Origin of the sequence: Microbispora sp. CSR-4 (assembly GCF_008033685.1) — a bacterium.
Classification (GTDB): domain Bacteria; phylum Actinomycetota; class Actinomycetes; order Streptosporangiales; family Streptosporangiaceae; genus Microbispora.
Genome location: NZ_VJVX01000010.1, coordinates 1 through 57,671 on the forward strand (window position 1 = coordinate 1; position 57,671 = coordinate 57,671).

The 57,671-nt window shown below is 70.7% G+C and carries 51 protein-coding genes and 1 tRNA gene; 34 read left to right on the forward strand and 18 right to left on the reverse strand.

Features of this window, described 5'->3' with window-relative positions:
• Both FLV34_RS10495 and FLV34_RS10500 read left to right on the forward strand, forming a co-directional pair.
• Positions 1–461 (forward strand): hypothetical protein (locus FLV34_RS10495; RefSeq protein ID WP_187280595.1); only part of this gene is annotated, 461 nt, incomplete at its 5' end.
• 90 nt (positions 462–551) lie between these two features.
• Positions 552–4,352: a PD40 domain-containing protein gene (locus tag FLV34_RS10500; RefSeq protein WP_187280596.1), complete on the forward strand. Its 3,801-nt coding sequence runs from the start codon at positions 552–554 to the stop codon at positions 4,350–4,352.
• A 685-nt stretch (positions 4,353–5,037) separates the two neighbouring features.
• Here the strand turns inward: FLV34_RS10500 and FLV34_RS10510 are convergent.
• Entirely contained in the window at positions 5,038–5,217 is a 180-nt protein-coding gene (locus FLV34_RS10510) for a WhiB family transcriptional regulator (protein ID WP_260617277.1), read from the reverse strand.
• Between the two features lie 293 nt (positions 5,218–5,510).
• Positions 5,511–6,917: an IS1380 family transposase gene (locus FLV34_RS10515; protein WP_142647860.1), complete on the reverse strand. Its 1,407-nt coding sequence runs from the start codon at positions 6,915–6,917 to the stop codon at positions 5,511–5,513.
• Positions 6,918–7,530: 613 nt separating this feature from the next.
• On the opposite strand from FLV34_RS10515, the gene FLV34_RS10520 reads away from it, so the two are divergent.
• From FLV34_RS10520 to FLV34_RS10535, 4 genes are all read left to right on the forward strand, one after another.
• The gene (locus FLV34_RS10520) at positions 7,531–8,049 is read left to right on the forward strand and encodes an XF1762 family protein (RefSeq protein WP_142647863.1); all 519 of its coding nucleotides are present in this window, start codon (positions 7,531–7,533) and stop codon (positions 8,047–8,049) included.
• The gene (locus FLV34_RS10525; RefSeq protein ID WP_205830245.1) at positions 8,046–9,140 is read left to right on the forward strand and encodes a site-specific DNA-methyltransferase; all 1,095 of its coding nucleotides are present in this window, start codon (positions 8,046–8,048) and stop codon (positions 9,138–9,140) included. The genes FLV34_RS10520 and FLV34_RS10525 overlap by 4 nt, the downstream gene beginning before the upstream one ends.
• On the forward strand, positions 9,137–9,373 hold the full coding sequence (locus tag FLV34_RS10530) for a helix-turn-helix domain-containing protein (protein ID WP_142647867.1): 237 nt from the start codon (positions 9,137–9,139) through the stop codon (positions 9,371–9,373). The genes FLV34_RS10525 and FLV34_RS10530 overlap by 4 nt, the downstream gene beginning before the upstream one ends.
• 307 nt (positions 9,374–9,680) lie before the next feature.
• Positions 9,681–10,106 (forward strand): hypothetical protein, encoded by a 426-nt coding sequence (locus tag FLV34_RS10535; protein ID WP_142647869.1) that lies wholly within the window; start codon positions 9,681–9,683, stop codon positions 10,104–10,106.
• A gap of 637 nt (positions 10,107–10,743) precedes the next feature.
• Here FLV34_RS10535 and FLV34_RS10540 read toward each other — a convergent pair.
• Both FLV34_RS10540 and FLV34_RS10545 read right to left on the reverse strand, forming a co-directional pair.
• Positions 10,744–10,820 (reverse strand) — tRNA-Pro (locus tag FLV34_RS10540).
• A 35-nt stretch (positions 10,821–10,855) separates the two neighbouring features.
• Positions 10,856–11,788, reverse strand: coding sequence for a metallophosphoesterase (locus tag FLV34_RS10545; RefSeq protein WP_142647871.1), 933 nt, complete (start codon positions 11,786–11,788; stop codon positions 10,856–10,858).
• Between the two features lie 80 nt (positions 11,789–11,868).
• On the opposite strand from FLV34_RS10545, the gene FLV34_RS10550 reads away from it, so the two are divergent.
• Entirely contained in the window at positions 11,869–12,324 is a 456-nt protein-coding gene (locus FLV34_RS10550; RefSeq protein WP_079313711.1) for a GatB/YqeY domain-containing protein, read from the forward strand.
• 329 nt (positions 12,325–12,653) lie between these two features.
• On the opposite strand, the gene FLV34_RS10555 is transcribed toward FLV34_RS10550, so the two are convergent.
• Entirely contained in the window at positions 12,654–14,816 is a 2,163-nt protein-coding gene (locus FLV34_RS10555; protein ID WP_315985167.1) for a transglycosylase domain-containing protein, read from the reverse strand.
• Between the two features lie 366 nt (positions 14,817–15,182).
• Between FLV34_RS10555 and FLV34_RS10560 the strand changes: the two genes are divergently transcribed.
• On the forward strand, positions 15,183–15,479 hold the full coding sequence (locus FLV34_RS10560; protein WP_030506755.1) for a WhiB family transcriptional regulator: 297 nt from the start codon (positions 15,183–15,185) through the stop codon (positions 15,477–15,479).
• 84 nt (positions 15,480–15,563) lie between these two features.
• Here the strand turns inward: FLV34_RS10560 and FLV34_RS10565 are convergent, their stop codons facing one another.
• Positions 15,564–16,703, reverse strand: coding sequence for an ArsA family ATPase (locus tag FLV34_RS10565; RefSeq protein WP_142647875.1), 1,140 nt, complete (start codon positions 16,701–16,703; stop codon positions 15,564–15,566).
• A 35-nt stretch (positions 16,704–16,738) separates the two neighbouring features.
• Positions 16,739–17,779, reverse strand: a complete 1,041-nt coding sequence (locus FLV34_RS10570) for an ArsA-related P-loop ATPase (RefSeq protein ID WP_142647876.1) — start codon at positions 17,777–17,779, stop codon at positions 16,739–16,741.
• A gap of 318 nt (positions 17,780–18,097) precedes the next feature.
• Here FLV34_RS10570 and FLV34_RS10575 point away from each other — a divergent pair, with 318 nt between their 5' ends.
• The 4 genes from FLV34_RS10575 (at position 18,098) to FLV34_RS10590 (ending at position 20,488) form a co-directional block, all read left to right on the forward strand.
• Entirely contained in the window at positions 18,098–18,250 is a 153-nt protein-coding gene (locus FLV34_RS10575; RefSeq protein WP_076440089.1) for a DUF4177 domain-containing protein, read from the forward strand.
• The gene (locus FLV34_RS10580) at positions 18,250–18,711 is read left to right on the forward strand and encodes a RidA family protein (RefSeq protein WP_142647877.1); all 462 of its coding nucleotides are present in this window, start codon (positions 18,250–18,252) and stop codon (positions 18,709–18,711) included. Before FLV34_RS10575 ends, FLV34_RS10580 begins: the two co-directional genes overlap by 1 nt.
• 92 nt (positions 18,712–18,803) lie before the next feature.
• Positions 18,804–19,688, forward strand: coding sequence for an NUDIX domain-containing protein (locus FLV34_RS10585; RefSeq protein ID WP_142647878.1), 885 nt, complete (start codon positions 18,804–18,806; stop codon positions 19,686–19,688).
• Positions 19,685–20,488, forward strand: coding sequence for an MBL fold metallo-hydrolase (locus FLV34_RS10590; RefSeq protein WP_261985728.1), 804 nt, complete (start codon positions 19,685–19,687; stop codon positions 20,486–20,488). Before FLV34_RS10585 ends, FLV34_RS10590 begins: the two co-directional genes overlap by 4 nt.
• Positions 20,489–20,495: 7 nt before the next feature.
• Here FLV34_RS10590 and FLV34_RS10595 read toward each other — a convergent pair whose 3' ends face one another.
• The gene (locus FLV34_RS10595; RefSeq protein WP_030506761.1) at positions 20,496–21,176 is read right to left on the reverse strand and encodes a Crp/Fnr family transcriptional regulator; all 681 of its coding nucleotides are present in this window, start codon (positions 21,174–21,176) and stop codon (positions 20,496–20,498) included.
• A gap of 342 nt (positions 21,177–21,518) precedes the next feature.
• Between FLV34_RS10595 and nth the strand changes: the two genes are divergently transcribed.
• From nth to FLV34_RS10610, 3 genes are all read left to right on the forward strand, one after another.
• Positions 21,519–22,256, forward strand: a complete 738-nt coding sequence (nth, locus tag FLV34_RS10600; RefSeq protein WP_142647879.1) for an endonuclease III — start codon at positions 21,519–21,521, stop codon at positions 22,254–22,256.
• A gap of 117 nt (positions 22,257–22,373) precedes the next feature.
• Positions 22,374–23,021 carry a CoA pyrophosphatase gene (locus FLV34_RS10605; RefSeq protein WP_260617260.1) on the forward strand — a complete coding sequence of 216 codons (648 nt, stop codon included), beginning with the start codon at positions 22,374–22,376 and terminating at the stop codon, positions 23,019–23,021.
• Between the two features lie 148 nt (positions 23,022–23,169).
• Entirely contained in the window at positions 23,170–24,360 is a 1,191-nt protein-coding gene (locus tag FLV34_RS10610; RefSeq protein WP_142647881.1) for a MarP family serine protease, read from the forward strand.
• 9 nt (positions 24,361–24,369) lie between these two features.
• Here FLV34_RS10610 and FLV34_RS10615 read toward each other — a convergent pair whose 3' ends face one another.
• The 4 genes from FLV34_RS10615 to acs form a co-directional block, all read right to left on the reverse strand.
• On the reverse strand, positions 24,370–24,753 hold the full coding sequence (locus FLV34_RS10615; protein ID WP_260617261.1) for a DUF309 domain-containing protein: 384 nt from the start codon (positions 24,751–24,753) through the stop codon (positions 24,370–24,372).
• 561 nt (positions 24,754–25,314) lie between these two features.
• Entirely contained in the window at positions 25,315–26,235 is a 921-nt protein-coding gene (locus FLV34_RS10620; RefSeq protein ID WP_147942999.1) for an alpha/beta fold hydrolase, read from the reverse strand.
• Positions 26,225–26,725, reverse strand: a complete 501-nt coding sequence (locus FLV34_RS10625) for a phage holin family protein (RefSeq protein ID WP_147943000.1) — start codon at positions 26,723–26,725, stop codon at positions 26,225–26,227. Before FLV34_RS10625 ends, FLV34_RS10620 begins: the two co-directional genes overlap by 11 nt.
• Positions 26,726–27,136: 411 nt before the next feature.
• Complete coding sequence (gene acs / locus FLV34_RS10630) at positions 27,137–29,113, reverse strand: acetate--CoA ligase (RefSeq protein WP_142647885.1); 1,977 nt, start codon at positions 29,111–29,113, stop codon at positions 27,137–27,139.
• Between the two features lie 261 nt (positions 29,114–29,374).
• On the opposite strand from acs, the gene FLV34_RS10635 reads away from it, so the two are divergent.
• From FLV34_RS10635 to FLV34_RS40330, 10 genes are all read left to right on the forward strand, one after another.
• Entirely contained in the window at positions 29,375–30,148 is a 774-nt protein-coding gene (locus FLV34_RS10635; RefSeq protein WP_142647886.1) for a Fic family protein, read from the forward strand.
• Between the two features lie 1,062 nt (positions 30,149–31,210).
• Complete coding sequence (gene ssd / locus FLV34_RS10640; RefSeq protein WP_142647887.1) at positions 31,211–32,398, forward strand: septum site-determining protein Ssd; 1,188 nt, start codon at positions 31,211–31,213, stop codon at positions 32,396–32,398.
• Positions 32,395–33,603 carry a TadA family conjugal transfer-associated ATPase gene (locus FLV34_RS10645; RefSeq protein ID WP_147943001.1) on the forward strand — a complete coding sequence of 403 codons (1,209 nt, stop codon included), beginning with the start codon at positions 32,395–32,397 and terminating at the stop codon, positions 33,601–33,603. Before ssd ends, FLV34_RS10645 begins: the two co-directional genes overlap by 4 nt.
• Entirely contained in the window at positions 33,600–34,340 is a 741-nt protein-coding gene (locus FLV34_RS10650; RefSeq protein ID WP_142647889.1) for a type II secretion system F family protein, read from the forward strand. Before FLV34_RS10645 ends, FLV34_RS10650 begins: the two co-directional genes overlap by 4 nt.
• Positions 34,341–34,382: 42 nt before the next feature.
• A complete protein-coding gene (locus tag FLV34_RS10655) occupies positions 34,383–35,138 on the forward strand; it encodes a type II secretion system F family protein (RefSeq protein WP_240971433.1) in 756 nt (251 codons plus the stop codon).
• A gap of 704 nt (positions 35,139–35,842) precedes the next feature.
• Complete coding sequence (locus tag FLV34_RS10660) at positions 35,843–36,103, forward strand: DUF4244 domain-containing protein (protein ID WP_142647890.1); 261 nt, start codon at positions 35,843–35,845, stop codon at positions 36,101–36,103.
• A gap of 11 nt (positions 36,104–36,114) precedes the next feature.
• The gene (locus FLV34_RS43230; protein WP_147943002.1) at positions 36,115–36,708 is read left to right on the forward strand and encodes a TadE family type IV pilus minor pilin; all 594 of its coding nucleotides are present in this window, start codon (positions 36,115–36,117) and stop codon (positions 36,706–36,708) included.
• Positions 36,709–37,047: 339 nt separating this feature from the next.
• A complete protein-coding gene (locus FLV34_RS10670) occupies positions 37,048–37,437 on the forward strand; it encodes an Rv3654c family TadE-like protein (RefSeq protein WP_168065946.1) in 390 nt (129 codons plus the stop codon).
• A 124-nt stretch (positions 37,438–37,561) separates the two neighbouring features.
• The gene (locus FLV34_RS10675) at positions 37,562–37,831 is read left to right on the forward strand and encodes a hypothetical protein (RefSeq protein WP_187280597.1); all 270 of its coding nucleotides are present in this window, start codon (positions 37,562–37,564) and stop codon (positions 37,829–37,831) included.
• 210 nt (positions 37,832–38,041) lie between these two features.
• Complete coding sequence (locus FLV34_RS40330) at positions 38,042–39,967, forward strand: hypothetical protein (protein ID WP_187280598.1); 1,926 nt, start codon at positions 38,042–38,044, stop codon at positions 39,965–39,967.
• A 284-nt stretch (positions 39,968–40,251) separates the two neighbouring features.
• On the opposite strand, the gene FLV34_RS10685 is transcribed toward FLV34_RS40330, so the two are convergent.
• Positions 40,252–42,759 (reverse strand): DEAD/DEAH box helicase, encoded by a 2,508-nt coding sequence (locus tag FLV34_RS10685; protein ID WP_261985729.1) that lies wholly within the window; start codon positions 42,757–42,759, stop codon positions 40,252–40,254.
• 403 nt (positions 42,760–43,162) lie between these two features.
• Between FLV34_RS10685 and FLV34_RS10690 the strand changes: the two genes are divergently transcribed.
• The 5 genes from FLV34_RS10690 to FLV34_RS10710 all read left to right on the forward strand — a co-directional run bounded on the left by FLV34_RS10690 (position 43,163) and on the right by FLV34_RS10710 (position 49,523).
• Complete coding sequence (locus FLV34_RS10690; protein ID WP_030506779.1) at positions 43,163–43,513, forward strand: STAS domain-containing protein; 351 nt, start codon at positions 43,163–43,165, stop codon at positions 43,511–43,513.
• Between the two features lie 19 nt (positions 43,514–43,532).
• On the forward strand, positions 43,533–43,961 hold the full coding sequence (locus FLV34_RS10695; protein WP_142647896.1) for an ATP-binding protein: 429 nt from the start codon (positions 43,533–43,535) through the stop codon (positions 43,959–43,961).
• 468 nt (positions 43,962–44,429) lie between these two features.
• Positions 44,430–46,763, forward strand: a complete 2,334-nt coding sequence (locus FLV34_RS10700) for a sodium-translocating pyrophosphatase (protein WP_142647897.1) — start codon at positions 44,430–44,432, stop codon at positions 46,761–46,763.
• 162 nt (positions 46,764–46,925) lie between these two features.
• Positions 46,926–47,390 (forward strand): histidine phosphatase family protein, encoded by a 465-nt coding sequence (locus FLV34_RS10705; protein WP_260617263.1) that lies wholly within the window; start codon positions 46,926–46,928, stop codon positions 47,388–47,390.
• Complete coding sequence (locus FLV34_RS10710; protein WP_142647898.1) at positions 47,391–49,523, forward strand: FUSC family protein; 2,133 nt, start codon at positions 47,391–47,393, stop codon at positions 49,521–49,523.
• A 4-nt stretch (positions 49,524–49,527) separates the two neighbouring features.
• Here the strand turns inward: FLV34_RS10710 and serB are convergent, their stop codons facing one another.
• Positions 49,528–50,751, reverse strand: coding sequence for a phosphoserine phosphatase SerB (gene serB / locus FLV34_RS10715; protein ID WP_185948976.1), 1,224 nt, complete (start codon positions 50,749–50,751; stop codon positions 49,528–49,530).
• A gap of 189 nt (positions 50,752–50,940) precedes the next feature.
• Here serB and FLV34_RS10720 point away from each other — a divergent pair, with 189 nt between their 5' ends.
• Together FLV34_RS10720 and FLV34_RS10725 are read left to right on the forward strand one after the other, a co-directional pair.
• Positions 50,941–51,675, forward strand: a complete 735-nt coding sequence (locus FLV34_RS10720) for a GNAT family N-acetyltransferase (protein WP_142647899.1) — start codon at positions 50,941–50,943, stop codon at positions 51,673–51,675.
• Positions 51,672–52,601 carry a lysophospholipid acyltransferase family protein gene (locus tag FLV34_RS10725; RefSeq protein ID WP_147943005.1) on the forward strand — a complete coding sequence of 310 codons (930 nt, stop codon included), beginning with the start codon at positions 51,672–51,674 and terminating at the stop codon, positions 52,599–52,601. Before FLV34_RS10720 ends, FLV34_RS10725 begins: the two co-directional genes overlap by 4 nt.
• A gap of 80 nt (positions 52,602–52,681) precedes the next feature.
• On the opposite strand, the gene FLV34_RS10730 is transcribed toward FLV34_RS10725, so the two are convergent.
• From FLV34_RS10730 to FLV34_RS10740, 3 genes are read right to left on the reverse strand one after another with little or no spacing between them, the layout of a single operon-like run.
• Entirely contained in the window at positions 52,682–53,239 is a 558-nt protein-coding gene (locus tag FLV34_RS10730) for a hypothetical protein (protein WP_142647901.1), read from the reverse strand.
• Between the two features lie 56 nt (positions 53,240–53,295).
• Entirely contained in the window at positions 53,296–54,336 is a 1,041-nt protein-coding gene (locus FLV34_RS10735; RefSeq protein ID WP_147943006.1) for an S-adenosylmethionine:tRNA ribosyltransferase-isomerase, read from the reverse strand.
• Positions 54,333–54,995, reverse strand: coding sequence for an SDR family oxidoreductase (locus FLV34_RS10740; RefSeq protein WP_142647903.1), 663 nt, complete (start codon positions 54,993–54,995; stop codon positions 54,333–54,335). The genes FLV34_RS10735 and FLV34_RS10740 overlap by 4 nt, the downstream gene beginning before the upstream one ends.
• A gap of 125 nt (positions 54,996–55,120) precedes the next feature.
• Between FLV34_RS10740 and FLV34_RS10745 the strand changes: the two genes are divergently transcribed.
• Together FLV34_RS10745 and FLV34_RS10750 are read left to right on the forward strand one after the other, a co-directional pair.
• Positions 55,121–56,293 (forward strand): GAF domain-containing sensor histidine kinase, encoded by a 1,173-nt coding sequence (locus FLV34_RS10745; protein ID WP_142647904.1) that lies wholly within the window; start codon positions 55,121–55,123, stop codon positions 56,291–56,293.
• The gene (locus tag FLV34_RS10750) at positions 56,290–56,913 is read left to right on the forward strand and encodes a response regulator transcription factor (protein WP_142647905.1); all 624 of its coding nucleotides are present in this window, start codon (positions 56,290–56,292) and stop codon (positions 56,911–56,913) included. Before FLV34_RS10745 ends, FLV34_RS10750 begins: the two co-directional genes overlap by 4 nt.
• An 8-nt stretch (positions 56,914–56,921) precedes the next feature.
• Here the strand turns inward: FLV34_RS10750 and FLV34_RS10755 are convergent, their stop codons facing one another.
• Positions 56,922–57,653 carry a hypothetical protein gene (locus FLV34_RS10755; protein WP_261985730.1) on the reverse strand — a complete coding sequence of 244 codons (732 nt, stop codon included), beginning with the start codon at positions 57,651–57,653 and terminating at the stop codon, positions 56,922–56,924.
• Positions 57,654–57,671 lie beyond the last annotated feature (18 nt).

A 57,671-nucleotide genomic window follows, 5' to 3' on the forward strand; every position in this document is an offset into this window, starting at 1 on the left:
TGCGGACAGGACTCTCGACAAGCCCAATCCTCCCAGCTCAAAGGCACTTTTCTCATGTAAACGATCAAGCCCGCTCAAATTCGTCGCGAAAGCCCGAGGCTGATGCATGGGAGCAGGCCCGAGCGGGAGCGGTCGCGCTGTGGAGGCGGGTCCGTCCCGAGCAAGCTGACACAGTCGAGAAGGAGCTGGCCGAGGTCCGCACCCAGGTCCTTGCCGCCCGCCACGACGGCGATCTCGATACCGAGCGGGCGCTGGCCGGATCCTGGCAGGTCCGGCTGCAGCAGTTGCTACGCGAGGACCCCGCCCTGGGCGCGGAACTGCGCCGGGTGCTCGATGAGGAGCTCACGCCCGTGCTGACCCCCGCCGATCAGACGCAGATCGGGTCGATCCTGATGAGAGCGACCGCCAGCGGTCACGGCCGCGTGTACCAGGCCGGTCGCGACCAGCACATCACCGAGTAGTGAGCAACGGCAGGGCGGGAAAACCGAAGACCATACCCCGCTGGCGTGGAGTGGTGATTGATGAGTTCTTCGGATGAACGGTGCCCGGATGTGTCCTCGGTGGTGTCTGGGGGCGAGGGGGTGCACCTTGAGGCGTATGCCTCCGGTGAAGCCCGCGTCCATCAAGCGGGCCGGGACCAGCATTTCCACTACGGCGATGGGCTACGTGAGCGACAGCGCACCGAGGCTGGCAGGGTAACGCTGGAGTGCCCTTATCCGGGGTTGGCTGCGTTTGGACGTGAGCAGGCGCGGTGGTTCTTCGGCAGGGATGCCCTGGTCGCTGAACTGATCGCTCGCCTAGACGAACGCCTGCATGCGGGAGGCGTACAGGTAGTTGTGGGGCAGTCGGGCGCGGGGAAGTCCTCGTTGTTGCGGGCTGGGTTGCTGTCCAAGCTGGATGAGGGGGCCCTGCCGGGCTCGGGCCAATGGCCAAAGGTGGTGTTCACGCCCACCGCAGACCCCCTTCAGGCTCTGGCCGCACAGATTTCGTCCTTCACAGGCACCGAAACGGTGCGTGTAGCAGAGGAACTGGCTGAGGACCCGGATCGATGCGTTCCGATGCTGGGTGAGGTGCTGCGCAACCACATCGGCAGCGAGGATTCCGGTGCTCGCGTGGTGATGGTCGTGGACCAGTTTGAGGAACTGTTCACCCTGTGCACCGACGACTCGCGGCGGCGCGTGTTCATTGACTTGCTCACGCGACTGGTCGGCACGCGAGGCGATGCAGGCCATGAGGTGCAGCCTGTCGGGCTGGTTGTGGTGGGGGTGCGGGCAGACTTCTACGCCGCTTGCGCCCACTACTCACAACTGCGCCTTGCCTTGCAGGACAGTCCACTGGTGGTCGGGTCGATGTCGGAGGTGGAGTTACGCGAGGCGATCTTGTATCCGGCACAGGATGTGGGGCTGGACATCGAGCCGGGGCTGATCGAAGTGCTCCTGCGCGACCTGGGGACCGTGGTCGGCACCGATGAGGGTGGGACAGCCGGCTATGAGGCGGGGCGACTCCCGCTGCTGGCTCATGCGCTGCGGGCCAGTTGGCAGCAGCGGCACGGTGCCACTCTGACTGTGGCGGGCTATCGGACCACCGGCGGGATCCAACGCGCCATTGCCACCACCGCCGACCAGTTTTTCGCGCGCTTGGACGCCGCTGGGCAGCGGATGGCCGAATCGCTATTCCTCCGCCTCGTCAAGATCGGAGATGGAACCGAGGACACTCGACGGCGTCTATCCCGCTCCGAGTTGGTCGACAGGAGTGCCGATCCGCAGACGGCCACAGCGGTCGTGGATGCGTTCACTAATGCGCGACTGCTCACCCAGCGACAAGACACCGTCGAGATCACTCACGAAGCCCTGCTGCACAGCTGGCCCCAGTTGCGTCGTTGGATCGACAGTGACCGCGCCGGGCGGTTGATCCATCAGGATCTCGAAGAAGCCGCAGCGGCGTGGGACCGCGGGGGCCGCGACTCGTCTCTGCTGTATCGGGGAGGCCGCCTGGAGACCGCGCGCACCTGGGCTGAGACCGCTCCACACCATGATCTCAGCTCCGCCGCACGTGACTTTCTCTCAGCCTCCACCCGGCAGCAACGCCGTGCTGTACGGCTCCGCACGGGCACCATCGCCGTCCTCACAGTGCTGAGTCTGGTTGCCTCCACAGCCGCCGTTTTCGCCTCCCAGCAACAGCGCGAAGCGCTGCAGCAGCGAGACCTTGCCATCTACAACCGGGTGGTCGCTGAGGCGGACCAGCTAGGAGACACCGACGGTTCCCTGTCAGCCCAGCTGACCCTTGTCGCGCACCGCATGAGACCGGGCGACGAGACGTACACGCGGCTACTTACTACCGAAAACACCGCCCTTTCCACCCCCCTGACCGGCCATGCTTCCAGCGTCAACACAGTGGCGTTCAGCCCGGACGGGCATACCTTGGCCAGCGCTAGCGGCGACGGGTCTGTTCGGTTGTGGAATGTTTCTGACCCGGCCCGGGCCGTGCCGTTGGGCCGGCCCCTGAACGGCCACACCAACGTCGTCTTCTCGGTGGCGTTCAGCCCGGACGGGCATACCTTGGCCAGCGCCAGCGGCGACGGGTCTGTCCGGCTGTGGAATGTTTCTGATCCGGCCCAGCCCGCACCACTGGGCCGGCCCCTGACCGGCCACACCGGCACCGTCTTCTCGGTGGCGTTCAGCCCGGACGGGCATACCCTGGCCAGCGCAGGTGACGACCGGTCTGTTCGGTTGTGGAATGTTTCTGACCCGGCCCAGCCCGCACCACTGGGCCGGCCCCTGACCGGCCACACCAGCAAGATCACCTCGGTGGCGTTCAGCCCGGACGGGCATACCTTGGCCAGCGCCAGCTTCGATGAGTCTGTTCGCTTGTGGGACGTTTCTGATCCGGCCCGGGCCGCCCCGTTGGGCCGGCCCCTGACCGGCCACACCGACGTCGTCTTCTCGGTGGCGTTCAGCCCGGACGGGGATACCCTGGCCAGCGCCGGCGAAGACAGGTCTGTTCGGTTGTGGAATGTTTCTGATCCGGCCCGGGCCGTGCCGTTGGGGCGGCCCCTGACCGGCCACACCAATATCATCACCTCGGTGGCGTTCAGCCCAGACGGGCGCACCCTGGCCAGCGCCGGTTGGGATAGGTCTGTTCGGTTGTGGAATGTTTCTGACCCCGCCCAGTCCGCCACCTTGGGCCGGCCCTTGACCGGCCTTATCGGCACTGTCTTCTCGGTGGCGTTCAGCCCGGACGGGCATACCTTGGCCAGCGCCAGCGCCGACCGGTCTATCCGGCTGTGGAACCTTCCCGGCTCGTATCTGACCGGGCACACCCACGCCGTCGCCTCGGTGGCGTTCAGCCCGGATGGGGATACCCTGGCCAGCGCCAGCGAAGACAGGTCTGTTCGGTTGTGGGACGTTTCTGATCCGGCCCGGGCCGTGCCGTTGGGGCGGCCCCTGAACGGCCACACCGCCAGCGTCTTCTCGGTGGCGTTCAGCCCGGATGGGGATACCCTGGCCAGCGCCGGTTGGGATAGGTCTGTTCGGTTGTGGGATGTTTCTGATCCGGCCCGGGCCGTGCCGTTGGGGCGGCCCCTGACGGGCCACACCAACATTGTCTTCTCGGTGGCGTTCAGCCCGGATGGGCATACCCTGGCCAGCGCCGGTTGGGATAGGTCTGTTCGGTTGTGGGATGTTTCTGATCCGGCCCGGGCCGTGCCGTTGGGGCGGCCCCTGACGGGCCACACCAACATTGTCTACTCGGTGGCGTTCAGCCCGGATGGGCATACCCTGGCCAGCGCCAGCGAAGACAGGTCTGTTCGGTTGTGGAATGTTTCTGACCCGGCTCAGCCCGCACCTTTGGGCTGGCCCCTGATCAGCCACGCCAGCAACGCCGTCCTCTCGGTGGCGTTCAGCCCGGACGGGCATACCCTGGCCAGCGCCAGCGCCGACAGGTCTATTCGGTTGTGGGACGTTTCTGATCCGGCTCAGCCCGCACCTCTGGGCCGGCCCCTGACCGGCCACACCGACCACGTCTTCTCGGTGGCGTTCAGCCCGGATGGGCATACCCTGGCCAGCGCCAGTTGGGATAGCTCTGTTCGGTTGTGGGACGTTTCTGACCCTGCCCGGGCCGCACCACTGGGCCGGCCCCTGACCGGCCACACCGGCGCTGTCTACTCGGTGGCGTTCAGCCCGGACGGGCATACCCTGGCCAGCGCCGGTGCGGATCGTGCAGTTTTGCTATGGGAGACAAACGTGGCCAAGGCAATCCAACGAATCTGCGCCATTACCAAGAACAACCTCGGCATTAAAGAATGGCAGCGCTACATCGGCGACGACGTCCCATACACCTCACCGTGCAAATGACCCGGCCACCAGCATCCAAAGATCCTTCTCTGGCTGCACGTGGGCGGCGCAAGTGCCGCGCCGATATCTACGAGAGGCAATGGCTTCACCTGGGTTGACGTGAACTTAGTGAGGGCACAGACGCCCCCGACCACTAACAACAGGAGCATTGACGTGACGCGGTCCTGCCGACGGCGCCTTACCACGCGCGGGAGCGGGCCGAGAACGGGGCGGCGGGGTCGGAGTGGCTGCCCTGGTGCGCTTCACCACCGACGCCTCCGACGCGGTGCGCTGGATCTTCGACGCGTATACGCCAACTGCGAGACGCGGAATATCCACGCCTTCACTAATCATCTTGACCGCCACGATCCATCGGCCTGTGCCGTTGCGAAAGTTGTCGTCCCAGACAGGAAGTTGCCCTGGACCACCATGTCGGCCGCGAACCACGTCTTTGGCGGGCTCGTACCGTCCCCCGGCTCGACGTACTGGGTACGGCGGCTCCGCGCGAGTTGGGTCATGTCCTCCGCGAAGCCCCGCATCGCGATCGTGTCCTGGTTGGGACGGCGGCGGTTGATCCGCGCAAAGACGACTCTGCGTCTCTTGGGGGCATCCAGGCTTCTCCTTGAACATCGTGCGTGGCGCTCGTCCTATCGTTGCGCCACGGTCAACTACACGCCGCGTTCCCATAGACAGTGTGAGGAGATGGTTACGGTTCGCGGTTGTTCGCCGAACCGAAACCAGGCCGCGGGCTTGCTGTTACGGCTTGAGACGTGGGTGCGCCGTATCCGGCCGCGCTCTCGCTCGGCCTGCCGCCCCACACACTTGTCAAGCCGCGATCGAGCGCGTAGGTGAGGCACTCCGCGCGGACCTCGCATCGGCGGCAGATCTTCTTGCCGGCGTCCGGCCGCTGTCCCTCTTACGGAAGATCTCCAAGTCGGTCTCGGGACACAGCCTGGATGCACCGCGTGAGTCCTTGTGATCGGTTTCTGGGCCGATTTCGTTCCGCGGGCCGTTTCGTCAGGTGACGTGCTGTTTCCCAGGCAGGCGGGGGCCGCTGCGCTCGGGTCGCAGCTTGTCCACATGTCCGCAGGGGCTCGGGGGCGGAGATTCATGCGCCGGTGGCGCGGGTGACCGCTGGGGGCCGTCGTCGCGCGGGTGGTGACCGAGACTTCGGGCTGGTCAGACCGCTTCGGCGGGCGGCGGGTCATGTACGGCGTCGAAGATGTTCATCCACGCCTGCCGCCAGCGCCAATGCTCGGGTAGGTGGACGGTGACGTGGCCGCGTCCGTGCCGGGCCAGGCGAGCGGGGATGGCGATCAGACGCCGGCGGAGCGTGGTGCCCCGCACCTTGGCGTGCACGCCACCGGCCAGGCAGCCGGTCGCGCGCAGCAGGTTGTGGGTGATCGCCGCGCAGGTCACCCAGGCGGCGTTCGCGGCGAAGTCACCCGAGGGGAGATGCGCGAGCGGGCCGCCGTTCAGGTCGGCGAAGACCTGTTCGACGATCGCGTGGTCACGATGCTGTTCTTCAGCCTGGACCAGGTGGAACGGGCTGTCGGTGAACACCGCGTGGTACCGGTAGGTGCTGAACAGCTCGTCCTGGCCGATCATCGTCTGCGGGTTGAGCCGCTTGACCCGGCGTACGATCAGCCGGGCCGTGACGGCCCGGCCTTTCTTCGAGGTGAACGCGGTGGAGGAGACTTCGGCGATCTCGGCGTCGGAGACCCAGCATCCGGCCTGCTCATCGAAGATGGCGCCCGGGTAGGTGATCGGCGTCCAGGCGTCCTCGTCGATGACGGCGATCGCCGCCTTGATCTTCGGGTCCATCTTCGCGGTGACCGAGAAGTGCGCGCCCGCGCGGCGGCAGGCGCCGATGACGCCCGCCGCGTAGAACGTCGAATCAGCGCGCAGGAGGAGGATGCCGGTGGCGCCCGCCGCCCGCGCGGCCGTTATCGACTCGGCCACGAACGATTGCGCGCCGCGGGCTGAGTTCGCTTTCCCGCCACGCAACCGGGTGCCGGTGATGACCGGGGCGGCCAGCGGCGTCGACAGCACCGAGGCCAGCACGTTCAACCCGCGCACCAGCACACTCTTGCCGCCGATCTTCGTGTGCCCGAACTCGCTGCCTTGTTTGGCGTGTCCGTAGGTGCGTTTCTGCATCGAGTCCACATCGAGGAACGCGACCGTGCCGGCTGCGGGCAGCAGCGGCGTGTGCGCGGCCAGACGGCCCAGCACCTCGCGGGAGACCTTCTCGATCTGGCGGACGTTCCCCCACCTCAGGCAGCGCAGGAACGAGCCCAGTGTGGAGGGGGCGCGGATGTCGTCGAACAGTTTGTCCATGCCGCCGTGCCGCAACACGTCCAGATCGGCGATGGAGTCGGCTCCGGCGACCATCCCGGCCACAATCGAGCTGATCTTCGCGGCCGCGTTGACGCCGACCCGGTCGGCGATCGCGACGTGCTCGTCGACGAGCCCGCCCAGGTCGATGCGCTCGGCCAGCCGCATCACCGGCTCCAGCCCGGCGTAGGCGATCACGTGTTCGTCGTCGAAGCGCGCGTGGGTCCTGGCAGCGGCATGAAACAATCGCACTTACGAGGTGTCCTTCGACTGCGGATCTTGGAAGCGTAGAGAACTCCCATCATCCCAGCTCGCAGCGCACCTCCTCTCATTTCACGGCAATCACGTCAGAATCGGCTCGGTGCATCAGGCACAGTGCCTGGGCCATCCAGCCGGTGTCGGGGTCGTGTGCAAGGGCATACAGGGCGGCGAGGTCGTCTCCGGTCATTGTGGTGATCGAATGTCGGTCGATAATTATTGCCGGGCCCCCGGCAGATGTCCGCCCCGATCGTCCGCCGAACATCCCACCCGCGCCCGCCCGCGCGTGCGCGCACGCGCGTGGAGCCTCCTCTCGGGGCCGGTGAATTCGTCGTTCTACCCTTTCAACCAGGCAAACGCCTGCCCGTGCATTGGCGTGCAAAGGCGTCACCTCACTGGCTGACCGCTCTCAAGTCAGAGATTTCTTGCAGCCCGCTATTCGCTATCTCTGAGCTGTTCAGAGATAGTGCCATCCGCCTCAGAGTCTGATCTGATGGTTGCCCTCTCTGAGTAGTCTCTGAGGTTTCTGCTGTCCTGGTCATGCGCCGTCGACCCGACTGGCGGGCCGACGGCGCACGCATCCGGAGAAACGTGTCCCGACTACACGATGGAAAGCAGGAATGACAAGCAGACAATCGCCAATGAGCGCGAGGGCCTGAACAGCCCGGAGCGTCTGGAGAATCGTCGGCTGGTGATTTCGCCGGTGCCGATCCAGACCGCGCGGGCATTCATCGCCTGGACCCAGCCCCGCCTCGCTTCGCCAGCCGGTTCCGCGTTCGCTCTCGGTGCCCAGAGCGGTGACGGCACGCTCGTTGGTGTCGTGCTCATCAGCTGGCCCAGCGCTGGGGCCTTCGATGACGGCGAAACCGCCGAGGTCCTCGCCCTGGCCACCGACGGCACATCCGACGCCAGTCGAGCGCTGCTCGGTTCCGTCTGGCCCCTGGTCCGAGAGATGGGTTACCGGCGCCTGATCGCCTACACCCGCATCGAGGAATCCGGCACCGACCTGTGGGACGCCGGGTTCTGCGTCGTTCCCAGGCCCTTCGGGTGGTGGGACACCGCGGGTCGAGCCGATAGCGTCGCCCGCGTCCTGTGGGCGATCTGGGCCGTCGGGGGCCGTCGATGAGCGGGATACGCGAGCCGTACTGGCACGACGAGCACGCGGCGATCTACCACGGGGACGCGCGCGAGGTGCTGGCCGAGATGGACGAGGGCTCGGTGGACTGCATAGTCACCAGTCCGCCGTATTGGGGACTGCGGAACTACTGTGAGGGCCAGTACGGGCAGGAGCCCACGCCGGACTACGTCGACACCCTGCTGGCCACCTTCGCCGAGGCCCGCCGGGTGCTGGCCGACGACGGCACCTTCTGGCTGAACCTTGGAGACTGCTACGCGGCCAACTCCGACGGGTGGTCCCGCGGCAAGGACTACAACTCGCGCCAGCCCGAGGTACGACCCAAGGCCCGGCAGGCCGTGCTGCCGAAGAACCTGCTCGGCATGCCGTGGCGGGTCGCCTTCGCCCTGCAGGAGGACGGCTGGATCCTTCGCAACGCGATCGTGTGGAGCAAGCCGAACGCGATGCCGCAGTCCGTCCGCGACCGGATGTCCAACCGGTACGAGCTGATCTTCCTGCTCGTCAAACAGCAGCGGTACTGGTTCGACCTCGACCCGGTCCGTCAGCCCTACATCGGCGACCGTCCGATGTCCAGGCGGGCACGAGCCGGGGGCAACAAGCCGAACAGCATCACGACGGCCTGGCCTCCGCCCGGCAAGTACGGCAGCGACGGCGAGGACACGGCTGGCCCGAGGCATGGCGCGGCGATGCGGCCCACGGGTGAGCGGCATGCCGCCGCGCACCCCAACGGCAGGAACCCCGGGGACGTCTGGTCGATCCCCACCCGGCCACTGCGGGCGCACTTCGCGGCATTCCCGATCGACATCCCGCTCAAGGCCATTGCTGCCGGCTGCCGCCCCGGCGGCACCGTCCTGGACCCGTTTACCGGCAGCGGCACCACCGGCATTGCCGCCCGGCAACTCGGCCGGAAGTTCGCCGGCATCGAACTCAACGCCGACTACTGCGAACTCGCCCGAGACAGGCTCCTCCCAGGGGAACCGCACTCTCGGAGATCGACAGGGCCGGTGAATTTCGGCCCGACGACTTGTCACGCGGATGGGTCCCCAACTCTCGACGGCGGAGCCAAGGAGGACACTCCATGAAGCCGCTGACTCTTGCCGAGGTACAGGCCCTGCCCGCCGTCGTACCGCTCCTTCTGGCGGCTCGCGCTCTGGGTCTGAGCAGGAACACCGCCTATCGCCTGGTCCAGCGGGACGAGTTCCCCTGTCGCGTCATCAAGGTCGGCGACACCTATCGCGTGCCGACCATCGAGCTGCTCGTTCTGATCGGAGCTGACAAGGAGAACGTACGAGGAGCCTTCGGCTCCAGCAGCTGAACCCGGAAGTAACAAGGGCCCCGACGCCACGGAAACGGTCGGGGCTCTCAACTCTTCTTGCACCAGGGACTTGAGTACGCTCTGGGATACGTCGCGGCGTCCGAGGACGACTGCCGACTGAGGGTCTGCCTAACCAACAGGTCTCTGCAACGATGACCTCGTGACACACGGGTACAACGGCAGCCAGGTCCTCTTTAGACAGGCGAAAGCGCGGGCTCTTGCTGCTCAACGGTTCGCCAGGGAGGCGGATCAAGAGCTAGCAGCGGGCCTATCCGGTATGGAACGTAGGCAGCGTGAAAGAGATGCCGTGATCTCAACGTTGATTCTGGCTCAGGGAGCCGCTGAAGGCTACGTCAACTGGGTCTTCCTACAGGCTGGACTCACTCCGAACGGCACGTGGATTGATCGCTGGAGTGGCCTGCGCAATGCAGCGCGTGCCCTTGGACGCGACGATAGGTTCGGCCTCCCGCAGGAGCATCGAAAGTTTTTTAACGAGCTCAACGCTTGGCGCAACTACCTCCTACACGGAGATGAGAAGGCTCGGAAGGCACTGCATGAGGCTCTCGAAGCTCAGGGCAGAACCGATCTTGCAAGCGAGATCGACATTCTCGACAGTGCCTATGCGACCTCGGTGATGACCAGGGTCGAGTCCGCATTCAGGTGGGCCGAGCAGCATAGTGGTGTCCAGGCCCCCTTCCTCAACGGCGCCTGGGTCGCGCTCGACGAGATTTGAGCGGGACGGACGGGACAGGATCAACGTAGGTGGAGTTGGTCGGGCAGCGCCCTACACCGGCGGATCACGGTCACGTAACAAGCAGTCGGGCTAAGGCGCTGGGGTTTTCGCTGCCACTATCTGCCATCTCTCCGTAGGCCCTTGCGATTACCTCATTGGCGGAGGGATCACGCCGATGATCGTGCTCCAGGTAGAAGCGGCCCGCCTCGCTGATCACGGCCTTCCATGTGCCGCGCCGCTTTGAGATCTCGACGAGCCCTCGGTTGCGAAGCGCACGTGCCGAGTGCTGTTCGGGCACGTCGTCAGGCCCACTGAGATCTTCGCCGGCTGAGATCCGCTTGAGGGGGGCGAGTTGGCGGGGATTGACGGGGTCCCAACGGTGCATGACGTCAGCTCACACCTGCTCGTGGAGCGAAGGCAACCCCTCGTGTCGCAGAAAGTGCGGAGAGTCATGCCGGGTGATTTGAACTACCGTCGATGGCCGGTGGCCGGGGCGGAGTGATCAAGGTGCCCAGGAGAACTCGTTTGAACCCGTCAGGGTCCCCTGGCGGCGTTCGGACCGACGGTCAAACTACGGTCAAACGATCAAGGGCCTGACCGCTGTCTCCAGCGATCAGGCCCTTGACCTGCAACTACCTGGTCGGGGTGGCGGGATTTGAACCCACGGCCTCTTCGTCCCGAACGAAGCGCGCTGCCAAGCTGCGCTACACCCCGGTCGCTTGGACTTTTCGTCCTGCGCCTCGGCAAGTCTAGCGGACTTTGCGGCTGCTTGTGTCATCCGCCGCGACGGGGCGGCGGGGGACGAGCGTCAGCAGGGTCGCCTCTGGCGGGCAGGCGAATCGCGCGGGTGCGTACGGCGAGGTGCCGAGCCCGGCAGACACGTGCAGCCAGGAGCTCTCGTGCCTGCTCAGCCCCTTGACCCGGGCGCGGTCGATGCCGCAGTTGGTCACCAGAGCGCCGTAGAAGGGGATGCAGAGCTGTCCGCCGTGGGTGTGCCCGGCCAGCAGCAACTGATATCCGTCCTGGGCGAAGCGGGACATGTTGCGCGGCTCGGGCGAATGCATGACACCGAGCCGCAGATCGGCGTCCATCGGGGCCTGGCCCGCGATCTCGTCGTACCGGTCCCTGTCGATGTGGGAGTCGTGGATGCCACCCACGTGGACGTCGAGATCGGCCACCTTGAGGCGGGCCGTGGTGTTGTTCATGTCCAGCCAGCCGGCCTCCCGCATCGCGGCGCCCAGCTCGGCCCACGGCAGGGTCGGCACGTGCTGCCGGGAGTCCCCCTTGGACGTACGCCACAGGTAGCGGGCGGGGTTCTTCGGCCGGGGGGCGTAGAGGTCGTTGGAGCCGTAGACGAACAGACCCGGCCGGTCGAGCAGGGGCTCCACGGCGTACATGTACGACTCGACGGCGTCGGGGTGCGCCAGCGTGTCGCCGGTGTTGACGACGAGGTCGGGGTTGAGCGCGGCCAGCGACCGTACCCATGAGATCAGCCGGTGGCGCCGGGGCGTGAGGTGCAGGTCGGAGATCTGCAGGATCCGGACCGGCCGCTGACCCGGGGCCAGGACGGGGACATCGAACCGGCGCAGCCGGAACCAGTTTCGTTCGATCACCGAGGCGTAGCCGACACCGGCAATGCCGAGGCCGAGCACGGACAGGGGAATCGCGGCTGCTTTCCTCACACAGCCATGATGCCCGACGTACGGCCCGCCTCCCGCATAACCTGGCGAAGACGGGAGCCCGAGCACGGCAAGATGGACGCATGAGTGCGTTGAAGGACAAGCTGAAGGCCGACCTCGCGGCCTCGATGAAGGCCCGTGACGAGGTTCGGGTCCGGACCATCCGGATGGCTCTGGCCGCCGTCAACGTCGAGGAGGTCGCCGGCAAGGAGGCTCGCGAGCTCTCCGACGACGAGGTGATCAAGGTGCTGACCCGCGAGGCCAAGAAGCGCCGGGAGGCCTCCGAGGCGTTCGCGGGCGCCGGGCGGGCGGAGCAGGCCCAGGCGGAGCTGGACGAGCAGGCGGTGCTGGAGGAGTACCTTCCCGCCCAGCTCAGCGACGACGAGCTGAACGCGCTCGTCGACGCGGCGATCGCCGAGAGCGGCGCGGAGGGCCCCAAGGCCATGGGCCAGGTCATGAAGATCCTGAACCCGAAGGTCGCGGGCCGCGCCGAGGGCGGCCGGGTCGCCCAGGCCGTACGCGCCCGTCTGTCCGCCTGAGGGCCGGGGACTCCGGCCGGAAGCCCGAGGCAGGAGATCCCCGTCCGAAAGGGTTGGAACTCCGCTGGACCGCCGCGAATCGGCCGACGCCGGAAGGGGCCCGGCAGGGGACTCGGCGATAAGGCCAGGGTGGGTGGAAACTCCGCCTTACGGCCCGCGAAGCTCACGGCCCGGAAGCCTCACGGCCCGCAAAGCTCACGGGCCGGAAAAACTCACGGGCCGAGAACCTCACGGCCGCAAACCGTACGGCCGGATATCTCATGGCCGGAAACGGCGATGGGCCGCTCCTCGGCGAGAGGAGCGGCCCATCAGGGGACATCAGGGGAAGATCACCCGAACGGGTCGAAGGGCGCGTCGCCGCCACCCGGACCGCGGCCACCGCCGGGCCCGCCACCGTGCCCGCCGCCACGGCCGCCGGGGCCACCGCCGCCAGGACCGCCGCCGGGACCGCCTCCGCGACCGTCACCGGGTCCGTCGCCGTCGCCCCGCTCGGACTTCGGCTTCGGCGGGGGAGCGCACTGGTGGGCGCAGCCGCCGAACCTCTCCATGTCCGGCTTGACGAACGACGAGGGTTCGACGCCCTTGAGCGCCGCGAGGAAGGTGTCCTTCCAGATCGGGCCCGGGATGCTGGCGCCGAAGACCGAGCCGTACGACCGGCCGCCGATGACGCGGTTGCTCAGCGGGTAGCGGACCGGGCCGCGCGGGTCGCCGAGGCTGACCGCGCCCGCGAGGTCGGGGGTGAACCCGGCGAACCAGACGGTGCGGGAGACGTCGCCCGTACCGGTCTTGCCGGCCGCGTCCCTGCCGATGCCGCCGACGCCGGACATGGTGCCCTTGGTGAACACGCCCGACAGGATGTTCGTGGCCGCGTCGGCGACCGCGGCCTCGACGACCTGCTTGCACTTGGGCTTGAACGAGGTCACCTTGTTGAAGCGGTCGGTGATCTCGGTGATGGCCATCGGTGCGCAGTACTTGCCACGGGCGCCCAGCGTCGCGTACGCCGTGGCGACGGTGACCGGGTCCATCTCGTTGAAGCCGAGCGTGAACGGCTCGAACTCCTGGAGCTTGCCGCCGTCGGCGCGCTTGATGCCGAAGTCCTTGGCGGTCTTCACGACGTCGCAGAGGCCGACCTTCTGCTCAAGGGTGAGGAAGAAGGTGTTGACCGAGCCCCACGTGCCGGTCTGCAGGGTCAGGAACCCGCCGTGGCCCTCCGCGTTGTGCAGCGGGGTCTTGATGTCGCCGACGTTGTTGCCCTTGCAGTCCTTGAACGCGGAGTAGCTGGGCGCCGTATAGGTGCTGCCGACGTTGAAGCCGTCTTTGAACTTGTAGCCTTCCTTCAGCGCCGTCACCAGCGTGAACATCTTGAAGGTCGATCCGGCCTGGAAGCCCGTGCCGCCGCCGTGCGCGGCGTCCGCGACGACGTTGATCGACATCTCGTTCTTCTTCTTGCTGGTGCCGAACTTCCGGCTGGAGGCCATCGCCTTGATGGCTCCGGTGCCGGGCTCGACGAGCGCCTCGGAGGCGACCGGCTTGTCGCTCGGGAAGACGTACTTCTTGATGGCCTTCTCCGCGGCCTTCTGCATCTTCGGGTCGAGCGTGGTCCTGATCGTCAGGCCGCCGCGTGCCAGGAAGTCCTGCCGGGCCTTCTGCGTCTTGCCGAACTGCGGGTCGTTGAGGATCTCATTGCGCACGTACAGGCAGAAGTACGGGTAGTCGCTCTCCTCGCAGCCGCCGGGGATCTCCTTGTCCTTCCACCCCAGCTTCTTCTTCTTGGCCGCGTCGCGCTCGGCCTCGGTGATGATGTTCAGCTCTTTCATGCGGTCGAGCACGACGTTGCGCCGGGCCAGCAGCCGGTCGCGGAACTCCTTGCCCCGGTTGGGGTCGGTGGCGTTCGGGTCCTGTACGGCTCCCGCCAGCGTGGCGGCCTCGGCAAGGTTCAGTTCGGAGGCGTGCTTGCCGAAGAAGCGCTTGGACGCCGCCTCGATGCCGTACGCGCTGGCGCCGAAGTAGGCGATGTTGAGATAGCGGTTGAGGATCTCGTCCTTGCTGTACTTCTGCTCGATCCCCATGGCGTAGCGGATCTCGTTGAGCTTGCGGCCGACGGTCGGCGCGACGGCGGCGGCCTTCTGCTCGTCGGTCTCCGCCTTGTTGTACAGCACCTGCTTCACGTACTGCTGAGTGATGGACGAGCCGCCCTGCGTGACCCCGCCCGTGGTGATGTTCCTGACGAGGGCGCGGGTGGTGCCCTCGACGTCGAGCGGGCCGTGTTCGTAGAAGCGGAAGTCCTCGATCGCCACGATCGCTTTCCGCATGATCGGTGCGATACGGTCCATCGAGACCGATTCCCGGTTCTCGAAGTAGAACTGGGCGATCTGCTTGCCGTGCGCGTCGAGCAGGACCGTCTTCTCGGGAAGTGGCGGTTCGTCGAGCTTCGCCGGCTTGAGGCTCAGCGTCTCGATGCTCGATTTGACCGTGACGCCGGCCCCGCCCACGGCGGGTAGCGCAATCGCCGCCGCCAGCACTCCCGCGACGCCCGCGGCGCCGACGAGGCGCAGGGCAGCACCTGTCCGGGATGCCAGAGATTTGCCGTGAGCTTGCACGGATCCAAGGGTACGTCCGTTTGGTGACTCTCCCGGCATCGACCTCACAGGTCCGCATTACCCTTCGGCGGGGGGGACTAGTCATTCCCGGCCACATGGCCTGACATGACCATGCACGAATTTGGTCCCCCCGGGGTATGTCGGTTCGATCGTTTCGTTGCGTACTTTCTCCTCTGCGGCTACTGCAACCAGGAGGCCCGACGCCCGCGCCCGTCGGCCGAAACGACGACTGACCACCTAAGGGGAGTGGGGTCGAACATGTGGATCACGGATTGGACCTCCCGTGCCGCCTGCCGAGGTGCGGATCCTGACGCACTCTTCGTGCAAGGCGCCGCCCAGAACCGGGCAAAGCTCATCTGCCGTGGATGCCCCGTCCGTACCGAGTGCCTCGCCGATGCGCTGGACAACCGCATCGAGTTCGGGGTGTGGGGCGGGATGACGGAGCGGGAACGGCGTGCGCTGCTCAGGCGCAGGCCGGACGTGGAGTCCTGGCGGGACCTGCTGGAGTCCGCCAAGGAAGAGTACGAGCGCACCAACGAGCTGATCGCCGGCTGAGCCCGGCGCGGCGTCCCGCGGGGAAGCGGGACGCCGGATGTCGCGTCCTCGAAGAACGTCGCGTCTTCAGAAGACGTCGCGGCTTCAGGACGCGAGGAGTTGCCCGATCTGGCGAAGTCCCGCCAGATCGTGCACGTCCTCGGGCATGGCGGGCACCTGTGCGATGGGCACCGTCGGGTGCGCCGAGGTGAAGTGCTCCTGCTGACGCTGCTCCCGTGAGGCGAGCTGCATCCTTCCGGCGTGCAACCGCAGCACGGCCGCGGTGAGATCGTGCTCGCCCCTGGCGGCCAGGTCCTCCGCGGCGGCGGAGCTGCGCGCCGCCGACAGTGACGGCGCCAGCGGCCGGTGTACGCGGTTGACGACCAGCCCGGCCAGCGGCATGCGCTCGTCGGCCAGCCGCTCCACGAAGTAGGACGCCTCACGCATCGCGTCGCGCTCGGGCGCGGCGACGACGAGGAACGCCGTGCCCGGCGCCTGGAGCAGCCGGTAGGTCTGCTCGGCGCGCTGGCGGAAACCGCCGAACACCGCGTCGAGCGCGGTGACGAACATCTGGATGTCGCGCAGCACCTGGGCGCCGATCACCTTGGTCAGGATGCCCGCGACCATGCCGAAACCGGCGTTGAGCAGCTTGAACGCGCTGCGCCCGCCCGCCTTCGCCGGTGCCGTGAGAATGCGGATCAGCCTGCCGTCCAGGAACCGGCCGAGGCGTTCGGGGGCGTCGAGGAAGTCGAGCGCCGACCGCGACGGCGGGGTGTCCACCACGATCAGGTCCCACTCGTTCGAACGGCGCAGCTGGCCCAGCTTCTCCATGGCCATGTATTCCTGCGTGCCGGAGAAGCTGGACGACAACGACTGATAGAAGGGGTTCGTCAGGATCTGCTGGGCGCGCTCCGGGTCGGCGTGGGCCTCGATGATCTCGTCGAAGGTCCGCTTCATGTCGAGCATCATGGCGTGCAGCTCGCCGCCGGCCTCTCCGGCGCCGTCCACGCCGTCGACGCGCCTGGGGGTGTTGTCGAGCTCGGTCAGGCCCATGGCCTGGGCCAGCCGCCTGGCGGGGTCCACGGTCAGGACGACCACCGAACGGCCACGTTCGGCGGCGCGCAGCCCGAGGGCCGCGGCCGTCGTGGTCTTGCCGACGCCGCCCGAGCCGCAGCACACGATGATCCGGGTGTCCGGATCATCCAAAATCGCGTCGATGTCCAGCGCGGGCGCCGTCCTGGTCACAGCTCAGCCTTTCGCTCTTGCGTTCGGTCGGAAGGTCACGCGGCACCCTGGGCGCGCAGGGCGTCGGCCAGCTCGTAGAGCCCGGCCAGGTCGGCGCCGTCGGGCAGCAGCGGCAGGTCATACCGCGGCACGCCGGCCTCCTCCAGCGCGACGCGCTCGCGCTTTTCCAGCTCGGTCCGCAGGGCGTGCTCGGTCACCTCGCGGGCGAGCGCCTCGGCGACCGCGGAGGCGTCGGCCGTGGCGTCCGTCAGCCCGGCCGCCTTGAGGCCGAGCGCGAGTTCGGCGGAGTCGAACCGTCCCTGGGCGGCCGCCTCCAGCACGCCCTCGGGCAGCCCGGCGGGGCGCACCATGTTGACGAACACGCCGCCCACCGGCAGGCCGGTCGCGCGCAGCTCCTCGATGCCGTCGAGCGTCTCCTGGACGGGCATCTCCTCCAGCAGCGTCACGAAGTGGACCGCCGTCTCGGGGGAGGCGAGGACGCCCCGCACCAGGTCGGCGTGGTTCTTGATGGGCCCGACCCGGGCCAGCCCGGCGACCTCCTGGGTCACGTTCAGGAACCGGGCGATCCGGCCGGTCGGGGGCGCGTCCATGACGATCGCGTCGTACACCCTGCGGCCCTGCTTGTCGCGGCGCCGTACGGCCTCGCTGGTCTTGCCGGTGACCAGGACGTCCCGCAGGCCGGGGGCGATGGTCGTGGCGAAGTCGACCACGCCCATGCGGGTCAGCGCCTTGCCCACGCGCTTGATGCCGTAGAACATCTCGAGATATTCGAGCATGGCCTCTTCGGGGTCGACGGCCAGCGCGTACACGTCCCCGCCGCCGGGGGCCACGGCGATCTTGCGTTCCTCGTACGGCAGCGGCGGCAGGTCGAACGCCTGGGCGATGCCCTGCCGTCCCTCGACCTCGACGAGCAGCACCTTGCGCCCGCCCGCCGCGAGGGCGAGCGCGAGCGCGGCGGCGATCGTCGTCTTCCCCGTGCCGCCCTTGCCGCTCACTATGTGCAGGCGCACGCCGTCCCAGTCGGTGTCACGGGCCTCCCCGTTGCTCCCGCCGCGACTGCCGGTCGGCTGACTCACCGTGCCTCCTCCGGACGGCCGGCGAGATCGCGTCCGCGGATCGTCGCGCGGTGGTTCCCGTCGGCGTGCCTGCTCCACTCGCCCACGTGAGGAAGGCTACCCAAGCGTCACATGCCGATTCGCGCCGGTCGTCCACAGTCGGAACCCCGAGGTACGGCTTGCGCGTGGATCGGGTAAGAGTTCGCCAATGGGTGCATTCCCGGCACGGCCGGCGGAGAAGGCGCCGGCCGTGGAATCGGTGCTGTTGACGCCGCTCGTGGTCCTGGGTTTCGCGTTCCTGAGCGTCCCCGGCGCGCCGCGCATCGATAGCCTTTGCCCATGACCAAGTGGGAATACGTCACCGTGCCGTTGCTCACGCACGCCACGAAGCAAATTCTGGACAACTGGGGCGAAGACGGGTGGGAGCTCGTCTCGGTCATTCCGGGGCCCAACCCCGAGCAGCTCGTCGCCTACATGAAGCGGCCGAAGTGATGGCCACCCCGGAGGAGAGGCTCGCCGAGCTCGGGCTCACGCTGCCCGAGGTCGTGCCCCCGCTGGCCGCGTACGTGCCCGCCGTACGGACGGGTGACCACGTCTACACCTCGGGCCAGCTTCCGCTCGTGAAGGGCGAGCTGGGCGTCACCGGCAAGGTCGGCGCGGAGGTCTCGGCCGAGGAGGCCAAGGAGCAGGCGCGCATCTGCGCGGTCAACGCCCTGGCGGCCATCAAGGCGCTGGTGGGCGACCTGTCGAAGGTCGTGCGGATCGTGAAGGTGGTCGGGTTCGTCGCGAGCGCTCCCGGCTTCACCGGGCAGCCGCAGGTCGTCAACGGCGCCAGCGAACTGCTCGGCGAGGTGTTCGGCGAGGCGGGCAAGCACGCGAGGAGCGCGGTCGGCGTGGCGGTCCTCCCGCTCGACGCCCCGGTCGAGGTGGAGGTCATCGCGGAGGTCCGCTGACCGTACGGCCGGCCGGAACCGGGGTTTGCGGTTCCGCGAACGCGTGGGAGAGCATGGGGTCCGGTCGACCGATTGTTGTTCTGGAGGGCCTCATGGGGTTTCCGCTGCCCGGCGAGGTCGGCGAGCGGGCGCGGGAGATCCTCGCCGGCCGCCTGGCTCCCGCCCCCGCCAGGGACGCGGCCACGGTCGTGCTGCTGCGTGACGACCCCCTGGAGGTGTACCTCCTCAGGCGCAAGACCACGATGGCCTTCGCCGCCGGCGCCTACGTGTTCCCCGGCGGATCGGTCGACCCCCGGGACGCCGATCACCGCGTGGCCTGGGCGGGCCCGTCGCCCGCCGAGTGGGGCGAGGTCTTCCGGGCCGGCGAGAGCACGGCCCGGGGCCTCGTCTGCGCCGCCGTACGCGAGACGTTCGAGGAGTCGGGCGTGCTCCTGGCCGGGCCCGGCCGTGACACGGTGGTGACCGACACGACGGGCCCGGACTGGGAGTCCGACCGCCTCGCGCTGATCGCGCGCACGCTGTCGTTCGCCGAGTTCCTCGACCGGCGGGGTCTCGTGCTCAGGTCCGACCTGCTCAAGGCGTGGGCGCACTGGATCACGCCCGCCGTGGAGCCCCGGCGCTTCGACACCCGCTTCTTCGTGGCGGCCCTGCCCCCCGGGCAGCGTACGCGTGACGTGGGCGGGGAGGCGTCGGGCGTGGCCTGGATGCGGCCGGGTGACGCGCTGGCCGCCGTGCGGGCGGGTACGGCGCACATGCTGCCGCCCACCTTCCGGACGCTGGCCGAGATGGCGGCGTTCGAGTCGGCCGGCGACGTGCTCGCCTGCCCCCGGACGATCACGACCATCCTGCCGGAGGCCGCCGAGGTGGACGGGCGGATGGTGCTGATGATCCCGGAAACGATCCCGGAAACGATCCCCGAGACGATCCCTGAGACGATCTCCGGGACGGACCCCGACTCAGGAAGGACGGGCGAGTGAGCGGGCTGCGCATCCCCGGACCGGACACGTCCGGCGGCCTCGACGGCGCGGGCACGGCGAGCACCGTGAACGTGCTGGCGCCCAACCCGTCGCCGATGACTCTCGACGGCACCAACACGTGGATCGTCGGCGGGGCGGATGCCGTACTGGTCGTGGATCCCGGCCCGGACGACGAGGCGCACCTGCGGCGGGTCGCCGAGCGGGTGGACGGCCGCCGGGTGACCGCCGTCCTGCTCACGCACGGCCACCCCGACCACAGCGAGGGCGCGGCGACGCTCGCGCGCCTGCTCGGCGCGCCGGTGCGGGCGCTCGACCCGCGCCTCCGCCTGGGCGAGGAGGGGCTGGCCGACGGCGACGTGGTGACGGCGGGCGATGTGGAGGTCCGGGTCGTCGGCACGCCCGGGCACTCGTTCGACTCGCTGTGCTTCTGGCTGCCCGGCGATCGGGCGATGCTGACCGGCGACACGATCCTCGGCCGGGGAACGACGGTCATCGCACCGGACGGGGACCTCGGCGACTACCTGCGCAGCCTCGACAGGCTCAGGCAGGGCGCCGAGATGCTGGAGGCCGCGGCGCTGCTGCCGGGACACGGGCCCGTACTGCCCGATCCGTCCGCGGTGCTCGACGCGTACATCGCCCACCGGCGCGAGCGGCTTGAGCAGATCCGCGAGGCGATCCGCAGGGGTGCGAGAGACGCACGCGAGATCGTCGAGATGGTCTACGCCGACGTGGACCGGTCACTGTGGCCGGCCGCCGAGATGTCGGTGGCGGCGCAGCTCAACTACCTCAAGACGCTCTAGCGTCGCGTCAGCGGGAGCGGTTGAAGAGCCGCTCCCTGTCCATGATCACCACGGCCTTGGCCTCGATGCGCAGCCAGCCGCGCTGGGCGAAGTCGGCCAGGGCCTTGTTGACCGTCTCCCGCGAGGCGCCCACGAGCTGGGCGAGCTCCTCCTGGGTGAGGTCGTGGTGCACCCGGATGCCGTCGTCGGTCTTCTGCCCGAAGCGGTCGGCCAGGTCGAGGAGCTGCTTGGCGACACGGCCGGGCACGTCGGTGAAGACGAGGTCCGCGAGCACGTCGTTGGTGCGGCGCAGCCGCTGGGCCAGGGCGCGCAGCAGGTGGAGGGCGACCTCGGGCCGGCCGGTCAGCCACGGCCGCAGGTCGTCGTGGCCGAGCCCGGCCAGGCGCACGTCGGTCAGCGCGATGGCCGAGGCCGTACGCGGGCGGGGGTCGAACAGCGACAGCTCGCCGAACATCTCGCCGGGGCCGAGCACGCTCAGCAGGTTCTCCCGGCCGTCCGGAGCGGTGCGCGCCAGCTTGATCTTGCCTTCGAGCACCACGTAGAGCCGGTCGCCCGTCTCGTTCTCGCTGAAGAGGGTGCGGCCCTTGGGCAGCTCCACCTCTGTGATGCTCGTACGCAGAGCCGCGGCGCTCTCACGGTCGAGCGCGGAGAACAGCGGCGCCTTGCTCAGTACTTCCTCGGTGCTCACGGTGCCTCCTTGCTGCGGGCGCGCTCGGTCGCCGGCTCCGTGCTAGCCATTGTGACCCACGCCTTCCACGACGTATTGCGGGGTGTCCCGTTACGTCGCATGGGCGTGGCTCCCGGCTCACACGTGTGTGCGTCGTGCCTGGCGAAACAACACAATCTTGGCGGAAACCTATCCTTACGCCCATTGCGCGCTCGACCGGCTCGGGCGTCCGGTCGTCCCCCTACCGGCACAGTGTATTGCGCAGCGTAGGGACAAATTGGCAAATACAGGCTGGATATGTGGCATGTGTGGCAAGCCATGACCAGGGAGCGGACCGGGGACGCGAGGCCCTACGCTTGCGGCATGGCGACGAACACGGCCGCTCCCCGACGGCGTCAGCGCCAGGCCGAGACCCGCCTGGGGCTCGTGCGGCGGGCGAGGCGGATGAACCGGATCCTGGCCGAGACCTACCCTGACGCCCATTGCGAGCTCGACTTCGGCAACCCGCTGGAGCTGCTGGTCGCCACGATCCTCTCGGCGCAGTGCACCGACAAGAGGGTCAACATGGTCACTCCGGTGCTCTTCGCGAAGTACCGCACCGCGGCCGACTACGCCGGGGCCGACCGCGCCGAGCTGGAAGAGATCATCAGGTCCACCGGGTTCTTCCGGGCGAAGGCCAACAGCATCATCGGCATGGCGCAGGCCCTCTGCGAACGCCACAACGGCGAGGTTCCGGGCAGGCTGGAAGACCTCGTCAAGCTCCCCGGCGTGGGCCGCAAGACCGCGAACGTCGTGCTCGGCAACGCCTTCGGCGTCCCCGGCATCACCGTCGACACGCACTTCCAGCGGCTGACGAGGCGCTTCGGCTGGACGACCGAGACCGATCCCGTGAAGATCGAGCACGAGGTCGGCGAGCTGATCCCCAAGTCCGAGTGGACGATGTTGTCGCATCGGCTGATCTGGCACGGACGGCGCATCTGCCACGCCAGGAAGCCCGCCTGCGGGGTGTGCCCCCTCGCCGCGCTCTGCCCGTCGTACGGCACCGGCCCCACCGATCCGGAGGAGGCGCGCAAGCTCGTGCGACCGGGGCCTTTCTCATGAGTGCCCGTTAGTCGGGAAGTTCGGACGCTCTCGCGTGGTTGTACGGCACGCCCGGGTCCGCGCATGCCCTATGTGACGGTGTGGTGTGACGACACGGGTGACGATGTGGAGGTGGTCGTGGCTCCCCCTTGGCTGACGGAGCTGGCCGCGAAGGCCGCGCACAGCCCTGTCCCCACCGCGTTGCGGCCTCCCGCGAACGGCGCCGGCCGTTCGGCCGCGGTGCTGCTGCTGTTCGGCGAGGGGCCCGAGGGGCCCGACATCCTTCTCATCCAGCGCAGTTCGAAGGGCCGCACGCACGCCGGCCAGCCCGCGTTCCCCGGCGGCGGCGTCGATCCCGATGACGACGGCCCGATCGGCGCGGCCCTGCGCGAGGCCCAGGAGGAGACCGGGCTCGACCCCTCGGGCGTCGAGGTCGTCGGCACCATGCCCGAGCTCTACGTCTGGCGCAGCGACAACCGGGTGACGCCCGTGCTCGCCTGGTGGCACACGCCCTGCGCCGTGCACGCCGCGTCCCCCGACGAGGTCGAGATCGTCGAGCGCGTCCCGGTCGCGGAGCTGGTGGACCCCGCCAACCGGCTGCGGCTGCGCCACCCGCGCGGCGTCGGCCCGTCCGTGGCGTTCCGCGTACGCGGCCTGCTCGTGTGGGGGTTCACCGCCGGCGTGCTGGACGGCGTGCTGACCGCGGCCGGCTTCGAGCGTCCCTGGGACCGCTCACGGATCGAGGATCTTCCCCCCGAGGTCGTCGACCTGGCCGCGCGAGGCTGAGCCCGCGGGGCTGAGCCCGCGGGGCGCCCGTACGCGGCATATGCGGGGACATGTGCCCACGTAATCGGGGTGTTCGTACGCCGCGTATGGCGACGAGACCCGGCAGAGGCCCGCACACGACGACTGGCGTGCCTATACCGTGGAAACTGTGCGCGGCGATCTTCTCGATCTCATCCTGATCGGCCTGGTGGTGGCCTTCGCGGTATCCGGTTACCGGCAGGGCTTCATCATCGGGGCCTTCAGCTTCATCGGATTCGTCGGCGGCGCCATCCTGGGCCTGTTCATCGCACCGCCCCTGGCCGGAGCGATCGTCAGCGGTGACATCGAGAGGGCCCTGTTAGCCATCGTCATCGTCTTCCTGGCCGCGACGATCGGGCAGTTCGCGTCCTCGACCATCGGCGCGGTGGCCCGCAGCCACGTCACCTGGGAGCCGGCCAAGGCGGTCGACGCCTTCGGCGGCTCGGTCGCCAGCGGTCTTTCGGTTCTGGTCATCGCCTGGCTGATCGGCTCCCTGATGGTCTCGATGAGCATCGGCCAGCCGCTGATCAAGGACCAGATCAACGGATCGGTCGTGTGGCAGACGGTCGACGAGGCCATCCCCGACGGCGTGGGGGCACTGCAGAAGCAGTTCAGGGACTTCGTCAACACCTCGGAGTGGCCGCAGGTCATCACCTCCATCGGCGGCCAGAACGTGCCCCCGCCCGACCAGACCCTGATCAACAGCAGCCCCGCACTCGTGCGGGCCCGCAGGGCGATCGTCAAGGTGCAGGGCACCGCCCCGAGCTGCCGCAAGCGCATCGAGGGCACCGGGTTCGTCTACGCGCGCCAGCGGATCATGACCAACGCGCACGTCGTCGCCGGAGTCACCGAGGGCCTGAAGGTCACCGACTACGACGGCAACCAGTACGACGCCCGGGTCGTCCTGTACAACCCCGAGCGCGACATCGCCGTGCTGTTCGTCCCCGGCCTCCCGATCAACGCGCTGCGCTTCGACATGGAAGCCGACAAGGGCGACAGCGCGATCATCGCGGGGTATCCGAAGGGACACCCCTTCACACCGCTCGCCGCGCGCATCAGGATCAAGCAGCGCGCCGAGTCGTACGACATCTACAACCAGCGCAAGGTCGAGCGCGAGGTCTATGCCATCCGGGGCAAGGTCCAGCCGGGCAACTCGGGCGGGCCGCTGCTGAGCCCGGACGGCCGCGTGTTCGGCGTGATCTTCGCTGCCGCGACCGACCAGCCCGAGACGGGTTACGCCCTCACGGCGGAGGAGGTCATGCCCGACGCCAAGGACGGCAGCGCCGCCGTCGTCCGCGTGGGCACCCAGGACTGCGACTAGGGAGCGTCCCTACGCGGGGGTGAGCCGGGTCAGGATGGCGGTGATGGCGGAGCCGGCGTCGGCGTTTCCCTCATCGATGGCGGTCGTGACCGCGTCGGCCTCCACGGCCAGGGCCCGCAGGTCCAGCCGGTAGGGCCGCGTGGAGCCGTACGCGCCGAGCCGGGCGGACCCGCGGGTCAGCAGTGCGGCGGCGCCGGAGAGGTTGCCACGCTGGATGTGCGTCAGACCGACGCATATCTGCGCGAGACCCTGCCACAACTCGCGTTCCTCGTCGGGGCCGGTCTTCCAGCGGGCCTCCAGCACCTCGTGGGCGTGGAACGGCCGGCCCGCCGCGAGCAGCTTCCTGGCCTCCTCCAGCGCCTCCTCGGCGGCGGGGGCGTAGTCGTCCGGCACCCGGGGCACTCCCTCTGTGCCTCTGGGAAGCGGCCTGCCGTACTCGTCGCGAGGGCGTGCATTGCGGGGGCGACCCGCTTCGTCACGGTCACGCATGGTCTCTCCGCAGGGCGCGTGGGCGGTTCCAAGCGGCCGAAGCCCCCGGCGACTCCCGGATAGCCCGGAGATCAACCAGGAAGTTGAGCCACTTCAGGGCACATTTCTACTATCTTCTACAAGATCACGGGTACCGATCCGGCAGCCGGGGCGGCCGCCTGGGAGCGGTCACGCTGTGGAGGGACGGCGTGCGGGACCGGCGTCGGCGGACCATTCCTGACGCCGAACGGCACGTCAGAGGCCCGATTCGACGGCGAGGCCGCAAAGCGGGGGCTCAGCGGCGGGCGTGGGTCTGACCGGGTTCGGGGGTGTGCCTTGGATGGGCTGGCGGTAGCGGCCGGGCTTCAGGGGTGGGACCCCAGGCGGGGCTCGGCGGTGGGTCCGTGATCGGGGCGCGGTCGGGCCGCTCGGCGGTCGTAGCCCGGTTCCGCGGCAGGGCTGAGCGGCGGGGCTGAGCGGCAGGGCTCAGCGGTCGGGCTCGGGGTCGGAGAGCCAGGAGATGAGCTCGGTGTTGAACTGCTCCGGGCGCTCTTCGTGCGGGAAATGCCCGGCGCCCTCGATCAGCCGCCACCGGTACGGCGCGGCCACGAACCTGCTGGAACCCTGGGCGGTCCGCGGCAGGATGCACGGGTCGAGCGCGCCGTGCAACTGCAGCGTCGGCGCCTCGATCTCCGCGCGCATCTGCCGGGCGTAGCGGAAGCCGTCGGCGCGGAGCTGCGACCGGGCGAACCAGCGGTAGTACTCCAGCGCGCAGTGCGCCACCGCCGGGAGCCGCATCGCCTCCCGGTATGCCCGTGTGACGCCGTCGCCGGGCCACTGCGGTCCGGCCCACCTCTCGACGAGCTTGCCCACCGCGGCGCCGCCCTTGCGGGTCAGCTTCCGCTCCGGCAGGAAGGGGAGCTGGAACCCCAGGGCGTAGCGGCTGGCCTTGAGCTGCCCGAGCGGGTCGGTGAACAGCGCGGAGCGCATGCGCAGCGGATGCGGCGCCGAGACGGGCACCAGCCGCCGCACCACCTTCGGGTCGAGGACGCTCATCGTCCAGCCCAGCAGCCCGCCCCAGTCATGGCCCACCACGATCGCGCTCGTCTCGCCGAGCGCGCGCACCAGGCCCGCCGCGTCGACGGCCAACGTGGGCAGGTCGTAGCCGCGCGGCGGCTTGTCGCTGGTGCCGTAACCGCGCAGGTCGACGGCGGCGGCGCGGTAGCCGGCCTCCGCCAGCGCCGGAAGCTGGTGCCGCCAGGTCCACCAGAACTGGGGGAACCCGTGCAGCAGCAGGACCAGCGGCCCTTCACCGGCCTCGGCCACGTGGAACCGCACACCGCCCGCGTGCACCGCACGGTGTGTCCAGGGGCCCTCGACCTCGATCAGCGTCTCGTCAACCGGCATCGCTCACGGACTCCCGGTGGGCGCCCACCTGCCCGGCGGTCGGGCCCGTGTACGGCGGGGGCGCCGGGGCCGCGGGCCTTGCCGCGGGAGCCGGAACCCTCTCCGGCAGCTCGTCCTCCGCCTCCTCCGGGCCGGCCAGGCCACGCAGGCTCCGTCTCGTGCGCTTCATGCCGGTCAGCCCCTTGAGCCGTCGATAGCCGACGAGGACCAGCAGCCCGGCCACCACGAGGTAGAACACCGTGACGATCGTGAACGCCAGCCAGGTGGCCAGACCCACGGCCACGAGGGCGTACGCGATCGCGAACGAGGCCAGGATGAGGCACAGGTGCCCCATGAAGGCCGCGGCGCCGAACAGCCCGGCGGCCACGCCGACCCGCTTCGCGTCGAACTTGAGCTCGGCCTTCGCCAGCTCGATCTCCGACCGTACGAGGGTCGAGATGTGATGGCTCGCCTGGGCGACCAGCGCACCGAGCGATTCGTCCTCGGGCATGAGCGATCTCCTATCTGCGACTATCAAACATCATCTCGTGCCCGTCCGCGCACGTGTACGTCAAGCCCCCTGCCTGGGGATAACCCGGTTCGAAGGACGCGGCACGCGGAGACCTGCCCGCGCACGGCCGGAATATGACGGCTCGAACGATTCGTGCGCACCGTGCTGCCTGGCACCGCGCTCTGCCTGGCACCGTGTCCCGCCTCACCGCGCGGCGCCGGGCTTTACAGCGCCTCCCCCGCCTCGCACCGCACCCTGCCTGGCACCGTGCCCCGCCGGGCCTCACAGCGCCTCGCCCTATCCGCTCCGCGCCGCGCCCTGCCGCGCCGTGGCCGGTGGCCGGTGCGGAGATGCGGAAGGCGTGGACGTCGTGCGTCCACGCCTTCCTTCACGCGGTCAGGCGGCTCGCGATCAGTCCTCGCTCTTGGCGGTGGGCAGCTTCTGCGCGATCAGGTTCATGACGGAGTCGTCGGTCAGCGTGGTGACGTCGCCGAGCGAACGGTTCTCCGCCACGTCGCGCAGCAGGCGGCGCATGATCTTGCCGGAGCGGGTCTTCGGCAGCTCGGGCACGACCAGGATCTGCCGCGGCTTGGCGATCGGGCCGAGCGTCTTGGACACGTGGGCGCGCAGCTCGGCCGCGATGTCGTCGCTCTCCTCCGCGGTGCCGCGCAGGATCACGAAGGCCACGATGGCCTGGGTGGTCACCGGGTCGGTGGCGCCCACGACGGCCGCCTCGGCCACCTTCGGGTGGCTGACGAGCGCGCTCTCGACCTCGGTCGTGGAGATGTTGTGTCCCGAGACGAGCATGACGTCGTCCACGCGGCCGAGCAGCCACAGGTCGCCGTCCTCGTCGCGCTTGGCGCCGTCGCCGGGGAAGTACATCCCGTCGAACCGCGACCAGTAGGTGTCGATGTAGCGCTTGTCGTCGCCCCAGATGGTCCGGAGCATGGACGGCCACGGCTCGCGGACCACGAGGAAACCGCCACCGCCGTTCGGCACCGAGTTGCCCTGGTCGTCGACCACGTCGGCCGCGATGCCGGGCAGCGGCTGCATGGCGGCGCCGGGCTTGGCGGCCGTGACGCCCGGGAGCGGGCTGATCATGATGCCGCCGGTCTCCGTCTGCCACCACGTGTCCACGACGGGGCAGCGGTTGGCGCCGATGTGCTCGCGATACCAGACGTACGCCTCGGGGTTGATGGGCTCGCCGACCGACCCGAGCACCCGCAGGGACGACATGTCGTACTTCGCGGGGATGTCGTCGCCCCACTTCATGAACGTACGGATCGCGGTGGGGGCGGTGTAGAGGATCGTGACCTTGTACTTCTGCACGATCTCCCAGAAACGGCCGCGGTGCGGGGTGTCCGGGGTGCCCTCGTAGATCACGCTGGTCGCGCCGTTGGCGAGCGGGCCGTACACGATGTACGAGTGCCCGGTCACCCAGCCGATGTCGGCGGTGCACCAGTAGATGTCGCTGTCGGGCTTGAGGTCGAAGACCGCGTGGTGGGTCCAGGCGACCTGGGTGAGGTAGCCGCCGGTGGTGTGCAGGATGCCCTTCGGCTTCCCGGTGGTGCCGCTGGTGTAGAGGATGTACAGCGGGTCTTCGGCGTCGTGCGGCACCGGCTCGTGCTCGGCGGGCTGACGGTCCACGAGGTCGTGCCACCAGATGTCCCGCTCGGTGACCGCGACGTCCTGACCGGTCCTGCGTACGACGAGGACGTGCTCGACGCCGGGGCACTCGGCGACCGCCTCGTCGACCGTCGGCTTGAGCGCGCTGGGCGCGCCGCGGCGGAAGCCGCCGTCGGCCGTGACGACGACCTTCGCGTCCGCGTCGTGGATGCGGCTCTTGAGAGCGGAGGAGGAGAAGCCGCCGAAGACCACCGAGTGGATCGCCCCGATCCTGGCGCAGGCCAGCAGGGTGATCGGCAGCTCGGGGATCATCGGCATGTAGACCGCGACCCTGTCGCCCTTGCCCACCCCCAGCTCCTGCAGGGCATTGGCGGCCTTCGCGACCTCCTTCTGCAGGTCGGCGTAGGTGATCGTGCGGCTGTCGCCCTCGGGCTCGCCCTCCCAGTAGTAGGCGACCTTGTCGCCACGGCCGGCCTCGACGTGCCGGTCGACGCAGTTGTAGGCGACGTTCAGCTTGCCGCCGATGAACCACTTGGCGAAGGGCGGCTTCCACTCAAGGGTGGTGTCCCAGCGCTCCGCCCACGTCAGCCGCTCCGCGGCGCGCTCCCAGAAGGCGAGCCGGTCCTGTGCGGCCTCCTCGTAGGCGTCCGCTTTGACGTTCGCGGCCGACGCCAGGTCCGCCGGGGGCTCGAACCGGCGCGTCTCGCTCAGCAGGTTCGACAGCGTCTCCTGGGTTTCCTGACCGGGGGTCTCGGTGGCCACTCCGTACTCCTTCGTAGCTTCTAAAAGGTTGTCTCTCGTTCGGCCGCCTCGGCCAAGCTGGGGTATGTCGTGTCCCACTTCACCAGGCGAGCGGTGTGAAGTACAAGTAATCGGGGTGGGGGCGTTTTGTCTGGTTACCGCCTATAACCTGCCAACTTATCGATAGGCGACAAACTGGCCGAGACCGGCGTCGCCTTCGTGCGCTGAACGGCCGCACCTCTTCGGCGAACGACCCCCTACCGGCGGGTATGGTCGGGGGCTGTGAGCGATCCCCTGGCCGTGATCGCCGGGCTGCCCGGCGTGCCCGAGGCCGTACAGGAGGCACGAGAGGCCGTCGACCGGCTCTACCGGCACCGGGTGCTGCGCCGGCGCGGACCCGAGGTGTCGGCCGAGTCGGCGCTGCGCGGCGCCCGCGCGTCCGCCGCGATCGAGGGCGTCGACGTGCCGCTGGAGCCGCTGCGCATGGGCGAGGTGACCGATCCCGTCGTGCAGGGTGCGCTGCGTGCCTCGGCCGAGCTCGGCCGGCTGGCCCCCACGTGGCGTTCGGCGCCGCGGCAGGTCCTCGCCCGGCTGCACGCGCTGGCGGCGGCGGGGCTGACCGCCGACCCCGGCAGGCCCAGGACCGCGCCCACGACCGCAGATCCGCTCGGGCTCGGCCCGGCGCCCGGGCCGGAGGAGACCGCGGCCCGCATGTCGGCACTCGCCGGGCTGGTCACGAATTCCACCGCGCCCGCTCTCGTGCTCGCCGCGATCGTGCACGCGGAGCTGGTGGTGCTGCGCCCGTTCGGCGTGGCCGACGGCCTGGTCGCCCGCGCCGCCGAGCGGCTCACGCTGGTGGAACTCGGCCTCGATCCCAAGTCGCTCGCCGTGGTGGAGGTGGGCCACGCCGACCTCGGCGACGCGTACGCCGAGGGCCTCAGGGCCTATCTCAAGGGCACGGGGGAGGGCGTCGGCACCTGGGTGAGGCACTGCGCCTCGGCGGTCGTCCACGGCGTCCGCGAGACGACGGCGATCTGCGAGGCCATGTCCCGCTGATCCGCCCCTGTCCCGTACGGCCGCCGCGTACGGCGGGCACATGGCGGGCCGCGTGGCCGACCGGCGCGGTGGGTGTTCGCGGGGGTGATGGCGCGGTGCCGGGTTCGCGGTTGTGGCGGTGTGGTGGGCGGCTGCTGGAGGCGGCGGTTCACCGCTGGTGTCGCGAGGCCGCTTGGGGCACGGTAGGCGTTCGCAGCGGTGCTGAGGCAGTGCCTGGTTCGTGGTCGCGGCGGTGCGGGGGGCGGCTGCTGGACCGGTGCTGCGTCGGGGCCTCGCCCTGGCGTACGGGGGTCGTGATGCGCACGCGGTGCGGACAAAGCGGACGGCGTCCCTGGTGTGGAACGCCGTCGCCGGTACGTGTCACCGGGCTACCAAGCGTGCACCTGATCTGTCGGAGCGGGTCAAGCCCGTCTCGACACGCCTCCCGCGGCTGGTCGCGCGTGGGTACCCGATGTCGTACACGAACCCGCAGGTCCGTAATCCCTTTTTACGTCCGTTTCCCCGGGATGGAAACCCCTAGGTCCAAGAGCTTTACGCGTCACCTTGGTCATTCCTGTATTTCTGTCCACATTCATACCGTTTGTCGCATACGAAGGGGTGAACGGTGACTCCTTGTGGCCGGTCCCCACACGCGTTGCGACCGCACCTGTCGACCTGACGCGCTGACTGTGGGAAAAATTTTTACTCAGACCGGCGAGGACCTCGACGTACCTCTCGTGATCAGGCAGCATACGGTGTGTCTCCATCCGGAATGACGTGGCTTGAGGGGGTTCGAACCCTTGCCATGTCCTGGTTACTTGTTTAAAGCTTTCTTGTAATACGGGACCGGCTCTACCCCCCCAGAGCCGGACCGCAAGGCGACCCCCGCTCTCCCCCCCGGCGGGGGTCGCCCTTTTTCTCGACCCCGTCCATGGTCTATAGCGGACGACCCGAACTGCCCCGGTCCTGTCCACAGGCCGGGCTTCGTCCACAGAACGGCGTTCGCTCGCCCGGGCCGGTCGCGGCCTCTCGCATCGTGGTCCTCCCAACCGCCGAGTCGTCCCGGACGAGAGGGAGACGCCGATGCCACGCCCACTGGCCATAACCGACGATCAGGAACTTCTCGACGATCTGCTCCGCATCGCCGCCGCCGCGGGCGTCGAACTCGACGTCGCCCACGCGGCCGCCCAGGCCCGCCCGCACTGGATGAGGGCCCCGCTGGTCGTGGTCGGTGGCGACCTGGCCGACGATCTCGCCGCCACGGGTCCGCCACCCCGGCAGAACGTGGTGGTCGTGACGCGGGCGGCCGACGACCCCGACATGTGGCGCAGATGCGTCGCGGTCGGGGCGCACACCGTGCTGGAGCTGCCCGAGGCCGAACGGCTTCTCGTGGAGGAGTTCGGCGACGCCGCCGAGCCCGTGACCAGGGCCGGCACGGTCTTGTGCGTCGTGGGAGGGAAGGGCGGAGCCGGTGCCACCGTCCTCGCGTCCTCCCTCGCGCTGACGGCGTCCCGCGGCGGGCTGCGCACACTCCTCGTCGACGCCGACCCGCTCGGCGGCGGCGTCGACGTGCTGCTCGGTCAGGAGGAGGCCCAGGGTGCCCGCTGGCCCGACGTCGTCGGGAGGGAAGGCAGGGTGAGCTTCGCCGCCCTTCAGGAGGCGCTGCCCACCTTCGGGGAGCTCACGGTGTTGTCGGCGCATCGCGGTGAGCCGGTGCGCATACCCCGGGAGGCGATGCGTGTCGTGCTCGACGCCGCGCAGCGCGGCTGCGACCTGATCGTGGTCGATTTGCCCCGCAATCTCGGCGAAGGCGAGGCCGAGGCGCTCGCCCGGGCCGCCGCGACGATCGTCGTCGTTCCCGCGGACCTGCGCGGAGCGCTCGCGGCGGCTCAGACGGTGACGCTGCTCCGGCCGGGGACCGGCGACCTGCGCCTGGTGATGCGCGCCGGGGCGCTCGATCCCGAGGTCGTCGCGGCCTCTCTGTCCGTCCCGTGCGTCGGTGTGCTCCCGGAGGTGCGCGGGCTCGTGGAGACGCTCGATCGGGGAGATCCGCCGCCGCTGCGCCGCTCTCCGCTGGGCCGCTTCTGCGCCGAACTGCTCGACTCCCTCCTCGCCGGGTCTTCCTCACCCGACCCGGCCGACCCAGCCGACCGGGCCGACCGGGCCGACAGGGCCGACAGGGCCGAGCGGACCGGCCGGGTCCGCCGAAGTGACCGGAGCCATCGGACCGACCAGAGCGGTCGGCCGTTCACCGGGGCGGGCGGCTCATGACCCGTGAAGACCCCGTGACCGTTCCCGGAGTCGCCGCCGATCTCGTTGAGGCGGTGCGCGTACGGCTCTCGCAGACCGGTGCCGCCCCCACCGCGGCCCAGGTGGCGGCGGCCCTGCGCGCGGAGCGGGCCGTGCTCGGCGACGCCGAGGTCCTCGCCGTCGCCCGAACGCTGCGCGCTCATCTCATCGGCGCGGGCCCGCTCGAAGCCCTGCTGGCCGAGCCGGGTGTCACGGACATCCTGGTCAACGGGCCGCGCGAGGTGTGGGTGGACGACGGGGACGGCCTGCGCAGGACGAGCGTGACGTTTCCGGGAGACGACGAGGTCCGCAGGCTCGCCCAGCGCCTGGCCGCGGCTGCCGGACGCCGTCTCGACGACGCGTGCCCTTATGTGGACGCCCGGCTCGCGGGCGGCGTGCGCCTGCATGCGGTGCTCCCGCCGATCGCGGCCGAGGGAACCTGCCTGTCCCTGCGGCTGCCGTCACGGCGGGCGTTCACGGTGGAAGAACTCGCCGCGGAGGGCGGAGCCGCCGTGCTCCGCGCGATCATGGCGGCCCGGCTGGCATTCCTGGTCACGGGCGGCACCGGCACAGGAAAAACAACGATGTTGAGCGCCATGCTCTCACTCGCCGGCCCGGCGGAGCGTCTGCTGCTGGTCGAGGACTCCGCCGAGCTGCAGCCCGTGCACCCGCACGTCGTACGGCTGGAGGCACGGCCGCCGAACCTGGAAGGCGCGGGCGGGGTCGGGCTGCGCGATCTCGTACGGCAGGCCCTCCGGATGCGGCCCGATCGCCTCGTCGTGGGCGAGGTGCGAGGAGCCGAGGTTGTCGATCTCCTTGCCGCCCTCAACACGGGCCACGAGGGAGGCTGCGGCACGCTGCACGCGAACAACGCCGCCGACGTGCCCGCGAGGCTGGAGGCTCTGGCCTGTGCGGCCGGGCTGTCGCGGGAGGCGGTGCACAGTCAGATCGCCGCCGCGCTCGATCTCGTCATCCACCTCGCGCGGGAGGCCGGGGGAGGCCGCCGCCGCGTCGCCGAGATCTGCGTGCTCGAACGCGGCCCGTCCGGCCTGGTGACCGCGGCTCCGGCCCTGACCTTCGATCCGGACGGCCGGGCACGCCGGGGCCCGTCTTTCGAGACGTTGCGCGCACGCTGCCCGTCCTTCGAGGCGGTGGGAGCGCGCTGCCCGGCCTCGCGGCCGTCATGACGCCGCCGGGCGGGCTGGTCCCGGCACTGGTCGCGATGCTCGCCGCCGCCCTCGCCGCCTGGGAGTGGACCGGGCCGGACGCCGGGACGACACGGCTGACGTCGCTCACACGGAGACGGCGGCCAAGGGATATGCGCGGGTTCTGGACCGCGCTCACCCGCCGCCCACGGCCGGGGGCGACGGCGGCGGCCTGGCGCGCGGCGTCCATCGAGCTGTGCCAGAGCCTGGCAGCCGAGCTGTCGGCGGGCAGGACTCCGGGAGACGCCCTCGCGCGGGCGGTCTCCTCGGTCGACCCACCCGACCCGGCGGCGCTCGCCCCGGTGGTCGCCGCCGCCCGGGACGGCGGGGATGTCGCCCAGGCGCTGCTGAACGCCGCTCCCGCCCGCGGCGGCGAGGGCCTGGCCCGGCTGGCCGCGTGCTGGCGGGTGAGCGTGGCCGTGGGCGGGGGCCTTACCGCACTGGTGGAACGGGTGTGCGCGTCTCTTCGGGAAGCACAGGCTCATCGGGAGGAGGTCGCCGCCCAGCTTTCCGGCCCCCGGGCGACCGCCCGGATGCTGGCGGGCCTGCCCGTGCTCGGCCTGCTGATGGCCGCCGGGCTCGGCATGGATCCGCTGGCGTTCCTGTTCGGCGGCCCGGCGGGGTTCGTCTGCCTGGCCGTGGGGCTCGCCCTCGACGCCGCCGGCGTCTGGTGGACCCACAGGCTCGTCACCCGGGCGGAGGAGCTGACGCTGCCGTGAACGACGGCCCCGCACGGTTGTCTGCTGAGGAGGGAGCGGGACATGATCGCTGTACTGGCCGGGCTCCTGACCACGCTGGCCATGCTGACGTGGCCGGTTGCCCGTTCGCCGGCGGCGCGGCTGAACTCCATCGTTTCGACGGCGGCGTCGGAGACGCCGGTAAGGGGGTCACCAGGCCCCGGGTCGATGAGCGAGAGCGCGGCACGCCGGGGGATGGCCGTCGCGGCGCCCGTGGGGGTCGCGCTGTTCCTGTTTCTCGGCGGCCTGATGGGGGCGTGCGCGGGGACGGTGGCGGCCATCGGCCTGTTCGTCGCCGTCCGCAGGCGGGAGCCGGCCGAGGTCAGGCGCCGCAGAGAGCGCATGGGGGCCGACCTTCCGTTCGCCGTCGATTTGATCGTCGCCTGTCTCCGGGCGGGACAGCCGATGAGCGGGGCCGTCGAGACGACCGCCGTCGCGATCGCGGGCCCGGTGGGCGAGCGCCTCTCGTGGGTGGGGGCTCAGATGCGCCTGGGCGCGCCTCCCGAGGAGGCGTGGGCCGCGCTGTCCGATGAGCCGGCGCTCGGGGCTCTGGCCAGAACGATGATCAGGGCCGCCCAGAGCGGCGCGCCGGTCGCCGACGTCCTCACCCGGCTCGCCGACGATGCCCGGCGTACGGCTCAGGCGACGGCGTCGGCCGCGGCGCGGAGGGTGGGCGTCCACGCCGTCGCGCCGCTCGGGCTCTGCTTCCTGCCGGCCTTCGTCTTCCTGGGGATCGTCCCCATGGTCGCGGGCCTGGCGGGCCAGATCCTCCTGCCGTGAGCGACAGGCCGGTTCCTCCTCCTGTGAACAAGGGGCAGAGCTCCTGCCGTGAACAGCCTGTGGACAACTTCATCCACACCTGTGGACAGCGAGCGGAGCAAATGACCCAAGAGCTCACCATTCGCTAGTCGTCTCTCCATATTCGGGGGTGCTGTCGTTGTGGACAACTACGGCTGCGGCGTTCTTGTCCACAGAACCGTGCTCGGTCCGAATTCGGCCATGCGCGATCCCGCAGTCTGACCCCAGCACGGGCGGAGTGGCCGCCCCGAGCGGGATCAGGAGGACCGATGAGCAAGCACGCCGCGACCGGCCGGAGGAGCCAGACGGGCACGACCCTCCGGCGGCGAGACAGTGGCGCTGTGGGTCGTCACAGGGCGCGGCCGGCACGATGGGCGGTGCTCGTGCGCTCCGCACGAAGGGCACTGCTCGGCCGCTCCGGGCCCACATCCGCGTTCAGTCGCCCCGGGCGCGCGCCCGTGCTCAGGCGCGTCGTCCGCTCTGGGCGCACGTTCCTGTCCACCCGCTTCAGCCGCACGTCCGCGTTCACCCGCTTCGGCTGCCCCGGGCGCATATCCGCGCTCACGGGCGTCGTCTCGGCGCGTATGTCCGTGCTCACCAGCTTGGGCCGGTCCGGACGTACGTCCCTGTTCACAGGCTTCGGCCGTTGGGCGGGATTCGGCCGGCTCCGGAACGCCGTGCGAGCGATGGGTGGCGTCTCGCGGAGGTCGTACGCCGCGCTGCGGCGATCGGTCGCCACGGCCTCGCGCCGTGCTCGGGAGCTGTCCGTTCAGTGGGCGGTGCAGGCCCGGACGAGGGCCGACGCGGGCATGTCCACGGCGGAGTACGCCGTCGGCACGATAGCCGCCTGCGGGTTCGCCGCACTGCTCTGGAAGGTGGTCACCAGTGCCGAGGTGAGGTCGATGCTCGCCGCGCTCATCCAGAAGGCGCTGAAGCTGGCCGCCTGAGTCTTCCGGCGATGCGCTGCTGTGCGTGGCTGCCGCGACGCCGTGTGGCGGACGTGCGGCTCTGGCGGAGGCTCCGGCGGGATCGTTGGGCGACTCGGCCTGGGTCACGGAGGCTTCGTAGCGCAGCCAGAGGGTCGGTGACGGCGGAGACCGCTGTCGCGCTTCCGGCCCTCGTGCTGGTGCTGACCGCCGCACTGTGGGTGGTGGCGATCGTGGGCGCGCAACTGCGATGTGTCGACGCGGCCCGGGCCGGCGCACGGGCGGCGGCGCGCGGAGAGGTGGCCGAAGAGGTGCGCGAGGCAGTCCTGCGACTGGCTCCGGAGGGCGCCACGGTGACGATTCGCGTGGGGGCGGACACCACCCGGGTCGAGGTCGTGGCGACCGTCCGGCCGCCTTTCAGGACGCCGCTCCCGCCGGCTCGCCTCCGGGCCGCCGCTGTCTCGAGCACCGAACCCGGCGTTCTTCCGCCGCTGTCCGCGCCCGCGCGGGTGACCCGGTCTCCGGGCTTCCGGGAAGACCTGGCCGCTCCGAGACCAGGCGTACGCGACCGACCAGGCATGCGCGACCGACCAGGCATGCGCGACCGACGGGGCGAACGCGGATGACGAAGCGGCGGCGAAGCCACAAGAACGCAGCCGGAAGCGGCCCTGAGTCCGCAGGAACCGACTCAAGGATCGGCTCATCATGCACTCGGCGCGAATACAAGACCACGCGGCCCCAGACACGGAGGCCCAGACACGGAGGCCCAGACACGGAGGCCCAGACACGGAGGCACGGACCCGGAGGCCCGGACATGGGGCCCGGACATGGAGACCTGGACATGGAGCCCTGGCATGAAGACCTGGACACGAGGCCCGGACATGGGGGGCTCGGACCCGGAGGCCCGGACTCGGACGATCTGGCATTGGGCCGACCTGGAGGATCGCGGATAGCGGGGCATGTGGATGAGCAGATCGCAGGCATGCAGGGGTCCGGCGAGCTTCGGGCGGGAACGCGGCTCGGCGACCATCTGGACGATCGCCCTCATGATCTTCGTCTGGGCGGCGGCGATGGTCGTCGTCCAGGTGGGCGTCGCTCGGGTCGCGCGACACCGAGCGCAGAGCGCCGCCGACCTCAGCGCGCTCGGGGCCGCTCGCGTGGCGCTGGCCGTGCCGGACGAGGCGTGTCATCGAGCGGAAGCGATCACGGTCGCCAACGGCGCGGTGCTGCGGTCGTGCTCGCTGTCGGGTGGTGTCGCCGAGATCGTGGTGACCATGCGGTTCGTGGTCCCCCTCCTCGGTTCCGCGACGGCCACCGCCTCCGCATCGGCCGGTCCGGTCGGTGCCCCGGCATGAGTCGGTGTCCCGGCATGCGAAGACCGGCCCGGTGGGCGGATCAGCGTGCGGCGAAGAACAAGACTGCTCTCTCCCGGAGATCCGCCCTAGGTTCGGCAGCCACGGCGGGCGAAAGGAGTGCACGGTGACGGAGCTCTGGGAGATGGCGGCGAGCGACCTGGCCGAGCTCGTCAGGGGCGGGGAGGTGTCGTGCCGCGAGGCGATCGAGGCCCATCTGCGACGCATCGAGGCGGTGAACCCACGGGTGAACGCGGTGGCGGTGCCGATCGCCGAACGCGGCGGGTTTCCACAGGCGGTGCAGATCATCGGTCCCCGATTCCGAAAGGATCTCTGCCTCGCGGCGGTGGCCGCCATCGAAGCCGCGGTCCCGCCGCTGACACCCGTTGAGCCGTGATGAGGCCTTATCGGCCGGTCAGGCGCGCCCTGGCACAGAGCGCATCTGGATCTTCCGCATCTGGGGCTGCTTCTGTCGCAATAGAATCACGACTTCTTAGACACAAGGTCCAAGAGCGGACGGCTGGCGTAAAGTGCCGCGTACTCTCAGTCGCCGTTCGTGTTCGGCCGATGCAGCCGGGGCGGACGGTTCTGTACGAAGGGATGCGTCGTGACCAGGGTTCGCAGGCTGGGCACAACGGCGTTGATCGGTCTGGCGGCTCTGACGTGCACGCCGATGATCGGTGCCGCACCCGCGAACGCGGCCGACGCCGAGATCCTGTCTCCCGCGGACGGGGAGGTCGTCAAGTCGTCCGGCGCGGTGGCCGTGTCCGCGAAGACGGACTGGTACCAGATCAGCATGGCCCTGTACGTCGAGGGACCGTCCATATCCCGGCAGAAGATCGCTTCGGGTGGCGCGAACCAGACGATCAGCGGAGCCTTCGACCCGGGCAACGCCCCCAACGGCACGTTCACGGTCAGCCTGTTCGGCGAGGTCACGCACAAGACCTACGCCACCTCGACCTTTGTGCTCAGCCGCCCGCCGGAGGCTCCCGCCGGGGTCGAGGCGCAGCTCAAGAATCCTTCGACAGTCCTGGTCCGCTGGGCGAAGGGCGCCGAGCCGGATCTCCAGTCGTACGAGATCGCCTCGGTCAAGGCCGGTAAGTCCGGCTCCGTTTCCGCCGACTCCGCCTGCTCCGGTTCGATCTGTCAGACGAGCATGGCGCTTCCGGCCGGCCTGGGCGGGCAGAAGGTGGACGTCTCCGTCCGTGCGTACCGATCGGACGGCACAGGCGGCACCGTCGCCTCTCAGCGCTCCTCGGCCGCGTACGTGACCATTCCCGCTCCGAAGGCGTCCCCGAGCCCCTCGCCGAAGCCGTCGAAGAAGCCGGTCCAGTCGGCGGCCAGGCCACCCGCCGTCCACACTCCGAAGACGCATCAGTCCGCCGCCGTGCCGAACCCGGAACCGGCACTGCCCAAGGACACCGAGCTGCCGAAGGACACCGAGCTCACGCTGCCGGAGGCGAACGGCGGCAGTGACCAGACCGAGCCGGTGGTCGTCCCGGAGAAGGCCGACGACCCGAAGATGACGGCTCAGTCGTCTTTCCTGCCGCTCGGCGGGCTGAGCTTCGGCGTGTACGTCGCCCTCGCCGTCGTCCTGCTCCTCACAGGCGCGAACCTGGGCGCCTGGCTGCGGCGCAAGGGCCTGACGAGTGACAGCGCGGGCGCGGGACGATCCGGCGGTCCGGAGCCGCGGCCGCTGACAGGACAGACGGGCGCCTCACCTGAGGCCGCCATGGTGGCGAGTGGCGCGGCCGCGTTGAGTGCCGGCGCCACGGCGAAGGCCCGGGGGAAGGCGCCCCTGCGACGTCCCTCCGTCATCCTGGCCAGGCCGAAGGCCCGCGAGAGTCTCCCGGAGACGGAGGCCGACACCGAGACCCACTTGGACGCCGTCTCCTCGACGACCGAGGACACCGACACCATCCCGGCCGCAGATGCCGGTACGGACACCAACCCTGACGCGGGCGCGGACACCATCCCGGGCGCAAGCGTCGGTGTGGACACCATCCCTGGCTCAGGCGTCGGCACGGGCGCCAACCCTGGCGCGGGCGCAGGGACGGGTACCTCCCCAGGCCCTGGCTCAGGCGTCGGCACGGGCGCCAACCCTGGCGCGGGCGCAGGGACGGGCACTTTGCCGGGCTCTGGCGCAGGCGTCGGCACGGGCACCTACCCCGGCACGGGCACCTACCCCGGCACGGGCACCTACCCCGGCCCTGGCACAGGCGTCGGCGCGGGCGCAGGGACGGGCACCCACTCCGGTCCTGGCTCAGGTGTCGGCGCGGATGCCGATCCTGACGCGGGCACGGACACGGGCACGGGCACGGACCAGGAGACCACGACCTTCGGTCAGGAACCGGCGCCCGCTCTCGACCGGCCGGACCGGCAGGAGCCGCCGCCGGTGATACCGGCGCCGGTGGTGCCCGCGGGTGCGGCGATCAACGGCCAGATGCTGGAACGGCCTCTCCGCCAGCCCGAGCCGGACATCTGGACGGAGGACGACGACCACCTCTACTCCGGCCGTCGGCGCGATCTCTGACGGCCGCATCGTCCCGGCACCTCCGCCGCCCGCCCGCCTATGAGGCGAGCCGATCCGCCTGCCAGGGGCGGCGGCCCGCCGTGTCTCCGTGCGCCGTGATCAGGGGTCAGAAGGCGGATCCCTCGGACATGTGCCTCCGGTGCGCGTCGGCCGCCTCCGCCGTTGATCGCCTCGTGGGGGGCCGTGCTGGGAGGGCCCGCCTGCCGGGGCAGGTCGCTCCGCTCCCCGGAGGGCCTGCCTGTCTGTTCGGTCCCGTCCGTGGTCTGCCGTGTTGTGCGCCGTAATCAGGTGGCCAGGAGGATGTCGAGGAGGCGGATCGCTCCGGCCTTGTCGAGCGGCTCGTTGCCGTTGCCGCACTTGGGGGACTGGATGCAGGACGGGCAGCCGCGCTCGCACTCGCACGAGGCGATCGCCTCCCGTGTCGCCGTCAGCCAGTCGGACGCCCGGGCGTACCCGCGCTCGGCGAAGCCCGCGCCACCGTCGTGGCCGTCGTAGACGAAGACGGTGAGCAGGCCGGTGTCGGGGTGGAGCTCGGTGGATACGCCGCCGATGTCCCAGCGGTCGCAGGTCGCGAAGAGCGGCAGCAGGCCGATCGAGGCGTGCTCGGCCGCGTGCGCCGCCCCGCCGAGATCGACCGCTTCTCCAGGCTTGACGAGGTCGGCGAGCGCGGGCGTGGGCAGGGTCCACCAGACCGCGCGTGTGCAGAGCGTACGCGGCGGCAGGTCGAGTGGCTCCTCGCCGAGGACCTCCCCGGTCTGCGTGCGCCGCTTGAGGTACGAGACGACCTGGCGGGTGACCTCCACCGAGCCGAAGTGCAGGGTGCCGGGCCCGAAGGGCCGCGACCGCAGCGACTCCATCACCCGGATGTCGGTGACGTCCCGCGCGAAGGTCGTGTAGTCCGGGTCGGCGGCGGTGACCAGGGCGACCCCCGCCTCCAGGTCGAGCACGTCGACCACGAACGTCTCGCTCTGGTGCAGGTAGACGGCCCCGGCATGGACCATGGTGTGCGCCGACGGCTCGTCGACCGTGCCCAGCAGACGGCCGGTGGACGCCTCCACGACCTGTACGGGAGCGCCGCCCGAGCCGCGGATGTCCGCCAGATCGGCGGCGTGGTCCCGGCTCGTCCAGAACCACCCCGTGGGGCGCCTGCGCAGCAGCCCCTGCTCCACGAGATCGTCGAGCACGCCCCGCGCCGCCGGGCCGAAGGTCTTCAGGTCGTCCTCGGTCAGCGGGATCTCCGCGGCGGCCGCGCACAGGTGAGGCGCCAGCACGTACGGATTGTCGGGATCGAGGACGATGGCCTCCACGGGCTGCCCGAACACCGCCTCCGGATGATGGACGATGTAGGTGTCGAGCGGATCGTCACGCGCGATCAGTACGGCCAGCGCGTCCTGGCCCGCACGCCCGGCCCGGCCCGCCTGCTGCCACAAGGAGGCACGGGTGCCGGGCCACCCGGCGATGAGGACCGCGTCGAGCCCCGAGACGTCGACGCCGAGCTCGAGAGCGTTGGTGGTGGCCAGGCCGGTCAGCTCGCCCGAACGCAGGGCCTTTTCGAGCACGCGCCGATCGTCGGCCAGGTAGCCCGCCCGGTAGGCCGCCACCCGGTCGGCCAGCCGCACTCTATGGTCGGTCCCGCGGCCCGCGCCGGTCTCAGCCGTTTCATGGGAGGTCTCGGCGGTGTCGGAGGTCTTGGTGCCCTGGGGGATCTCGGCGGCCACGGAGGAGGGCCGCTCCCGCCCGCCGCCGATCTCGCCGAAGGGCCGGTCCGCGTCGCGTGCCCCGCCGGCGCCTGAGGCGTCGCCCCTAGCCGTGCCGTCGCCCGCGCCGTCGCCGAAGGCCTGGCCCGCGCCGCCCGAAACGCTGCCGAAGGGCCGGCCCGCGTCGCGTGCCCCGCCGGCGCCTGAGGCGTCGCCCCGAGCCGTGCCGTCGCCCGCGCCGTCGCCGAAGGCCTGGCCCGCGCCGCCCGAAACGCTGCCGAAGGGCCGGCCCGCGTCGCTCATCTCTTCCGGCAGGCCCTCTCCGTACTCCCCGTACGGCTGGGGCTCGGCGTCGAGGAGGGCCTCGACCTCCTCAAGAGTGCGGCGGGCGGTGAGGGCGACGGCCTCGGCGGCGCGGCGGGAGCGGACGAACGCGAGCGTGCGGACGTCCTCGATCACGAGGTCCGCCAGGAGATCGGCCGCCTCGGCCGTGGCCGTACGGCGGACGGGAGCGCCGCTTTCCCCGCGTAAATCGGTCAGAGGCGGCTCCCACAGGGCGAAGGTGGTCGAACCCCGGGGAGAGGCGTCCGTGGTCACCTCGGCCATCTCAAGCCCGGTAAGGCGCATTCCCGCGGCGGCGGGGTCGCTCGCGGTGGCCGACGCCAGCAGGAACACGGGAGAAGAGCCGTATCGGGCGGCGACCCGGCGCAGCCGGCGCAGGATCTGGGCGACGTGGGAGCCGAAGACGCCCCGGTAGCCGTGGCACTCGTCCACGACCACCAGCCGCAGCCGCCGCCAGAACGACGACCAGGACGAGTGCCGGGGCAGAATCGACCTGTGCAGCATGTCCGGGTTGGTCAGCACGTAGTTGGCGTTCTGACGGACCCACCGGCGTTCCTCTGGCGGCGTGTCGCCGTCGTACGTCGCCGCGCGCACCTGCGTCAGCCGCAGCTTGCGCAGGGCTCTGAGCTGGTCGGCGGCGAGTGCCTTGGTCGGGGTGAGATAAAGCACGGTGCCACCGGCGAAGATGTCCGCGACGGCCGGCACCAGGTAGGCCAGCGATTTTCCGGACGCGGTTCCTGTGGCAATGATCACGTTTTGGCCACGTTTAACCAGCTCGGCGGCTATAAGCTGGTGTTCCCACAGGCCAGAGACACCTTGCAGGCGAAGGCGCGAGACCAGCAGCTCAGGAGCCCATTCCGGCCATCTCGCCTCACCTGCCTGACGTGCTGGAACATGCTCCACATGAGTGACGCGTCCCCGGCGTGCGGGAACCGCGAGCAGACGGGTGAGAAGGTCGCCTGTTCGGGCAGAGGACGAAGAAGTCGGAGTCACTGGTTTCCAGTTTGGCATCTGCGGGGAGAGTCGCCCGGAGTCGTGATTTCGTATAGACACGGAGTCGTAGCGTGGTTGAATGCCGCGCATCGGGTCGTGCCTCTGGACTACCAGGATGCATGACCTGTATCGAGACCTACGCAAGTAAGGCGCTGGAGGATCTGTGGATCTGAAGTTGGACCACCATTCCGAGGACAATCTCACCATCGTCGATGTCGAGGGTGAGATCGACGTCTACACCGCGCCCAGACTGCGTGAGCTGCTGATCGACCTGGTCAACAAGGGCAACTTCCACCTGCTCGTGAACATGGAGAAGGTGGACTTCCTCGACTCGACCGGTCTTGGCGTGCTGGTCGGCGGCCTCAAGCGGGTGCGGGCGCACGACGGTTCCCTGGAGCTCGTCTGCACGCAGGAGCGCATCCTGAAGATCTTCCGCATCACCGGCTTGACGAAGGTCTTCGGGATCTACGCCTCGGTCGAGGAGGCCAAGGAAGCCCACGGCCGGGACAAGTGACGGCCGAGGACTCAGCAACATGGCCACCGTCGAGCTGACGTTCAGCGCTCTGCCCGCCCACGTGCGTACGGCCCGGTTGGTCGCCACGGCCATCGCCCGCCGCACGGGAGTGGCCGAGGCGATCCTGGACGAGGTGCGGCTCGCCGTCGGGGAGGCGTGCTCGCGGGCTGTGGAGGCGCACCGCCTCCACTGCCCGGGGGAGCCGGTACGCATCGAGTTACGCGATGACGCGGGGCGCTTCGAGGTGACGGTCACGGACGCCGCCCCCAGCGAGGACGTGACGCCCCAGGTGCTGGAGGCGAACGGCAGCCTCATGCCCGAGATCGACAATCTGGGCATCGCGGTCATCGCGGGACTTGCCGACGACGTCGAGGTGCTCCCCGGGCCGAAGGGCATGCGCATCCGCATGAGCTGGCCCGCGTCGTCCCCCGGCATCGCCGCCCCCTGACCGGCGAAAGCCGCCAAGCCTCACAGGGCATCCAAGAGGACTTTCACGCACCTCGAAGACCTGCCGCGGCAGGCTTCGAGGCGAAACCTACGAGCAGATCGAGTGTCGCCCCCGGCGTGACACTCGATCTTTTGCTATGTCCGGCCCTATTTCGGACAGGCCGAAACCAGGAGTAGGGGAGTGCCGTAACCAGGGCGTCCATCGCCGCCGCGCCCCTGACTCCGCTGGTCAAAGCCCCTTCATAGCGGTGCAAATGTTCGGGCATTACTGGACGCCGTTTCGATTACGAGGCGCGAGGGCCTTCATATCCGTGGCGTCGCTGCGTAGACTCCCGGCACCGGCCAAGGTATTGCGGATGCAACCGGAAGCGGCACTTGCCAACCCGCCCGGAAGCGCCGCACGGCCAGTGGGTTCGTTCAGCGTCGTCCGGGCAGGAGGACCGAAACCCCGTCTGGCCGAGGAGGACGGATGTTTGCCTTGCACGCCGCTGGCGAAGGCGCAGCGGTAGCTCTGAACGGTTCCCATCTCACTCTTGTCATAGTCGTCGCCGTCGTGGCGTTGCTGGCGTTGGCGGTCGCGGGCGGTCTCGTCCGCGAGGTGCTCGCCGCAGGGCAGGGCACCGAGCGAATGCAGAACATCGCGCGTGCCGTGCAGCAGGGCGCCGCCGCGTATCTCGCGCGGCAGTTCCGGACGCTGGCCATATTCGTCGTCGTCATTCCGTTCCTGCTCCTTCTGCTCCCCGCGGGCTCGACCGGCGAGCGCATCGGCCGGTCCGTCTTCTTCGTCGTCGGCGCGGTGTTCTCCGCGCTGACCGGTTTCATCGGAATGTGGCTCGCCGTACGCGGAAACGTCCGCGTGGCGTCCGCCGCCCGCGAGTCGGGTGAGAAGACCGCGATGCGCATCGCGTTCCGTACGGGTGGCGTGGCCGGCATGTTCACGGTCGGCCTCGGCCTCCTGGGCGCCGCGATCGTGGTGCTGGTCTACAAGGGCGACGCGCCGAACGTCCTCGAGGGGTTCGGCTTCGGGGCCGCGCTGCTCGCGATGTTCATGCGTGTCGGCGGCGGCATCTTCACCAAGGCCGCCGACGTCGGCGCCGACCTGGTCGGCAAGGTCGAGCAGGGCATCCCCGAGGACGACCCGCGCAACGCGGCCACCATCGCCGACAACGTCGGTGACAACGTCGGCGACTGCGCCGGCATGGCCGCCGACCTGTTCGAGTCGTACGCCGTCACCCTGGTCGCGAGCCTGATCCTGGGCAAGGCCGCGTTCGGCACCGAGGGCCTGGTCTTCCCGCTGATCGTCCCGATGATCGGTGTGATCACCGCGGTCATCGGCATCTTCACCACGGCTCCGCGCTCCCGCGACCGTTCCGGCATGGCCGCCATCAACCGCGGCTTCTTCATCTCCGCAGCCATCTCGGCCGTGCTGGTGGCCGTCGCCGCGTTCGCGTACCTCCCGTCGAGCTTCGCCGAGCTGTCCGGCGCGGCCGCGGACGTCGCCGCGCTCACCGCCGACCCGCGCCTGATCGCCATCGGCGCGGTGCTCGTGGGCCTGGTGCTGGCCAGCGCCATCCAGATCCTCACCGGCTACTTCACCGAGACCAACCGGCGCCCGGTGCGGGAGATCGGCGAGAGCTCGCTCACCGGCCCCGCCACCGTCATCCTGTCCGGCATCTCGGTCGGTCTGGAGTCCGCGGTCTACTCGGCGCTGCTGATCGGCGGCGCGGTCTACGGCGCGTTCCTGCTCGGCTTCGGCAACGTGACCGTGGCGCTGTTCGCCGTGGCCCTCGCGGGCACCGGCCTGCTGACCACGGTCGGCGTGATCGTGTCGATGGACACCTTCGGCCCGGTCTCCGACAACGCCCAGGGCATCGCCGAGATGTCGGGCGACGTCGAGGGCGAGGGTGCGCGCGTGCTCACCTCGCTCGACGCGGTCGGCAACACCACCAAGGCGATCACCAAGGGCATCGCGATCGCGACCGCCGTGCTCGCGGCGACCGCGTTGTTCGGCTCGTTCCGTACGGCGGTCGAAGGCGAGCTGGCCAAGGCGACACAGGGCGTGAAGGACGCGCTCGGGTCGTTCGCGAACTTCAGCCTGTCGGTGGACGCCCCGAACGCCCTGGTCGGCCTCATCGTCGGCGCGGCCGTGGTGTTCCTGTTCTCCGCCCTCGCGATCAGCGCCGTCGGCCGCGCCGCCGGCCGGGTCGTGTACGAGGTGCGCGAGCAGTTCCGCACCAAGCCGGGGATCATGGACGGCACCGAGCTGCCGGACTACGGCCGCGTGGTGGACATCTGCACCCGCGACTCGCTGCGCGAGCTCGCGACCCCCGGCCTGCTCGCCGTGCTGACCCCGATCGCGGTCGGCTTCGCGCTCGGGTACGCGCCGCTCGGCGCCTACCTGGCCGGCGCCATCGCGGCCGGAACGCTGATGGCGGTGTTCCTCGCCAACTCCGGCGGCGCCTGGGACAACGCCAAGAAGCTGGTCGAGGACGGCCACCACGGCGGCAAGGGCTCGGAGGCGCACGCCGCCACCGTCATCGGTGACACCGTCGGCGACCCGTTCAAGGACACCGCCGGCCCGGCCATCAACCCGCTGATCAAGGTGATGAACCTGGTCGCGCTGCTGATCGCCCCGGCCGTCGTCACGTACGCCGACAACGTCGCGGTCCGTGTCACCGCGACGGTCGTCGCGGTGGCGGTCGTGGTCGGCGCCGTGGTGGTCTCCAAGCGCCGCGCCACGGGCATCGCCCCGTCCGGTGAGGCCGACGTGGAGTCCCGCGCCACGGAGCCCGTCGCTCACTGAGAGCACTGACTACGAAGGTCCCTCGCTCCTGGAGCGGGGGACCTTCTCCATACACTGAGCACTTATGGACAAGCCGAACGGGGGCAGGACGCTGGCGCTGATCCTGCTGACCATGGCCGTGATGATGGCCGTGATCGTGGGTCTCGCCGTGTGGGCCATGCCGTGAGCGCCCGGACGCTCGTCGTGGTCAGGCACGCCAAGGCGGGCCAGGTGCCCGGCCTCCTGGACACCGAACGTCCGCTCACCCCCAGTGGTGAGCGCGACGCCCGCGCGGCGGGGGAGGAGATCAGGCGGCTCGCCCCGGAGCTCGTCCTGTGCTCGCCGTCGGTCCGCACCCGCAGGACCGCCGAGCTGCTCGGCCTCGACGCTCCCGTCGAGATCGAGCGCGACATCTACGAGGCGTACCCCGACGACCTGCTCGGCGTGCTGCGCCGTACGGACGACGAGATCGCGGCGGTGGTGCTCGTCGGCCACAACCCGGGCGTGCACGAGCTCGTGGTCGCCCTCACCGACGCGCGGCTCGACGGCTTCCCGCCCTGCGCGTACGCGGTGATCGAGCTGGACGTGCCGTCGTGGGAGCACCTCGCCCCCGGCACCGGACGGCTGGCCCGGATGAGCCGCCCCTGATTGCCGGGCGGCACGGCGGGTAGAAACACCCGCCTGCCGCTCAGGAACGTCGTGCTCGCCAGGGCGCCGAGGCTGGAGGATCCACGCCTCGCGCTCGGCTTCGGCCTGACCGGGGCCGCCTGCCTGCTGATCCCGCTGCTGACCGGCCTGCTCGCCGGCCATCCCGCGGGCGGCGCGACGGTCGGCGTCGGCGCGTGGCTGGTCGCGGGGCGGGCCATCGTGAACCCCGCGGGTGTGCGCACGCCGTTTCTGCTCGGCGTCGTGCTGTCGGTCGGCGTGGGGACGTCGCTGGGGATCCTGCTGTCGGGCAGCAGCTGGGCCATGGTGCTGGTCGCCTCTGCCCTGGCCGGGCTGGGCGGCCTGGTGCGCCCGATCGGCGTCACCCCGGCGCTCACGCTGCTGCTGACCGCCGCCAACCCGCTGCCGCTCGATCCGGCGCCGCACACCGGCCTGCAACTGCTCGGCGGCCTGCTGGCGGCAGTCCTGCTCACGCTGCCCTGGCCGTGGCGGCGCACCCGCCCGGTCGTCGCGGTGCTGGGCGAGGCGGCCGACACCCTGGCCGAGCTGGCCGAGGCCGTGGCCGACCCCGCCGTCGGTCAGGACGAGTGGGACGAGCGCCGCAGGAAGGCCACCGCCGCGATCGCCGATGTCCGCATGGCCCGCGCCCGCCGCGTCCAGTGGGAGCGGTCGCGGGCGGCAGAGGAGGTCGCGCTCGCGTTGCGCCGGGTGTTCCACGAGATCATCGCGTTGCGCGGGCTGTGCGGCACGCTGGCCCGGCGTGCGCCCGGCGCGGCGGACGAGGCGGGGATCTGCGACCTCGTGGCCTCGCTGTCCGCGACGCTGCGCGCCTATCTGGCCGAGTGCCCGCCCGAGCGCGTGTCGATCGTGGACTTCGGCGACCGGGTCGACCGGCTGCGCGACCGGGCCGCGGGCGGCAGGCGCGAGATGGTCGTGCTCGTCCTCCTCCGGCAGATCGCGCACAGCGCCGGGCGGATCCGGGAGGCGCTCGACGGCTCCCTTGAGGCGGCCCGCCGCCTGTGCACACCCGGCCTCGATCTGACCACGCTGGCGGTCTCTCCGTCGCTCGCCTTCGACGACCCGCGCGTGCGGCACGCCCTGCGGGTCGTGCTCGGCACCGCCTTCGCCTCGATCGTCATCGTGCTGTTCAAGCCCGCCTATCCGCACTGGCTGGTGATCGCGGTGCTGGTCACCATCCAGCCGACGTACGGCGAGACGCGGGCGAAGGTGTGGGCGCGGGTGGGCGGCAGCACGGCCGGGGGCCTGATCTCGGCCGGCATCCTCCACCTCATGCCGGGTCACTGGACGCTCGTCGCGTTGATCGGGGTGTCGGCCGCGCTGGCGTTCGGCCTGGCCCCGACCCACCAGGCCTACTGGGCGACGTTCATGACGATGTGCGTGCTGCTGCTGCTCGACTTCCAGAGGCCGCAGACCGCGGGGATCGCCGAGTCGCGGGTCGTGCTGACCATCCTCGGCGGTGTCATCGCCATCGCGTGCGCGCGGCTGCTGTGGCCGCGAGGGGAGACGGACCGGCTGGCCGAGCGGGTCGGCCGGATGCTCGACTCGCACGCGGCGGCCGCCCGGACGCTGGCGCAGATGGCCCGGGGGAAGGCGGGCGTCGAGCGGGCCGACGAGCGGATCAGGAAGGCCGCGGTGGACGCCGACATGGTCACGGCGGCGCTCGGCTACATCGCCAAGGAGCCCGGCGGCACGGCCCCCGACGCGGTCGAGGAGGCCGTGGAGGCCGCCCAGCGGGTGCGTGACGACCTGCTGACGCTGATCTCGGTGCTCCGCGACGAACCCACCGGGGCCGGGCCGGTGCCCGACGTCCTGGACGCCGTGGCCGTCCACCTGCGGGGCGCCGCGCAGGCCGTGTGGGGGCGGGAGCCGTACGAACCGGCGGGGGAGGTGAGCCGGGGGCTCGCGGACGACGCCGTGTGGGTCGGCGCCCAGGCCGAGCGCCGGCTCACCGAACTGGAGGCGGACGACGCCGAGCCCGGCTCCGGGCGGGCGCTGCTGCGCACCGCCGCCGTCGACCAGGCCCTGCGCTCACTCGGTGCCGACGCCGTACGGCTGTGCGCGGTGGCATCAGGCGCGTTCGCGACCAGGTCCTGAGATTTCAGTTCATGGTGGGCGGCATGCCGTCCTCGGCGTCGGCCGCCTCGACCTCCTCGCGGGAGATGCCGAGCAGATAGAGGATCGAGTCGAGATAGGGCACGTTGACCGCGGTGTCGGCGGCCTGCCGCACGATGGGCTTGGCGTTGAAGGCGATGCCGAGCCCGGCGGCGGCGAACATGTCGAGGTCGTTCGCGCCGTCGCCGATCGCGACGGTCTGGCTGAGCGGGATGCCCGCCTCGGCGGCGAAGCGCTCCAGCGCGCGGGCCTTGCCCGGCCGGTCGACGATCTCGCCGACGACCCGCCCGGTGAGCCGGCCGTTCACGACCTCAAGGGTGTTGGCGGCCGAATAGTCGATGCCGAGATCGGCCACGAGGGAGTCGGTGATCTGGGTGAAGCCGCCGCTCACGATCGCGAAGCGATAGTCGAGCCGCTTGAGGGTCCGCACCAGCGTGCGCGCGCCGGGGGTGAGGACGACCTCCTTGGCGACCTTCTCGAAGACCTCCTCCGACAGCCCTTCGAGCAGCGCGACCCGCCTGACCAGCGACTCGGCGAAGTCGAGCTCGCCGCGCATGGCCTCGTCGGTGACCCGGGCGACCTCGTCCAGGCACCCGGCGTGCCGGGCCAGCAGCTCGATGACCTCGTTCTGGATCAGCGTCGAGTCGACGTCCATCACGATGAGGCGCTTGGCGCGGCGGTGCAGGCCGCTGCGCTGCACGGCCACGTCCACCTGCTGGGCCGCCGCCTCCGCGGCCAGCTCCGCCCGCAGCGACTCGGGATCGGCGCCGGACACGGCGAGCTCGATGCACGTCACCGGATAGCTCGACAGCCGTTCGATCCTGTCGATGTTGGCTCCGCTCGCCGCGATCCGGCCGGCGATCCCGGCCATGGCGGCGGGCAGCAGCGGCGCGCCCAGGACGGTGACGTGCAGCCGCCCGCGTCGCCGCTTCTCCTTGGAGTGCGTGCCGGTCGCGATCTCCAGGTCCATGTCGAGGTCGGCGGCGACCTGCTCGACGGCCGTCCACAGGCCGCCGATCGTGCCTCCGGTGCCGGTGGGCGGACCCCCGGCGTACGCGACGAGGACGCCCAGGGTGAGGCGGCCTCGGATGACGACCTGCTCCACGTCGGCCACGACGACCGGGAACCCGGACAGTACGGAGAACAGCCGCGAGGTGACGCCCGGGCGATCCGGACCGGTCAGCGTGATCAGGAGCGTGCGCTGGTTCACGTTGTTTGAGGTTACTGCGCCGCTTGTCGTGTGCGCGCACGAGGTTCACGATGCGGACGTCTTCATGCCCCCGCTCTGAGGCTCCGTTGTCATTTCCGCATGTCGTCATGGTGGTGGGCCGTGGAAGGGGCCGGGAGAGACGGGACGCCTCACCGCGGCCGGCACCCCCCGAGGAAGGACGCGACACGCATGACGATCTCGCTGCAGCCCCAGCATTCCCTTGATTCCGGCCGTTACACCGTCGGGCTCGCCGAGAGCGCCGCGGATCTGCGTGCCGCCCAGCGCCTGCGTTACGAGGTTTTCGCCGGGGAGATGGGCGCCCGGCTCGACTCCCCGCTGAACGGGCTCGACGTCGAACCCCTCGACGCCTACTGCGACCATCTCCTCGTCCGCGAGGGTGACACGGTGGTCGGCACCTACCGCCTGCTGCCGCCCCGCCGCTCCGACCGGCTCTACTCCGACGCGGAGTTCGACCTCCGGGCGCTGGAGGGCCTGCGCGGCGACCTGGTCGAGGCCGGGCGCACCTGCGTGCACCCCGGCCACCGCGGCGGCGCGGTCGTCGCGCTGATGTGGGCCGGGATCGCGCGCTACATGGCCGACCGCGGGCACGCTTGGCTGGCGGGCTGCTGCTCGGTGCCCCTGGACGACGGCGGCGTGGTCGCCGCCGGTGTCGTCGACCGGGTCGCGCTGGGGCCGCAGGAGTATCGCGTCACGCCGCGCACGCCCTGGCGCGGCGACGGGGTCCCCCGCCCCGGCCGGTTCGCGGTGCCGCCGCTGCTACGCGGTTATCTGCGGCTCGGGGCGTGGATCTGCGGCGCGCCCGCCCATGATCCCGACTTCGGCACCGCGGACTTCTTCGTGCTGCTGCGCGTGGCCGACGCCGACCCCCGCTATCTGCGGCACTTCCTCGGGCGGTCGCGATGAGCGCCGTCACCCACCTGCCCGCGGCCTCCTCCGCCTGGCTGCCCGCCTCCCCCTGCGCGCCGGACCTCTGCGTGCGGGCACAGGCCCGTACGGCGGGCCCCCTGCGGCGGGCCGCCCGCCTGCTGGGCGTGGTCGTGGTGCTGCTCGCCGGTCTGCCGATCGCGCTCGCCCTCGGCCGTACGGCGTGGCGAGAGGCGGTCACGACGCGCTGGTCACGGCTGCTGCTGCGGGCACTCGGCGTGAGGATCGTGACGCGTCGCGGGTTCTCCTGCATCGGGGGCTCGGCGCGGGCGCGGGCCGTGCCGGAGGAGGACGGGCCCGCCCTGCTCGTCGGCAACCACGTCTCGTGGCTCGACCCCCTGGTGATCACGGCGACCTTCGCCTGCCGCCCGCTGGCCAAGGCCGAGGTGGGCAGGTGGCCCGTCGTACGCACGCTGGCCGCCGGGGGCGGCGCCCTGTTCATCGACAGGGACCGGCCGTCCGCCCTGCCGGAGGTAGTCGCGGACATGACCGCCGCGCTGCGGCGCGGTGAGAGCGTGGCCGCGTTCCCCGAGGGCACGACGTGGTGCGGACGCGAGATGGGCCGGTTCCGGCCCGCGGTGTTCCAGGCGGCGATCGACGCCGGGGTGCCCGTGCGGCCGGTGGCGCTGCGGTTCCTCGAGCTTCCCGAGGGCGCCGGAACAGGCGTGTCCACCCGGCCGTCGTACGTCGGGGACGACACGCTGCTCGCGTCCGTCCTGCGGATCGTCGCCGCCCGGGACCTCGTCGCGGAGGTGACGGTCTTCCCCGCCGTACGGCTGGACCGCCCGCCCGTGTACGGCAGCCGGGCCCACCGGAGACAGGCGCGGGCGGAGCTCGCGCGGATCGCCGAGGCCCAGGTCAGGACGGGACTGGTGGAGCCCGGGGAGCGGGCCGCGGCGGCCTGACAAACCGCCGGACAAGCCGCCGGACGATCGGCGGCGCCTGCCCGGAGACCCCGGGCGGGCGCCGTGGAGGATGGACGGGGTCAGCGGGTGATCGTGCTCTTCGACTTCACCCAGCCGATGCTGTCGCCGAACTCCGAGAGCAGCCGCCTGGGGTCGGTGTTCGTCGAGGTGTCGACGACCGCGCCGCCGAAGTAGCCGTAGAGTTTGCCGCGGGCGGACCCGCTCACCTGGGCCTTCGCATAGAACGTGTAGCTCTTGCCCTTCTTGAGACCGGGGAGCACGCACAGCGAGCGGGTCCGCTCCCGCGTGCAGTGCTCGTGATAGCGGGAGCCGTGCGGCACGTAGATCCGGGTCTTGGTGACGTTCTTGGGGAACTTGACCGCGAGGAAGATCTCGTCGGTCTTGGTCTTGAGCCTGTTGACGAGCTTGACCGTGAACGTCACCACGTGCCCGGCGCGGGCGCGGTAGGGGAAACTGACCTGGATGCGGACGGGCGCCGAGGCCGCCGTTGACGAGGAGGCGGACGATGCGGACGCGGCCGACGACGCGGCGGAGGCGGGCGCGCCGGACGCGACCAGTGCGCCCGCGGCCAGCGGCACGGCCAGCAGCGCGGTCGGCTTGCCGATGAGGGTACGCATGCGGGCCAGCCTTGACGATCGAGGTCACGGTTCGATCACGCGTCAGGAATCACGTGTCAGAGGATGAGATGGCTGTCGCCGAACTCGTGCCAGAGGTAGCCCTCCTCCAGCGCCGCCTCGTACGAGCGGGCCAGCACGCCCGTCCCGGTGATCGCCGACAGCATCATCAGGTGGGTTGACCGGGGCTCGTGCAGGCCCGTGACCAGGCCGTCCACCGCGCGTACGCCTCCCTCGGGCGTGACGACGCGCGAGGTCCAGCCCGACGCCGCCCGCACCGTGTCCGGGGCGTCGCGGGCGGCGGTCTCCAGCGCCCGCACGACGGTCGTGCCGACGGCGATCACCCGGCCCCCGTGCTCATGCGTGATGTTCACCAGCCGTGCCGTCCGCTCGGAGACGGCGAACCACTCGGGATAGGGCGGTTCGTCCTTCTCCGGAGACGCGACCCCGGTGTGCAGCGTGATCGGCGCGACCCCGATTCCCCGGCTGACCAGGGCGGTGACGAGCTCCGGGGTGAACGGCCGGCCGGCGCTCGGCATCTCCGCGCTGCCCGGCTCGACCCCGAAGACCGTCTGATAGTCGGCGAGCGGCCAGTCGCGCCTCACGTAGCCGTAGCGGATGGGCACGCCGTGCCTGGCGAGGTAGGAGAGCACGTCGCGGTCGAGGCGGGCCCGCCACAGGCGCGGCGTCTCCGGCGCCAGCAGGCGCAGCGTGGCCCCTCCCGGCAGTGGCAGCCACTCACCGGGCGCGGCGCCCGAGTAGGGCTCCGTCGCCGTCCCCGTACGGCGGCGCAGCTCGACCAGCCACTCGCCGGACGCGAGACGGCCGGAGAAGTGGACGGCCAGCCGGTCGAGCCGCACCGCCGCGGGCAGGGTGGCGGAGTCGTTGACCACCAGCAGGTCGCCGGGGGACAGCAGCGACGGCAGGTCGGCGAAGACGTGATGGGTGATCTCGCCGGTGTCGCGGCGCGACACCAGCAGCCTGACCTCGTCGCGGCGCAGCCCGCGCGCCTCCGGCGGTTCGTGCGCCTCCAGCGCCGCCCCCAGCGCGAACTCGAACGACTCCCCGTAGGGCCGGATCGCCGGATCGGGGGTGGTCATTCCAGCGCTCCCCGGGTGAAACGGCCGGGGGCGGGGCGGGAGCCGACGAGGCGCAGCAGCGCGGGCACCACGCTCTCGGGCGGCGGCGCCGCTCCGGCCTCCTCCGGGCCGACCGCGTCCGTCAGCATGCGGGTGCGCATCTCCCCCGGGTCCACCCACCAGACCGTCACGTCGGGCTCCTCGGCGGCCAGGACGTTCGACACCTGGTCGAGGGCGGCCTTGGTCGCGCCGTAGCCGCCCCAGCCCTCGTACGCCTCGACGGCGGCGTCGGAGGAGATGTTGAGGATCGCGCCCCGCCGCTTGCGCAGCGCCGGCAGGGTCGCCTGGACCAGCGCGAGCGGCGCGATCACGTTCGTCTCGAACAGCGCGCGCAGCGCGTCGAGCGGATAGTCGGCGAGCCTGGGCAGCGGGGTGGGGCCGAGCCCGCTCGCGTTGTTGACCAGGAGGTCGAGCTCGGGCACGGAGTCGGCGAGCCTCGCCACGTGCGCCGGGTCGGCGACGTCTCCGGGAAGGGCCCGGGCGCCGAGGTCGAAAGCGGCCGACATCAGGTCCTCTTCACCGCGCGCGGTGAGCAGGAGCGACCAGCCGTCGTCGGCGAGCGCCTTGGCGAGCGCGAGCCCCAGCCCTCGCGAGGCTCCGGTGATGAGTGCGTGCTTCATGCGCCTCACGCTAGGAATCGGCACGTCACGAGCGCATCGGACCGAGGCCCGGCCGTCGCTCGGCAGTTGGGTCTAGGTCCTGCGGCCGACGCGGCCCGCCCGTCGCGGGACCTAGTCTGTGTTGCGTGCCCGAGCCCGCCCACTCCGCCGCCGCCTGCGAGCGGGACCGTGACGCCGTGCTGCACGCGGTCAGCTCGGCCGTGCTCGCCGTCACCCGTCACCTGTCGGTCCGCGAGGTCCTCCAGGTGATCGTGCGGTCCGCGGCGCGGCTGCTCGACGCGAAGTACGCCGCGCTCGGCGTGCCGGACGACGATGGCGCGTTCGCCGAGTTCGTGGCCGAGGGCATCTCCGACGAGCAGTGGGCGGCCATCGGGCCCACCCCGCGCCAGCACGGCATGCTGGGCGCGATGCTCCGTGAGGGGACGCCGGTGCGGCTGCCCGACATCCGCAGGGACCCCAGGTTCGAGTGGTGGCCGAAGGCCCACCCCATCCTCAAGGACTTCCTCGGTGTGCCGATCACCGACGGCGACACCGTGCTCGGGATCATCTTCCTGTCCAACAAGCGGACGCCCGGCGGGTTCGACGAGGCCGACGAGGAGCTGCTGACGCTGTTCGCGGCGCACGCCGCCATCGCGATCACCAACGCCCGGCTGTACGAGCGGGGGCGCGAGCTCACGGTCATCGAGGAACGCACCCGGATGGCCCGCGAGCTGCACGACGCGGTCAGCCAGAAGCTGTTCTCGCTGCGGCTGACCGCGCGGGCCGCCGCCGCGCTCGCCCGTACGGACCCCGAGCGGGCGGCCGAGGCGATCGAGCGGGTCGAACGGATGGCGGGAGAGGCGCTGACCGAGCTGCGCGCGATGATCGTGGAGCTGCGCCCGGCCGAGCTCGACCGGCACGGGCTGGTGGAGAGCGTGCGCAAGCTGGCGGCCCTCCTCGACCGCCTGCACCCCATGACGGTCGCGTTCTCGGCCGAGGGCGAGTCGCCGGACGACCGCGACCTGGCGCCCGAGATCGAGGTCGCCGTGCTCCGGGTCGCCCAGGAGGCGCTGCACAACGCCGTACGGCACGCCAGGGCCGCCCGCATCGACGTACGGCTCTCGCACCGGGAGGCCACGCTGGTGCTGGAGGTGACCGACGACGGCGTGGGCTTCGACAGCACCGGACCAAACGGGGCGGGAGTGCACGGCCTGGGGCTGCCGTCGATGAGCGACCGGGCCCAGGCCGTCGGCGGCACGCTGACGGTCTCCTCCGCGCCCGGCCGCGGCACGACCGTACGACTGGAGGTGCCCGCGTGATCCGCGTGCTCATCGCCGACGACCACCCCGTCGTGCGGCAGGGCCTGCGTACGTTCCTGGAGATCCAGGAGGACATCAGCGTCGTGGGAGAGGCGGCGGACGGCGCCGAGGCGGTCGAGATGACCGGCGCGCTCGCCCCCGACGTGCTGCTGCTCGACCTGAAGATGCCGGTGCTCGACGGCCTCGGCGCGCTCGCGGAGCTGTCCGGACGGGACGTCCGGGTGATCGTCCTCACCTCGGTCAGCGACCGCGGCGACGTGGCCCCGGCCATGCGGGCGGGCGCGGCGGGCTTCCTCTACAAGGACGTGGATCCCGCCGCCCTCGTGCAGGCGATCCGGGCCGTGCACGGCGGGCAGGTCCTGCTCGCGCCCGAGGCCGCCGAGGCGATGCTGGCGGGACCGGCGGACCGGGAGCAGGCCGACGCGGGGGCCGCGCTGACCGACCGCGAACGCGAGGTGCTGCGGCTGCTCGCCGCCGGCCGCTCGAACCGCGAGATCGCCCGCGAGCTCGTGGTGGCCGAGAAGACCGTGAAGACGCACGTCTCCAACGTGCTCATGAAGCTCGGCGTGCAGGACCGCACCCAGGCCGCGCTCTACGCCGTACGCCACGGCCTGGCCTGAGTGCGGCTTCAGACCTGGGACTCCACGATGGCGTTGTGTGCGGCCACCCTGGCCCGCCGTACGGCGCGGTCGAGGTCGCGCAGGGCCTGCCCGCGCACGGCGACCTGCCCGGACGTGAGCCCTCGCTCGTCGGCGAGACGGAGCGCCACCGACAGCCGGGCGGCGAGGGCGCCGACCCGGTGCGCCCTGCCGGGGTAGCCGGGAGCCAGGGCCTCGCCCGCGCGGTCGAGCGCGTCGGCCGCAGGGAAGCCCTGCGCCGGGCCGCCCACGCCCAGCAGCGCCTCGGTGGCGGCCATCATGGCGGTCCGCAGCGCCTGCTCCGCCTCGGCCAGCGACGGCACGTCGGGCGGGACCGCCGACGCCTCGGTCACGGTCCAGCGGATTCCGGAGTACGAGGAGCCGCGCCGGTCGGCGGACGGCACGAGACCCAGGCAGCGGCCGGACAGCACGGCCACGGCGGCCTGGCCCGCGTCGATCGCGGCGCCGTTGAAGACGGGCGGGCCGGTGAGCCCGAGCGGGTCGCCGGGCACCGGCAGGGCCAGCCGGAACGCGCCGAGCCCCTCGATCCGCTGATCGACGAGGTAGGCGAGCAGGGGGGTTTCGACGTCATCCGCCGCCACCACCTGAGGCCCGGCCTCGCGCTCGACGCGGTCGAGGGCGTGCTCCAGGCTCACGTGTCCGCCGAGCCAGGCGTTGCCCCAGGCGACGAGCGTGGCGGAGATCGGTGAATCGATGCGCACCCGATCCACGATATGTGG

What these genes read in the sequence shown, in the direction of transcription:
- FLV34_RS10520 (WP_142647863.1), top strand. Translation starts at nt 7,531, where the DNA reads ATGGAAAGCAGGAATGACAAGCAGACAATCGCCAATGAGCGCGAGGGC.
- FLV34_RS10525 (WP_205830245.1), top strand. Translation starts at nt 8,046, where the DNA reads ATGAGCGGGATACGCGAGCCGTACTGGCACGACGAGCACGCGGCGATC.
- FLV34_RS10530 (WP_142647867.1), top strand. Translation starts at nt 9,137, where the DNA reads ATGAAGCCGCTGACTCTTGCCGAGGTACAGGCCCTGCCCGCCGTCGTA.
- FLV34_RS10550 (WP_079313711.1), top strand. Translation starts at nt 11,869, where the DNA reads ATGAGTGCGTTGAAGGACAAGCTGAAGGCCGACCTCGCGGCCTCGATG.
- FLV34_RS10560 (WP_030506755.1), top strand. Translation starts at nt 15,183, where the DNA reads ATGTGGATCACGGATTGGACCTCCCGTGCCGCCTGCCGAGGTGCGGAT.
- FLV34_RS10575 (WP_076440089.1), top strand. Translation starts at nt 18,098, where the DNA reads ATGACCAAGTGGGAATACGTCACCGTGCCGTTGCTCACGCACGCCACG.
- FLV34_RS10580 (WP_142647877.1), top strand. Translation starts at nt 18,250, where the DNA reads ATGGCCACCCCGGAGGAGAGGCTCGCCGAGCTCGGGCTCACGCTGCCC.
- FLV34_RS10585 (WP_142647878.1), top strand. Translation starts at nt 18,804, where the DNA reads ATGGGGTTTCCGCTGCCCGGCGAGGTCGGCGAGCGGGCGCGGGAGATC.
- nth (WP_142647879.1), top strand. Translation starts at nt 21,519, where the DNA reads ATGGCGACGAACACGGCCGCTCCCCGACGGCGTCAGCGCCAGGCCGAG.
- FLV34_RS10620 (WP_147942999.1), bottom strand. Translation starts at nt 26,235, where the DNA reads ATGCCGGTTGACGAGACGCTGATCGAGGTCGAGGGCCCCTGGACACAC.
- FLV34_RS10625 (WP_147943000.1), bottom strand. Translation starts at nt 26,725, where the DNA reads ATGCCCGAGGACGAATCGCTCGGTGCGCTGGTCGCCCAGGCGAGCCAT.
- ssd (WP_142647887.1), top strand. Translation starts at nt 31,211, where the DNA reads ATGCCACGCCCACTGGCCATAACCGACGATCAGGAACTTCTCGACGAT.
- FLV34_RS10645 (WP_147943001.1), top strand. Translation starts at nt 32,395, where the DNA reads ATGACCCGTGAAGACCCCGTGACCGTTCCCGGAGTCGCCGCCGATCTC.
- FLV34_RS10650 (WP_142647889.1), top strand. Translation starts at nt 33,600, where the DNA reads ATGACGCCGCCGGGCGGGCTGGTCCCGGCACTGGTCGCGATGCTCGCC.
- FLV34_RS10655 (WP_240971433.1), top strand. Translation starts at nt 34,383, where the DNA reads ATGATCGCTGTACTGGCCGGGCTCCTGACCACGCTGGCCATGCTGACG.
- FLV34_RS10660 (WP_142647890.1), top strand. Translation starts at nt 35,843, where the DNA reads ATGGGTGGCGTCTCGCGGAGGTCGTACGCCGCGCTGCGGCGATCGGTC.
- FLV34_RS43230 (WP_147943002.1), top strand. Translation starts at nt 36,115, where the DNA reads ATGCGCTGCTGTGCGTGGCTGCCGCGACGCCGTGTGGCGGACGTGCGG.
- FLV34_RS10670 (WP_168065946.1), top strand. Translation starts at nt 37,048, where the DNA reads ATGAGCAGATCGCAGGCATGCAGGGGTCCGGCGAGCTTCGGGCGGGAA.
- FLV34_RS10695 (WP_142647896.1), top strand. Translation starts at nt 43,533, where the DNA reads ATGGCCACCGTCGAGCTGACGTTCAGCGCTCTGCCCGCCCACGTGCGT.
- FLV34_RS10700 (WP_142647897.1), top strand. Translation starts at nt 44,430, where the DNA reads ATGTTTGCCTTGCACGCCGCTGGCGAAGGCGCAGCGGTAGCTCTGAAC.
- FLV34_RS10720 (WP_142647899.1), top strand. Translation starts at nt 50,941, where the DNA reads ATGACGATCTCGCTGCAGCCCCAGCATTCCCTTGATTCCGGCCGTTAC.
- FLV34_RS10725 (WP_147943005.1), top strand. Translation starts at nt 51,672, where the DNA reads ATGAGCGCCGTCACCCACCTGCCCGCGGCCTCCTCCGCCTGGCTGCCC.
- FLV34_RS10730 (WP_142647901.1), bottom strand. Translation starts at nt 53,239, where the DNA reads ATGCGTACCCTCATCGGCAAGCCGACCGCGCTGCTGGCCGTGCCGCTG.
- FLV34_RS10735 (WP_147943006.1), bottom strand. Translation starts at nt 54,336, where the DNA reads ATGACCACCCCCGATCCGGCGATCCGGCCCTACGGGGAGTCGTTCGAG.
- FLV34_RS10740 (WP_142647903.1), bottom strand. Translation starts at nt 54,995, where the DNA reads ATGAAGCACGCACTCATCACCGGAGCCTCGCGAGGGCTGGGGCTCGCG.